Consider the following 45,033-nt stretch of genomic DNA (forward strand, 5'->3'; position numbering starts at 1 on the left):
CTTCACAACAACTTTGCAATACCTGTGATTATTCGTAGCTTTCTAAATTAGAGAAGGCACTGACAAGGTTTTGTCCAAAAGCTTGTTGGTCGGTGTGCTGTTATTGGTTGCTCCATGCGCTATTAATAGAACTGCAAGCGAATAATGAGTGGGTAATCGCTCAAAAGTCGGGTGGAACAGCGATAAAACGGCAAAAATTATTGGAACTAAGTCAAAGCCCTTTTTTGATGGAAAGGCTTATTGATCTGAACACACCAATTTTCCATATAAGTACACCCACAAATACAAACCTCAAACTGGCGATAAAGAGCTTTAATATTAATAAATATATAAACAGCTTGGGCGCTGAAGAAATTTCAGTATACTGCGCTTAGGTTACACTGTATAAAAAATCGCCGTATTCCCAGCGGGGTCCTTTGATGAGAAATAGAAATCGCGTTTGAATATGCAACCAAATGATTTTGCCGCTTGCAGTTTATTCGGTATACAAATAATAAACCTTTGACTAGTCCGAAGGTCGGTCAAATGAGAGAAAGTCATGTTTTTTAATAAGTCGCTTCAACAAGAAAATCAACGATTAAAGCAGGAGTTGCAAATCCTGCAGCAAATCCAAACCAGTTTAGATGAAGAGATGATCCGCTTAACATTGGATAGTAAAGGCATCATTACTTCTGCAAATACTAAGCTACAGCAAGAACTTTTCTTAAATGATGATGAGATCTTAACGAAATCGATTACTGAATTGGTACCGTCAAATTCGCGCAATACAGATCACTTTCATCGAATGAAGAAAGCCGTCCAAGATAAAGTGTTCTGGAATGGGGCATTGCAAGTACAGAAAGGTAATGGTGAGGAAGCCTGGTTAAGAACGATTATCCAGCCTGTTTTAAATGAGCGCAGAGAAGTAGAAAGCTTTTTTGTTTTTGCTTCTGAACTTACGCGAACGATCAAATCATCTCGTGAGCAAGAGGACATGCTAAATGCATTAAGTCGTTCTATGGCGGTAATTGAGTTCACATTAGATGGCCATGTTTTAAAAGCCAACGATAATTTCCTAAACACAATGGGTTATACGCTTGATCAGATTCTAGGGAAGCATCATCGCATGTTTTGTGATCAGGAAGAGTCGAGCTCTCAAGCTTACCGTGAGTTTTGGCAACGTTTAGCAAAAGGGCAATTTTCATCAGAGCGATTCAAACGAGTTAACCGTTATGGTGAAGAGGTGTGGTTAGAGGCTTCATATAACCCTATCCATAACGACAGAGGAGAGCTCTACAAGGTCGTTAAGTTCGCGACAGATATTACCCAGCAGGTGATGCAGGAACAGAAAATGGCCCAGGCTGCGCAATTGGCGAACGAAATCTCCCAAGAAACTGGAACACAAACCCTGCAAGGGCAAGAGGTTATAGGCTCAACGTTAGAAAAGATGCAGATACTTTCCGAGCAAATGCAGCAAGCGAACACCGCGATTGACGAGCTTAAAGCGCACTCATCGCGTATTAGCGAGTTGGTAAATAGCATCAGTGGTATCGCTGACCAAACTAACTTATTGGCGTTAAATGCGGCGATAGAAGCGGCTCGTGCGGGTGAGCATGGTAGAGGTTTTGCCGTTGTTGCTGATGAAGTCAGACAGCTTGCTACAAGAACCAATGCAACCACCGATGAAATTGTCACAATGGTCAGTGAAAACCTACAGCGAACAGATAACGCAGTTAAGCTGATCGCTAAATGTCAAAAAGAAGCACTAGATACGCTAGAGCTCTCTGAAAAAGCAGGCAATGTGATGAATGAAATACAAGATGGCGCTAGCCGTGTTGTAGAGGCCGTGGAGCAATTTAACCGCTCGTTGTAGTTAATCAATAAGTTTTCATTGTAGGGGCGATGGGTAAAAAGCAATTCGCCTTATTCAACCTGTATTGAGGAGCACTGAAGTCGCAATACTACTCCTGCCGCAGTCAAGTTAAGCGTTTTGAAGGAGGGGTAGTTCGACACCCCGTACAGGTTTTAGCCAGTTTGCTTGCTGTATAGAATGCTAAAGTAATTTAGTATGCGAAAAGGCTTGCCTTAAGACTTTGCCTGCATTTAATGTATCTAGCAGCAGAACTTCAATCTGCGTGACAACAATACAGGAGAGGATCGGGCTTTCACTTTTTCGCTCGACACAAACCCCTTTCAAATTTACACAATAGCGCAGTAAAACTCTCTTGCTGCGCTATTGTGTGTTCCATATTTTGTGAGTACTTATGTTTAACTCAGAACGCAAAGCGACGGTTATTCTGGTTGCGACGACGATGATCGCGGCACTTGGCTGGATATTCTCTAAGGAAACAATACAGGGTTTACCACCTTTTGGCTTTATTGGGGCGCGATTTACTATCGCTTCGCTCTGCTTACTGCCTCTATGTTACCGACCTTTGCTGAAAGCAAACTTAAAAGATGTGCTTTCTGCTAGTGGTGTCGGACTCCTGTTAGGCAGTGCCGTTATGACATGGATTTACGCCATTTCTATCAGTGATACTCTCGGGGAAGGCGCATTTATCATGAGCCTTTCCATGCTGTTTGTGCCGATTGTTGCATGGGTTATGTTTCGTCAACGACCACAACGAATTTTCTGGCTTTCTTTGCCTATCGCTGTATTAGGTCTTGCTTGTCTTTCTTTAGTTGGTGGCTGGAAACAATCGGCCAGTCAATTGTGGTTTCTTGGTGCAGCACTGGTTTTGGCGCTTCATTTTAATGTGAACAGCAAATACTCTCAAAAACTACCTGTGCTGCTGCTTACTTGCGTGCAACTTTTTTCAGCAGGTTGCTTAGGTTTGTTGGTTTCATTTTTTATGGAATCTTTCCCGGCAGAGGTTGACTCCTCTATTTGGTGGTGGTTTGCGTTGAGTACCTTATTAGCGACGAGCTTGCGTTACGTAATGCAAACCATGGGGCAAAAATTTGTTCAGGCAGGTAACGCTGCTCTAATTATGATATTAGAACCAGTTTGGACGGTTATTCTGAGCGTGCTGTGGTATGGCGAAGTGCTAACGGCAAATAAACTAGTAGGTTGTGTGCTTATCTTATTTTCTCTAATTATTTATCGTACTGGCGGGCGGTTTCGCTTCCCTACTCGAAAGTAGAGCAAGTTAACTTGGGTTGGGAGAATTTGAGGTGCCGGATGGCCTTCTACGAAAGTGATAATACGCGGTTACGCAATGCTAATGACACTTTTGATGTAGGCTGCCGACCCAGCTCTTCGCTGATCATCCAGCCAGCTTTAGCCAGTAGCTCTAAGTCGATCCCCGTTTCTATTCCTAACCCTTGGCATAAATATAGTACATCCTCCGTTGCGACATTTCCTGATGCGCCATGAGCGTATGGGCATCCACCCAGCCCAGCTACACTGCTGTCGATGGTATTGATGCCCATACTCAATGCTTGATGAATATTGGCGAGTGCTTGTCCCCATGTATCGTGGAAATGGACAGCAAGCTGGGGAAGAGGTGCAACCAACATGACGGCTTCTAGCATAGCAGCGATACGGTTTGGCGTGCCTGTACCGATTGTGTCGCCTAGAGACACCTCATAACACCCTAAATCGATGAGTGATTTGACCACGCTCGCCACTTGTTTTGGGGCTGTCGGGCCATCGTAAGGGCAGTCGGCAACGCAGGATAGATAGCCACGAACAGGGATACCGTATTTGGTGGCTAATCGCATTACAGGTTCGAAGCGAGTTAGGCTTTCTGCAATCGAGCAATTGATATTGTGTTGGCAGAATCCTTCTGAGGATGAAGTGAAAATTGCGACCTGATTGGCGTCAGCCTCCAACGCTTGTTCTAAGCCTTTTAGGTTTGGTGTCAGGGCAGAGTAGGTAACATGATTTCGCCGTGTTATTGCTTTCATGACCTCTATTGAGTCCGCCATTTGTGGCACCCATTTGGGTGAGACAAAAGAGCCCGCCTCAATATGCGTTAACCCAGTATCAGAGAGTAAGTTGATCAGCCGGATTTTAGTCTGGGTCGCAACAGGAGATTCATTTTGCAACCCATCTCTAGGACCTACTTCGACAATCTTTACTTTGGAAGGTAGCATTACTTGTCCTGTGACTTGGTGACCCAACTTGGGCTACGTTTTTCAAGAAACGCTTGCAGCCCATCTTGACCTTGGGGTGATACTCTAATGTCCGCAATGAGCTTGCTAGTATAGTGAATCAGTTGTTGATCGATGGGGTTTTGATGACATTGATGGCAGAGCGTTTTCGCTTTACGCATCGCATCTGGGCTATTAAGTAGCAACGTCTTGATTACGCTATCGACCGCATTTTCAAGCTGTTTGGCTTCTTTCACTTCGTGCACAATACCAAACCGTTCGGCATCTTCGGCTGAAATGACTTCACCACTTAAGATATAGCGTCTAGCTTGTCTATTCCCCATCGCGCGCATGACGTAAGGCGCAATGGTCGCTGGAACTAAACCAAGCTTAACTTCACTTAAGCAAAAGTTGGCACTTTGGCTTGCGATGGCGATATCACTACAACAAATCAACCCTAAAGCACCACCATAAGCGGAACCTTGAACAACTGCGATGGTGGGTTGAGGGAACGAATCTAGTGTTTCCATGAGTCTTGCCAAGTTTTGGGCATCAACGAAGTTATCTTGCCTCGTGCTGTCGGCCATCGACTGCATCCAATTCAAATCGGCCCCGGATGAAAAATGCTTACCGTTACTTCTTAATACCAAGCACCGCACATCCGTTCGTAAAGCGAGATAATCTAGGCGGTGGATCAGCAAGTCGATCGTACAAGCGTCAAAAGCATTGTGTTTGGCTGCTCTGTTTAGGGTAATGGTCGCTACGCCATTATTATCGACATGCCAAAGAACATCATCTTGCCTTTGGGCGTTGGGAATAATGCTTGGTTGCATTTCCTGCATACTTACTTCCTTAATTCATCTTTGGATGTTTACATTCTGAAGACGCCAAACTCGCTATCAGGAATGGGGGCGTTTAATGCTGCCATTAACGCTTGACTCAACACCTGACGCGTTTTTTTAGGGTCAATAATTCCGTCATCCCATAGCCGAGCACTCGCAAAATAGGGATGTCCTTGTGTTTCATACAAGTCTATGATCGATTCTCTAAAAATGTGCTCTTCTTGCTCTGACCACGCTTCTCCCTGGCGTTCCTTCGCGTCTTTTCGAACTTGTGTTAAAACGCCTGCTGCTTGTTCTCCGCCCATCACAGAAATACGCGCGTTCGGCCACATCCACATCATGGTTGGATCATACGCTCGGCCGCACATGCCGTAATTACCAGCTCCGTACGATCCACCGATGATCACGGTAAACTTCGGCACGTCAGCACAAGCGACGGCCATCACTAGCTTGGCGCCATGTTTTGCGATGCCTTCTTCTTCAACCTTTTTTCCGACCATAAAGCCGGTAATATTTTGGAGAAAAAGAAGCGGTGTTTTCCGTTTGGCGCACAGCTCAATAAAGTGCGCGCCTTTTTGTGCCGATTCAGAAAACAAGATACCGTTGTTTGCCACAATGCCAATCAAGTGTCCTTGAATACGAGCGAAACCACACACTAGCGTTCTGCCGTACAAGGCTTTGAATTCGTCGAAATCAGAATCATCGACGATGCGGGCAATAATTTCTCGAACGTCGAATGACAGTCGTAAGTTGGCATTCACGATTCCGTAGATTTCTTCTGCGTCGTAGCGGGGAGGAAGCACGGTGTTTTCTGGCTTAACAGGTCTTGTTCTATTGGCATTGGCAATGGCTTCTCTCGCAAGCATTAGGGCATGTTCATCATTTTCAGCGTAATAATCTGCGACACCAGATTTTCGACAATGCACGTCTGCACCGCCGAGCTCTTCACCCGTCACGACTTCGCCAGTGGCCGCTTTCACCAAAGGTGGCCCCGCCAAAAAAATGGTGCCTTGCTCTTTAACCATAATGGACACATCCGCCATGGCAGGAACGTACGCGCCCCCAGCAGTGCAAAGCCCCATCACAACAGCAACTTGTGGGATGCCTTTCGCCGACATTCTCGCTTGGTTAAAGAAAATGCGACCAAAGTGTTCTCTGTCGGGGAAGACGTCGGACTGATGAGGGAGATTTGCGCCACCGGAGTCCACCAAATACACGCAGGGGAGTTGGCAACGTTGGGCAATCTCTTGCGCTCTAAGGTGTTTTTTTACCGTGAGTGGGTAGTAGGTTCCGCCTTTTACCGAAGCATCGTTGGCGATGACCATGCATTGAATCCCCTCTATGATACCAATGCCGGCGATAACACCAGCGCAGGGGATCGCTTCGTCATACACTTGCCAGGCGGCAAACTGGCTGATTTCAAGAAAGTCAGTGTTGTCATCAAGCAAGCGCGCGATGCGTTCTCGTGCGGGGAGTTTTCCTTTTTGCCTCTGGTGCTGAATGGCTTTTTCACCGCCGCCCTGTTTGATGGTCTCGATGTGTTGATTAAGTTGAGTGACCAACGTTTCCATCGCAGCTTTATTGGAAAGAAATAACTCGTCAGTTGGCTTAGTTTTACTTTTGATAATGGCCATAATGACTTCCTTGTCGTATGTTCCGTTAGCGAGATTCTTCGAACAGCTCTCGGCCTATTAACATGCGGCGAATCTCAGAGGTACCCGCGCCGATTTCATAAAGCTTTGCATCACGTAGCAAACGACCAGCAGGGTATTCATTGATGTAGCCATTCCCACCGAGCAGTTGTATTGCATCGAGTGCCATTTGTGTGGCGAGTTCTGCACTGTACAAAATCGCGCCAGCGGCGTCTTTGCGTGTTGCGTTACCTCGTTCACAAGCCGCTGCGACGGTATATACATACGCTTTTGCTGCACTCATTCGAGAGTACATATCGGCGATCTTGCCCTGAACTAACTGAAACTCGCCAATGGGTTTTCCAAACTGCTCTCGTTCATGTACGTACGGGACCACAATGTCCATGCAAGCTTGCATTATCCCGAGTGGTCCGGCAGCGAGGACGACGCGCTCGTAATCCAGCCCACTCATTAACACCTCGACGCCTTGATTCAACTCGCCAAGAATATTCTCTTTTGGCACTACGCAATGGTTAAATACAAGTTCGCAAGTATTCGAGCCTCTCATGCCTAGCTTGTCCAGCTTTTGAGCATGAGTGAAACCTGCGAAGTTACGTTCAATAATGAATGCGGTAATGCCACGTGAACCTGCGCTGACATCCGTTTTAGCGTAAAGCACCACTACGTCAGCATCGGGCCCGTTTGTTATCCACATTTTGTTGCCATTCAGGACAAAATGGTCGCCCTTGTTCTCCGCTTTCAGTTGCATGCTTATCACGTCTGAACCGGCATTGGGCTCACTCATTGCTAGGGCGCCAACGTGCTTACCATCAATGAGTTTTGGAAGGTATTTTTCGCGTTGAGAAGGCGTGCCGTTACGAAAGATTTGGTTGACGCACAGGTTAGAATGAGCGCCGTAGCTTAAAGCGACAGACGCAGAGGCACGGCTGATTTCTTCCATGGCAACAACATGAGCGAGGTATCCCATGCCTGCACCACCAAGCTCTTCATCGACGGTCACACCAAGCAACCCCATTTCTCCCAACAAAGGCCATAAATGATTCGGGAACTGGTTATCGCGGTCTATCTCAGCGGCGATGGGCGCAATATGTTCCGTAGCAAAGGCATTAACGTGTTCTCGGAGCATATCGATGGTATCACCAAGTCCGAAATTGAGTGGGGTATAGGTGCTTTTCATAACGTCTCCCGGTATCAGAGGTAAGGTGGAAAAGCCGATAGCGGTGTTGCTAATTGAGTATAGCGTTTATGTCTGCTTGCTTTTGAGTGTTTGAATACAACGCTCCTTAGCGGCATTCAACTCAGCCATAACGACGCTGATGTCGTTGAGTTGTTGTTGTAGGACAGCTTGTTTCTCTTCAATGATATTGAGCATTTTCAATAACTGTCCCTCGGTTTGTTGCATGTCGTAGAGCTCGAAAAGTTCACGAATTTCTGCCAACGAAAAACCGAGCCGTTTCCCTCTTAAAATCAGTTTGAGGCGAATTCTATCCCTGCGTTGATAAACGCGCATATTGCCTTTTCGCTCTGGTTCAATCAGACCCACGTCTTCATAAAACCGGATACTGCGAGTAGTAATATCAAACTCCTTGGCGAGGTCACTGATCTTGTATTTTTCCATAACATACTTACCTCGAATAAAAATCCAGTTTCTGGAAATCGAACCTTAAATGGGAAGGCCGAACATCAACTTTGAAATATAAACGTCTGCTTGGTGTGTTTTTTCATCTCATTGTAAAGGCTAGTGCTATGCTTACGTAAACGTCAAGAAATCGCGGAATGAAAGTTTGTTAGTGAAAAAGGCGATAAAGGCTGGTGTGGCGCTTGGTGAGTAATTCTATGTAGGGTGTCATCAGTCTGCCAAGTGTTCACATATACCTTAAGGGAATGCGAATCATGGGAAAAGACATCTGGATTGTCAGCGCGAAAAGAACGCCAATTGGGCGCTTTCAAGGCAAGTTGCAAACATACTCTGCTCCTCAATTAGGCGCACTGGCGATCAAGGCGGCAATGCACGAAGTGAATGTGACTTCGGTGGATGAAGTGTTCATGGGATGTGTGCTTCCAGCAGGGTGTGGACAAGCTCCTGCGAGGCAAGCATCTATGGGAGCAGATCTTCCTTTGGGTGTAGGGTGCACCACCATTAACAAAGTGTGTGGCTCTGGCATGAAGAGCGTCATGTTAGCGCACGATCTCATTAAAGCTGGAACGATTCGCTCTGCCATTGCTGGTGGTATGGAAAGTATGACCAATGCGCCGTATTTGCTGAGGGAGGCGAGAAAGGGAATGCGCATGGGGCACCAGTCTACGTATGACCACATGTTTCTCGATGGGCTACAAGATGCTTACGAAGGGCACTTAATGGGTGTTTATGCTCAGCAAGTCGCTGACAGGCTTAAGTTCACCAGAGAGCAAATGGATGAATGGGCCGTGATGTCGGCAAAACGTGCGTTGGAAGCTCAAGAACGAGGCTTGTTTGCCGATGAACTTTCGCCGGTTTCACTCAATACCAAGTCAGAACAAGCGGAGCTGGACTACGATGAGCCCCCACGCTCGATTGACCTTGGTAAAATTCCTCAACTCAAACCTGCATTCGATGAAAAAGGTACGGTGACCGCTGCTAATTCGAGTGCCATTTCAGATGGCGCGGCGGCTCTTGTGCTTATGGATGAAGACACTGCGCGTCATCAGGGGCTTAAACCACTTGCGATCATCAAGGCGCACTCTACACATGCCAGAAAACCTGCAGAATTTACTTTGGCACCCGTCTACGCAATTGAGCAACTGCTGTTCCAGCTAGATTGGTCAATTTATGAAGTGGACCTGTGGGAAATCAATGAAGCCTTTGCCGTCGTGACACAAATAGCGGTGGCGGAACTTGGGCTTGATACGAGCAAAGTAAATATTAAAGGTGGAGCCTGTGCACTTGGGCATCCGATTGGGGCTAGTGGCGCACGAATTCTGGTGACATTGATTCACAGTTTGCGTCAGCTACAAGCGTTAGGCACCAATGGTGATCTCGAAGCCAAAAAAGTGATGCGGGGTGTTGCGTCACTTTGTATCGGCGGTGGAGAAGCCACGGCGATAGGCATTGAAATACCGCTTTAATTGAAATCAGAAAGGAGTAAATGATGACTCGTTTGGTTCCCTTGTTTATTGGTGGCGAGTTTCGTGAATCTCAAACATCGGATTGGGTTGAGGTAACCAATCCCGCCACTAATGATGTCATTGCGTACGTTCCATGTTCCACAGAGCATGAGATGGAAGCCGCCATTGATAATGCGAAAGAGACATTCCAATCCTGGAAGGAAGTGGCAGTATCCGAGCGTGCCAGAGTCATGCTGCGTTATCAGCACTTGCTCAAAGAGCATCATGATGAGCTTGCCACACTGCTTTCTCATGAAACGGGTAAGATTTTAGCGGATGCTAAAGGCGATGTGTGGCGAGGCATAGAGGTTGTTGAGCAGGCGGCAAACATTGCCAGCAACATGATGGGCGAAACCGTCGAAAACGTTGCCACGGATATTGACAGTTACTCAATGATTCAGCCCCTAGGTGTGTGTTGCGGCATTACGCCATTTAACTTTCCTGCCATGATTCCGTTGTGGATGTTCCCAATCGCTATCGCTGCGGGCAATACATTTGTGCTTAAACCCTCCGAACAAGTGCCGTTGACCTCTATTCGTTTAGCTGAACTATTTGAGCAAGCTGGCGCGCCGAAAGGAGTGTTGCAGATCGTTCATGGCCGCAAAGAGCAAGTCGACTTTCTTCTGGCTCATCCTGATATTCGAGCGGTGTCATTTGTTGGCTCGGTTCCCGTTGCCCGTTATATCTACACCACAGGGACTAAACATTTTAAACGGGTTCAAGCTTTTGCTGGTGCAAAGAATCACATGGTGATCATGCCTGATGCAAACAAAGATCAAGTGGTGAATAACCTAATCGGAGCCTCCGTTGGGGCTGCGGGGCAACGCTGTATGGCGATTTCTGTTGCGGTATTTGTCGGCGATTCAAAACAATGGATTGCAGACCTGAAACTGGCGATGGCGAAAGTACACCCAGGGCCTTGGGATGATGAACAGGCTGCTTATGGCCCACTGATCAGTGAGCAAGCCAAGCAACGCGTATTGGACCTAATCGAAGATGGCAAACAACAAGGCGCAGTGTGTGAACTCGATGGCAGTCAGTGTGAAGTGGACGGCTTTCCCGATGGAAACTGGATTGGCCCAACCTTGTTTAGCGGTGTAACAGCGAACATGTCGATTTACACGCAAGAGATATTTGGCCCTGTTTTAGTTTGTATGGAAGTCGAAACGTTGCAAGAGGCCATTGAGTTGGTGAATCGCAACCCTTACGGCAACGGAACTTCTATATTTACCGCTAATGGCGCTGCTGCGAGAAAATATCAGCATGACATTCAAGTCGGTCAAGTGGGGATTAATGTGCCAATTCCAGTCCCTTTACCATTTTTCTCCTTTACTGGTTGGAGAGGCAGTTTCTATGGTGATTTACATGCGTATGGTAAACAAGCAGTGCGTTTTTATACCGAGACCAAAACGGTGACGGCGCGTTGGTTTGATGACGATATTCCAACGGGGCTCAATCTGACCATCCAACTGCGCTGAGTGAATAAAAGGAGCTTTTATGGACTTTGAACTTAATGAAGATCAACGTGCATTTGCCGATACCGCTCAACAATTTGCCGATGAGCGTTTAGCACCGATGGCGGCGGAGTGGGATGAAAAGCAGATTTTCCCCAAAGACGTATTGATAGAGGCGGGGGAACTGGGGTTTCTCAGTCTCTACACACCAGAAGAACATGGCGGCTTAGGGTTAAGCCGTTTGGATGCTTCAATTATCTTTGAACAACTGGCCATGGGATGTACGTCCACTACGGCGTTTATGACGATTCACAACATGGTGAGTTGGATGATAGCCAGTTTTGCTACCGATGAAGCCAAAACGCAGTTCTGTCCGAAACTAGTTACGGGGGAGTGGTTAGGCTCCTATTGCTTAACCGAACCCAACGCAGGATCAGACGCCGCTGCACTGACCACGTCCGCTACAAAAAAGGGAGATAAGTATGTCATCAACGGCGGCAAAACCTTTATCTCTGGCGCAGGAGAGACAGATGTTTTGGTCGTGATGGCGCGAACCGGAGATGAGGGTGCCAAAGGCGTGTCCGCATTTGTTGTTCCTGCTCAAGCAGATGGCATCAGCTATGGGCGTAAAGAACCCAAAATGGGCTGGAACAGCCAACCAACACGAGCGGTTACTTTTGAAAATGTCGTTATTCCAGCTAGCCATTTACTGGGCGAAGAAGGGCAAGGTTTTGTCTTTGCGATGAAAGGGCTTGATGGAGGGCGTATAAATATTGCGACCTGTTCCGTCGGTACGGCTCAACAGGCCCTTGAACAGGCGACACAGTATATTCAGGAGCGTAAGCAGTTCGGCAAACCGCTTGCGCAGTTTCAAGCCTTACAATTCAAATTAGCAGACATGGCGACAGAGCTAGTGGCTGCTCGGCAGTTAGTGCGCTATGCCGCCAGCAAGCTCGACCGAAATGACCCAGATGTCACGGCTTATTGCGCGATGGCAAAACGGTTCGCAACCGATGTGGGCTTTCAGGTTTGCGACCAAGCGCTGCAGCTTTATGGCGGCTATGGTTACATCAAAGAGTATCCAATGGAGCGTCATTTCAGAGATGTGCGTGTGCATCAAATTCTGGAGGGAACGAACGAAATCATGCGCTTGATCATCGCGCGCCGTTTGCTCTCTGAGGAATCGGCCTTGCTGTAGCGAAGTATTGGATTTGCTCATTGAGAAAGGATTCAGATATGCCATTAACCCAAGAAGCCATTCAACATACGATCACTAATCACGTTGCGGTGGTGACGATGAACAACCTGCCAGCCAATACGTGGACAGCAGAGAGCCTCAAGGTACTGAAGTCGCTGATACTCACACTTAACAATGATAAGCAGGTCTACGCACTGGTTTTAACCGGCAGTGGAGAAAAGTTTTTCTCTGCTGGTGCAGATCTCAAGCTATTTTCTGACGGTGACAAAGCGGTTGCGTTAGACATGGCGCGATGCTTTGGTGAAGCCTTTGAAACGCTCTCGGAATTTCGTGGTGTTTCCATTGCCGCCATTAATGGTTACGCCATGGGCGGAGGTTTAGAAGTGGCATTAGCTTGTGATATTCGAGTAGTTGAAGAGCAAGCGGTACTTGCTTTACCAGAAGCCAAAGTCGGACTTTTGCCCTGCGCTGGCGGTACCCAAAACCTCACAGCGTTAGTAGGGGAAGGCTGGGCAAAGCGTATCATTTTATGTGGAGAGCAAGTCAGCGCTGACAAAGCAAAAGAACTAGGCCTAGTTGAGGAGTTGGTTCCCAAAGGTGAAGCTTTAAGTAAAGCGCTGGAACTTGCTGAATCTGTTGCGAACCAGTCGCCATCTTCTGTCGCCGCATGTAAGGCGCTCATTCAAAATATGCGCTCTGCGCCACTGAAGCACGGCTTAATGAAAGAGCGAGAGTTGTTTCTGAATCTTTTTGATACGGAAGATCAAGTTGAGGGTGTTCGCGCCTTTTTAGAAAAACGCCCACCGCAATGGAAAAACCGATAGGAGGCCACATGGCAGGGATGGTAACCATTAGTGAAATAGAGTGCTTAGATGGCGTGCACCGCATTGGTATCGCAACGTTAGACAACACCGCTTCATTGAATGCATTGACGTATGACATGTTAGTCCAACTTAACGATCAGCTTATCAAGTGGCAAGACGATCCGCATATGGCTTGTGTGGTACTGACTGGCGCTGGAGAAAAAGCATTCTGTGCTGGTGGTGATGTTCGAGCTATGTATCACGTCATGCATAACGAGAGTAAAGAAAAAATCGTAGAGTTCTGTACGAACTATTTCTCGTTGGAGTATGAGTGTGACTATCTCATCCACACTTACAACAAACCCATTATCGGTTGGGGAGAAGGTATTGTCATGGGCGGTGGGATGGGGCTTTTTATGGGAACCAGCCATAAAGTTGTGACAACAACATCACGCCTTGCTATGCCAGAAATCAATATCGGACTGTATCCTGATGTGGGAGGTACGTGGTTTTTAAGCCAGATAGATCCGCAAGTGGGCTTATTCCTCGGATTGACAGGTTCAATGGTAAATTCAAGTGACGCTGTCACTATTGGTTTGGCCGATTGGTTACTGTTGGAAGAGCAGTATCCCACCTTACTGGATGAGCTAAAGCGGCTCCAGTGGGGCAAAGAAGACGCGAAAGAGTTGGTAACTGCACTACTACAGTTAATGGAAGAACAAGTTATTGATAGCAAACCAACCACGCAAATTTGTCCATACTTAGATCAGATAGAGGAAGCGTGCAAAGGCTTTGATCTTAATGCGATAGCACAGCGAATCATGACTATCGAAGGGAATAGCCAGTGGATAGAAAACGCGAAACAAACGTTCGCATCGGGCAGTCCGATCACCGCGCATATTTGCTTTAGACAAGTGAAAGAGTACCACAGCTTACCGCTTGCAGATTGCTTCCGTTTAGAGTTGAGTTTGTCGGTTCGCAGTGCCTTATTAGGTGAGTTTAAAGAGGGCGTCCGTTCTCGGCTCATTGACCGGGATGGCGAGCCGAGCTGGATATTTAACAGTGTCAGTGAAGTCGATGAAGATGTTATCGATACTTTGTTTACCTCGCTTTGGTCAGATAACGAGCATCCGCTTGCTAATTTGGGTGAACAAACACTAGGTCAATAAGGAGAATGATCATGAGTACCATCGCATTTATCGGTTTAGGAAGAATGGGGCATCCGATGGCGCAAAACTTACTCGCGTCTGGATTTAACGTGCAAGTATTCGATGTCGATAGCGAAGCCGCAAAGCAACTAGTACCTTTTGGTGCGGTGGTGGCGAGCTCTATTGAGGAAGTCGTGGATGGTGCTAGCACAGTCATCACGATGCTACCAGCAGGGTCTCACGTTCGTTCCGTGTATCTTGGTGACTTACATGGTGGCGTAGGTGTCCTCAATCTTGTCTCGCCAAGTACCTTGATGATTGATTGTTCAACCATTGATCCGGACTCTGCGCGATTAGTCGCCAATGAAGCGGCAAATAAACGCGTGTTGTTTGTCGACGCGCCCGTTTCGGGGGGCGTTGCTGGCGCTAAAGCGGCGACATTAACCTTTATTGTTGGTGGTTCGGATCAAGCGTTTTCTAAAGCCAATGCGATTTTGCAGTATATGGGAAAAAATGTTTTCCATGCTGGCAAAGCAGGCGATGGTCAAATGGCGAAAATCTGTAACAACCTTATGCTCGGTATTTTAATGTCTGGTACGTGCGAGGCATTAAACCTAGGTATCGATCATGGACTCGATCCAAAAGTGCTATCAAACATCATGCTGCAAAGCTCTGGCCGAAATTGGGCATTGGAGCTTTACAATCCTTGCCCAGGCGTGATGGATAGTGTACCAGCCAGTCACGATTACCAGCCGGGCTTTATGAGCAAACTTATGCTAAAAGATCTCGGCTTGGGGTTAGATGCGGCGTTACAAACACATTCTTCGGTTCCGATGGGGTCGTTAGCGCGCAACTTATATTCTTTCCACAACGCGAGCGGCCACGGCGAGCTCGATTTCTCAAGCTTATTTGAGTTATACAAGAGTAAGAAAGGCTAGACTGAGTTTTGTGACAAACCAGCCCGAGATGGTGACCTAAAACGCGCATCATTTCGGCCAACTTAGACTGGTTGAGATAGAGAACATTACGAGCTATGGAGTGCACCAATATGGACATAAAAAGTAGTGTTATTGCCATTACAGGAGCAGGGCAGGGGCTTGGGCAAATGATGGCCATTACCCTTGCTCAAGCTGGCGCTGATTTAGCGTTGTTGGATGTAAACGCCAGTGGCTTAATGGAAACACAAGAGCAGTGTCGAATGCTGAGTGCGAAAGCGTTGACATATCAAGTGGATGTCACCAACGAAATCGACGTTGAAACCACGTTTGAAGCGATTATCCAAGATTTTGGTCAACTCAATGGGTTAGTCAATAACGCTGGCGTGTTAAGAGATGGGTTACTTGTAAAAGCAAAAGATGGCGTGATCAGTAAGATGTCTTTGGATCAATTCAACTTGGTCATGAACGTTAACGTGACAGGAACATTTTTGTGTGGGCGTGAAGCTGCCGTCAAGATGATTGAGAGTGGCTCCCAAGGCGTTATCATCAATATTTCTAGTGTTGCGAGAGCTGGGAATATCGGACAAACCAATTATTCTGCGTCAAAAGCGGCGGTCGCGACCATGGCGACAACATGGGCTCGTGAGCTCGCAAGATACGGTATTCGCGCGGCGGCGGTTGCACCAGGTGTAGTTCATACCGCGATGGCAGAGCAAATGAAACCAGAAGCCATAGAGCGATTAGAAAAGATGATCCCAGTTGGCAGGATGGGCGAAACAAGCGAAATCGCGCATGCAGTAAAATACATTATTGAGAGTGATTACTTTACTGGCAGGGTTTTAGAAGTGGATGGCGGCATTCGTATGTAAGTGACCACTGAAATAAGGCTCTGATAGACCTGAATAATAAGTCTCTTTCCATTTCAACATTTTCTATGTTGTGGAGTGCTAATTCTGCACAACCCAAATGTATTTACAACTTATGTTTGGATTTACCTTGAGAATGATTTCTCACAATCCAATAAAGAGATGTAAATACCACTCTAATATTAAGTGAAATCATTAATTTGATGTTGATCACACTTTTGTTTTTTTAGTTTCCGCTTCTCATTAAGGCTATCTGCGTAAATGAAGTTGATAGTCAGTCTCATCAATTTTAAGTTTCAACTATTTGTTTTTAAATAATTAATTGTTGAAGCACGAGAAATTCGTGTTGAGGTTAATATTCGATTTAAAGTGTGTAACTTCCATTAATGGAAGGTTAGTTTCCAGTTGTGGCTAATGAGCTTTAACTTTTTACTCCTCATAATGCGCCAAATGTAACATAGTGTTTCAAAGTGTAACAATAAACTCACACTAAGAGTGTGGTTTTGATCTCCACTCAATTCCGTTTTGTTTCGCTCTGAGCCCGACGTTACTCATGCTCAACACATAAACATTCTAATGACTATAACAACTGGTTCTTGGCTTGATACCAATCGTATCGTAGTAAATAACGGTTCATTCTAGCTGGTTAAATGCTTGATGACGAAGTTGAAAAATTGTAAGTAGAATAACTACTTATCGAAGTTTTTTCTTGTTCTCATACATTACCTCTGCGCTATTTGTGAGCTCTTATTTACTTTGATTGGCATCTGCTTTGAAACCAGACAACCATCGAGAAAGTTAATGGAAGCCTCAAGATATAAACGCATCTTGTCGAGGGGAAGTTTGGCGTCCGTCATACTTATGCTCTCAGGATGTAATTCAGCTTTACTTGACCCCAAAGGTGCCATTGGTGTGCAAGAAAAAGAGTTAATTATTACTGCTCTTTTGCTGATGTTGATCGTTGTAATCCCTGTGATTTTAATGACGATTTACTTCGCTTACCGATACCGCGCCTCTAACACTGAAGAAGAGTACGCACCCGAGTGGTCACACTCGACCAAAATCGAAGTGGTGGTATGGACAATTCCAATCATCATCATTGCGATTCTTGCGACGATCACATGGCGTTCGACTCATGAACTAGAGCCATCCAAACCTTTGGAAAGTGATGTTAAACCAATGACCATCGAAGTGGTGTCACTCGATTGGAAATGGTTGTTCATCTATCCAGAAGAAAACATTGCGACGGTGAACTATGTGGCGTTCCCGAAAGACGTGCCAGTGCAGTTCAAACTGACTTCGGACAACATCATGAACGCGTTTTTCATCCCTCGCTTAGGTACACAGATCTACGCGATGCCAGGCATGGTAACCAAGCTCAACCTCATAGCGAACCACGAAGGTGACTACAAGGGTTTTGCATCGAACTACAGCGGCGAAGGCTTTTCGCAAATGAAGTTCACAGCTTCAGCAATGTCTGATCGTGCTGCGTTCCTAAATTGGGTGCAGAAAGTGAAGGCGAGCCCTGATCGTATTGAAGATTGGGAGCAATACAGCTCACTGGCAGCGCCAAGTATCGCAGAGCCAGTCACTTTGTTCTCTAGCGTTCCTCCGTTCTTGTTCACCGACGTTGTGACTCAGCATCCTGGTTCAATGAACTGTTTGCCTGAAAACCAAGGATAATCGTAATGTTTGGAAGATTAACTCTTGATTCAGTTCCATTCCACGAACCTATTATTGTCATCACCCTAGCGGTTGTGGCGCTGGTTGGTTTAGCCGTAGTTTACGCGGTGACCAAAGCCGGAAAGTGGCAATATTTGTGGAATGAATGGTTTACTTCAGTAGACCATAAAAAACTTGGCTTCATGTACATCGCAGTAGCGATGGTGATGCTTGTTCGTGGTTTTGCTGACGCAGTCATGATGCGTAGTCAGCAACTCCTTTCTTCTGCGGGTGAAGCAGGTTACTTACCACCGCATCACTACGATCAAATTTTTACTGCCCATGGCGTGATCATGATCTTCTTCGTAGCGATGCCATTGGTCATTGGTCTGATGAACATCATCGTGCCATTGCAGATTGGTGCGCGTGACGTAGCTTTCCCGTATCTGAATAACTTGAGCTTCTGGCTGTTTGTTGTAGGTGTCATCCTAACAAACATGTCTCTCGGCTTAGGTGAATTTGGTCGTACAGGTTGGCTAGCGTATCCGCCGCTTTCAGGTATTGAGGCAAGCCCAGGAGTCGGGGTCGACTATTGGATTTGGGCGCTGCAGATATCAGGTGTTGGTACGACGTTAACAGGCGTGAACTTCTTCGCGACCATTTTGCGTATGCGTACACCGTCTATGCCAATGATGAAGATGCCAGTCTTCACTTGGGCGTCTCTGTGTGCAAACATTTTGATCATCATTTCATTCCCAATCCTAACGGTGACTATCGCTCTGCTTACGCTGGATAGATACCTAGGCATGCACTTCTTTACCAATGATCTTGGCGGCAACGTAATGATGTACGTCAACCTGATTTGGGCTTGGGGCCACCCAGAAGTGTACATTTTGATCTTGCCAATTTTTGGTGTGTTCTCAGAAGTCACCGCAACCTTCTCACGTAAAAAGTTGTTCGGTTACACATCGCTAGTTTGGGCTACCGTAGTTATCACGATTCTTGCCTTTGTCGTTTGGCTACACCACTTCTTTACGATGGGGTCTGGCGCGAACGTAAATGCTTTCTTCGGTATTGCCACGATGATCATTTCTATCCCAACAGGGGTGAAGATCTTCAACTGGCTATTCACGATGTACAAAGGCCGCATCCGCTTTACGACGCCAATGATGTGGACGGTGGGTTTCCTGATCACCTTTACTGTTGGTGGTATGACGGGCGTACTAATGGCTGTTCCGGGCGCAGATTTCGTTCTGCATAACTCAGTATTCCTAATTGCTCACTTCCACAACGTTATCATCGGTGGTGTGGTGTTTGGATGTTTCGCTGCGATCACTTACTGGTTCCCGAAAGCGACCGGTTTCACCATGAATGAAACTTGGGGCAAACGCGCGTTCTATCTTTGGATTATTGGTTTCTTAATGGCGTTCTTACCGCTTTACGCGCTGGGCTTCATGGGGATGACTCGTCGTTTAAGCCAAGACATCAACCCAGAATACTTCCCACTGTTGTCGATTGCCGCAGCAGGTACGGTTGTGATTGCGCTGGGCGTATTGTCTCAGTTCATCCAAATTTACGTGAGTATCCGTGACCGCGAGCAAAATCGTGACCTAACTGGTGATCCGTGGGGTGGTCGTACTCTTGAGTGGGCAACATCGTCTCCACCGCCGTTCTACAACTTTGCGCACCTACCAAAAGGTGATGTGCTGGATGCCTTCTGGTACCAGAAACAAAGTGGCGAGTTCGATCCAACTAAAGAAGTGGAATACGAACGTATTCATATGCCAAAAAACACGGCAACAGGCATCTATGTGTCGGCTTGGTCGCTCCTATTTGGCTTCGGCATGATTTGGTACATCTGGTGGCTAGCGGCGGCAAGTTTGGTCGGTATTATCGTGACGTGTATTCAGCATAGCTATAACGATGATGTGGATTACTACGTGGAAGTTGAAGAGATCAAAGCAATTGAGGCCAAACGTCGAGCTCAGCTTGAAGAAGCGAAGAAAAACTCAGTGAAAGACAGCGAAAGTAAAGATGATCTGGAGGTGACGTATGCAAACTAATATCGCAGCACATCACGACCATGATCACCACCATGACACGAATGGCAACAAGCTATTTGGCTTCTGGGTTTACCTGATGAGTGACTGTGTATTGTTTGCGACCTTGTTCGCGACTTACGCTGTGCTGTCGAGCAATTCAATTGCGGGCCCAACAGGTAAAGACATTTTCGAACTCCCATTCGTGTTTGTCGAAACCATGCTGCTGCTGTTTAGCAGTATCACATTTGGTTTTGGCATTATCGCGATGAAGCGCAACAATGTTGCTGGTCTCAAACGTTGGATGTTAGTCACGTTCGCGCTTGGTCTTGGCTTTATCTGTATGGAGGTCTATGAGTTCCATCACCTGATTGAAGAAGGCTATGGGCCCCAAACAAGTGCATTCCTGTCGGCATTCTTTACGTTGGTTGGTACGCACGGCCTGCACGTAACCTTTGGTCTGATTTGGTTAGCGGTAGCGTATCATCAACTGTCGACGAAAGGTCTGAACGACAATATGGCAATGCGCTTTAACTGCTTAAGCCTATTCTGGCACTTTCTAGATATCGTTTGGATTTGTGTCTTTACCATCGTTTACTTACTGGGGGTAATGTAATGGATCAACATGTAGAAACCAGTGCGTCAGATTACGTGAAAGGCTTTATTGCCTCACTGATTCTGACTGTAATTCCGTTCTACTTTGTTTGGACGAAATCATTACCAGATACAACGACCTATGCGATTCTATTTGGATGTGCATTAGTGCAGATATTTGTTCACTTTAAATACTTCTTGCACATGGAAACAAAAACATCCGACGGACGTTGGAACCTTGTATCACTGATGTTTACCGCCATTGTTGTACTTATCCTTATCGCTGGCTCGGTATGGATCATCTACAACATGAACGTCAACATGAAGTTGTAGGTCAAGGTATGCTGAAAAGTTATTTGTCTATCACTAAACCGGGCATTATTTTCGGCAACCTGATTTCTGTTGCGGCGGGGTTCTTCCTCGCCGCAAAAACAGAACCAGCCAGTCTAATGTTGTTCGTTACGACGTTAGTTGGTGTTGGGTTAGTCATCGCTTCAGGTTGTGTGGTGAATAATATTTTCGATCGTGATATCGACCAAAAGATGGCACGTACACGAAATCGTGAAACAGTGAAAGGCAACATCAATATCGATATTGCGTTTGTTTATGCACTTGCTTTATTGCTGGTAGGAACCGCACTGTTATTTATCCAAGTGAACCCACTATCCGCTGTCGTCGTGTTGCTTGGCTACGTGTATTACGTGTTCTTTTACACGATGTGGTACAAACGTAACTCGGTGTATGGGACCTTAGTGGGAAGTATCTCAGGCGCAGTTCCGCCATTGGTGGGTTACTTAGCGGTAACAAACTTCATTAGCTTGGAAGCGATTTTACTCTTTACCATGTTCTGTCTCTGGCAAATGCCGCACTCGTATGCCATTGCCATGTTCCGCATGCAAGACTACCGAGAAGCCGGGATTCCCGTATTGCCAGTTAAAGAAGGCATTCATAAAGCGCATCGACACATGAAAGCGTATGTCGTGGCTTTTGGAGCAGCATCATTGGGGTTATTTTTACTAGGTGAAGCCGGGTATGAATACTTAGCGGTTGCAGCGGTTGTTTGCTTTATGTGGACGAAAGTGACCTTTCGCAGCATTGATGACAACAACTACATCGCTTGGTCAAAGTCGGTGTTTAAAGTCTCACTGCTAGTGGTGATGGGGATTAGTGGTGTGCTTGGTGTCGAGTTGATTCCTCTAGCTCTGTAACAACCAAACCTAAGCGTTTGCTAAGCGCCAATATCTTTTGCTGCTGAATGCATGAATGACCTTACCTAGAAGTAAGGTCATTTAACTTTCTATTGTCCTTTGTTTTCCCTGTTTTTCCTGTTCCTCCTCTAGCTTCACTATCACGTATTCATATCTAAAAGCAAAAACAACCAGTGTGTAAAACATAGTAGATCGCGCGTTTCCGCTGACGCGTAATAATGCCAAGAGATAGCGACGATTAAGCTAAAAGTATAAACAGCGCAATAACTCTACTTACCATATGAGAATTCAATATCGATAGTTTGTAATGTAAACATTTGGGGTAGTGCTAGTTCCCATAGCAGCATACAAACTAACAATGCGAATGTTTAAGTTGAATCACCAGCTAGCGAAATACACAAGTTTTACGACTGAAAGTGGGTGAGGAAGCATCTTAACTCCAGTGAAATGAACACGATTAAGAATCATCCTTTTACATAGTCTAAAAACTCACTAAACATTAACCCAGATTAAAGTTTTGTCGTCTCCGAGGCATTAAGGTGCGCCTGTAGTTTGCAGGTCTCAAGGATTCAGAGAAGGAACAGCCATACATCGTGTATCGCTGTTCCTTTTTCGTTCTTGTTTACTTGCGAACAGATAAAACATAAAGACAACTTTAAGAGGACTGGTTTTGAGCATTTTGTTTTCCGAAGCCCGCATTGGCAACATGACCCTAAAGAACCGTTTTGTGAGAAGCGCAACGTGGGAGAACATGGCGACCGAAGATGGTCATATGACGGCAAAGCTTTACGATATTTACGAAACGCTTGCGAAAGGGGAAGTTGGGCTTATTGTTACGGGTTATGCCAATATCGTTGAAGAAGAGAAACCCAACGCAGGTATGATGGGGATCTACAACGACTCTTTTATTGAAGAATACAAAAAGCTAACAGAGCTAGTACATCAACAAGATTCTAAAATCGTGATGCAAATTGCTTACGGTGGCACCAAAACCACCCATAACGTCGGTGAGCGTGTCATCTTCGCTCCGAGTGACGTGCCTGAGCGTGGTACAAATACGCAAGGCAAAGCGATGACAAAGGACGAAATCGACTACATCGTAAAGGCATTCGCATTGGCGAGCAAACGTGCTCAAGACGCTGGTTTTGACGGCGTAGAGATTCATGCGGCGCACACTTATTTAATTAACCAGTTTTTAAGCCCGTACTATAATCGTCGCGAAGACGAATATGGTGGTGGCTTAGAAAATCGCATGCGCTTTCTTTTAGAAATTTATTCTGAAACCAGAAAGCTGGTTGGAAGCGAATTTCCCATCCTCGTTAAACTGACGGCAACTGAGTTCTTTGACGGCGGTTTAACGTTCGATGAAACTCGCGTCGTCTGTAAGAAACTTGAAGAAGTAGGCGTTGATGCGATCATCGTATCTGGCAATGTTCACGGCAAAGCAAACGAACTTGTTGGTCAAACGTTCGATGGTTACACACTACAAGAAGAAGGTTACTTTCACGAATATGGTCACGTGATCAGTCAGGATGTTAGCATACCGGTGATTACTGTCGGCGGGCTGAGCGACATTGATGCGATTGAGAAAATTGCAGAAAACACAGATATCCAATTTTTTGCTGTGTCACGCCCTTTATTGGCTGAGCCGCAGTTGATCAAACGTTGGAAAGAAGGCAATCGCGCACCAGTAGATTGCGAACGTTGCTCAAAGTGTCGTACCAAGCGTGGTAACTTTTGCGTGGTGTATAAGAACCGAAATCGTCGCAAAAAATAAAACGAAGCGACTACACAAATACAAATTAGCCTCCACTCTGAATATGGAGGCTTTCAATTATCCGCATGTTAATCGAACCATTATTTATCTTCTTTTTGATAGTTTAAATAATGCACACAAAGATCGTGAAATGCTTTAGCTTGAGGCGAGATCGTGCGATCGGTTAACGTAAATATACCAATTTGCCTTTCAAGTGGTGGATCGATAAGCGGAATCCAAACCAAGCGTGTTTCATTGGTTGGGAAAGCAAGCTTCGGTAGGGTCGTGACACCAATCCCAAGTTCTAAGACAGAAAACAGCGAAGTAATATTTTCGACCGAATAGAGCGCTTGCTGACTCAGAGCTCTTGCTGGGGTTGGATCGAGAAGTGTACAAGTGCCGTTACGGATAAAGGGTTGTTCCAACAAAGTTTGCCACTCGATTCCTTCTGGATGACTCGCAATAGGGTTGTCCTTTAAACACACCACGCCTATTGGATCGGCTAACAGCGGTGTAAAGTCAATGCCGCCCTCATCGAGGTGAGAGGGGTTACCGAGCGCTAAGTCGACTTCACCGGAGAGTAGGCGAGCCTCGACGCCAGCGGCATTATCGTCTATCAAGCTTACTTCTACATTTGGATACTGTTCGCAAAAGGCGCCCAACACGCTAGGAATGAGCTTCGCTGCAACAGAAGGAACGCTCGCAATTCGCACTCTCCCTTGCTGTCCGGCAGCGGCTGCTTTGAGATCGTTGTCTAGTGCACTGTAGATATTGAGAAACTGAACCACTTTGGGAAGACAAATTTCACCAAACGGGGTCAATTTGGTTTTGTTTCCGGGTTCAAACAGCGTTTGCCCTAGAATTTTTTCAAGCTCTTTTATCGATGTTGACAGTGCCGCCTGAGAACGATTTGCACGATGTGAAGCGGCTCGAAAGCCTCCTTCCTCGACTACCATCACAAAATGCATTAATTGTTGAAGCTTAATACTCATCCCTAATGCCTCTTAATCCCTTTATTTACGTTATTTTAAACAGAGTGATAAGTTTAATTTATCAAATGTCAAAAATTTACCGTTAGATTTATCGCCTGTCAATGTGCATCATTTAACCATATTGAAACAAAGCTGTTACAAAGGTTGAAAGGCACGTGAATACTCCTACTAAAAAACACCCAGTTAAAACCAGTCTATTTGCTTCTAAAGCGCCGCTTGAATGGGCGATAGTCAACAACGGAACCCTGTATACGGCTCAAATTCCTATTGATGACACAGGCGCGGTTGTGGAAGGCGGTATCGAAGCACAAACACGTCAAACCTTTAACAATCTCATTCACACCCTGGAGTGTGCAGGGGAGTCTTTGGACTCGGTGTTGCAGGTCCTGATTTATGTGACTGACAGAGAATACTTAAAGACCGTTAACCAAGTGTACGCGGAATATTTTGAAGCGCCGTACCCAAATCGCGCCGCCATGGTGGTTGCAGGGTTAGCGCGAGAAGAGATGTTGGTGGAGTTTGTTGTCTACGCGTCGGCAAGCCAACCAGAATAAATCCAATAAGAATAATTAGAGATCAGTGAGTGAGTGGCTTGCCATCACAAATCGGAAGAACAAGGAAAGAACCATGACTTTTATTAACAATGTTCAAGCAGAAAAATCCCTCTATATAGCAGGTGAATGGCAATCGGGCATGGACACCATCGCCAATATTAACCCTTCTGATATCAGCGAAAACATTGGCGATTTCGCACAAGCGAATGTGTCGCAAGTAGAGCAAGCGATTCAAGCGGCTAAATCAGCGCAGCCAGAGTGGGAAAAAACACCAATCGAGCGCAAGCAAGCAGTGCTACAAGCGATTGGTGATGAGCTCATTGCACGATGTGACGAATTGGGCACCTTGCTTTCGCGTGAAGAAGGTAAGCCATTTGCTGAAGGTCGAGGTGAGATATACCGTGCTGGCCAATTCTTCCAATACTTTGCTGCTGAGGTTCTGCGTCAAATTGGCGATAGCGCTGCTTCCGTCCGTCCAGGTGTCTCCGTTGAAGTTACTCGTGAAGCCGTCGGCGTTATCGCCATTATCTCTCCTTGGAACTTTCCAACAGCAACAGCGGCTTGGAAAATCGCGCCAGCACTTGCGTTTGGCAACAGCGTCGTCTGGAAGCCTGCCAACCTAACCCCAGCAAGTGCCGTTGCGCTGACAGAGATTATCCATCGCCAAGGTTTACCTGCCGGCACGTTTAACCTCGTTTTGGGTAGCGGTTCGCAAGTCGGTAATACCCTTATTAATTCGAAGGAAGTGAACGGCGTGAGCTTCACTGGTTCTGTGGGCACTGGCCGTAAAGTTGCAGCGGCAACGGCACCAAATTTTGTGCGTTGTCAGCTAGAGATGGGTAGCAAAAATGCGCTCGTAGTGGCAGATGATGCAGACATTCAGATTGCTGTCGAAGCGACAATCGCAGGCTCATTCTCGGGTGCAGGTCAAAAGTGCACCGCGTCTTCTCGTCTTGTGGTTATGGACGGAATTCACGACGCGTATGTTGAGGCGCTAATCAAACGCATGAGTGAACTTAAAGTGGGTCACGCTCTAGAAGAGGGCGTATTCATGGGCCCTGTTGTTGATGGTAACCAGCTGAATGCGAACTTTGAGTGGATCGAAAACGCACGCCAAGCAGGCGCGGAGCTGGCTTTCGGTGGTGAGCGTCTGAGCCTAGAGCATGACGGTTACTACATGTCACCAACTCTGTTTTTAAATACACAGAATGGCTGGGAAGTGAACCAAGAAGAAGTCTTTGCGCCAATGGCGAGCGTGATTCGCGTTTCTGATCTGGATGAGGCAATTGCAGTCGCGAACGATACGCGCTTTGGCCTGACAGGCGGCATTATCACGCAAAGCCTGCGCAATAGCGCGATCTTCAAACAGCAAGTCCAAACGGGCTGCGTCATGGTTAACTTGCCAACTGCGGGTACAGATTATCACGTGCCATTTGGTGGCCGTAAAGAATCTAGCTTTGGCCCTCGTGAGCAAGGTCAGTACGCCAAAGAGTTCTACACCGTGGTGAAAACCGCTTATCAGCGCCCTTACTAAGAACAGCAGGGTAGCTGATGGTGTCAGCTGCCAGCACGAAAAGGCTAAGAAATTGTTTAAGGAGTGGTTATGTACCAACAACGGATTGTGATTGACGGATTGCAGTACTGCAATTGGGATCGAGAGTATTTCCAAACGCTTAAGGCGAGTGGCATTACCGCCGTTCATGCCACCATCGTCTACCACGAAACTGCGCGCGAAACCTTAACGCGTTTTGCTGAGTGGAACTTGCGCTTCGAGCAAAATGCGGACCTCATCATGCCTATTTATTCAATGGCAGATGTAGAAAAAGCCAAAGCAGAAGGCAAAGTCGGCATCTTCTTCGGCGCGCAAAATTGCTCACCTATCGATGATGAAATTGGTCTGATTGAAGTGATGCGCCGCCAAGGTCTGCTGATCATGCAACTGACCTACAACAACCAAAGCTTACTGGCGACAGGTTGTTACGAACCAAACGATTCCGGCGTAACTCGCTTTGGTAAGCAAGCGATTGAAGAGATGAACCGAGTCGGGATGATCATTGATATGTCCCACAGCGCGGAGCGTTCGACGTTGGAAGCTATCGAGCTCTCTTCGCGTCCAATTTGTATCAGCCATGCTAACCCGACGTTTGCGCATGACGCACTGCGCAACAAGTCCAACACCGTGATCAAAGCACTGACGGAGCGCGGTGGTTTGATTGGATTCAGTTTATATCCGTTCCATTTACCAAATGGCAGCCAGTGCACGCTGGATGATTTCTGCCAGATGGTAGCGAAAACCGCAGACATGTTTGGCGTCGACCATTTAGGCATCGGTAGTGATCTGTGCTTAAACCAACCGCAACAAGTATTGGAGTGGATGCGCAACGGGCGTTGGTCAAAAGCGATGGATTACGGCGAAGGTTCAGCAAGTAACTCGGGATGGCCAGATGCGCTGCCATGGTTCTGCGGCAGTGCAGGGATGGAGAACATCTATAACGGATTAATGGGTCACGGATTCAGTGAATCTGAGGCTGGAAAAATATTGGGTGAAAACTGGTTCAACTTCCTTAAAGAAGGATTAGAGCCTATTTCATAGCATTCCCCAAAGTAGGAACCGCCTGCCCACATAATAACAATACGGCAGGCGTAAAACTCACATTTGTAGCCAGTCTTTGGCTGCTGCAAAGAACCTCTGGAGCCAGAGTATGTCTGATTTAACCAATAGCATGAAAGCTTCCACGATGAGCGTGTCATCGGGCAAGTCAAAAGCAAAACACAACACATCAACAACAGAAAACACGACGGACAAATTAGGACTGAATAACCCGGCCTTTTGGTATAGCGGTGGTTTCATCGCGTTGTTCGTTGCTATTGCACTTTATGACGGCGAGCTGTTATCTACGATCGTTAACGCCGGTTTTAGCTGGGCAGTTCAGGTGTTTGGTCCATACTGGCAGTTACTGCTGCTTCTCACTTTTCTTATTGGTCTTGGCTTGGCTGCAGGGCGAACAGGCAAGGTGATGTTGGGCGGGATTGCAAAACCAGAAATGGATTCTTTCCGCTGGATGGCGATTATTTTCTGTACCTTATTGGCTGGTGGTGGTGTTTTCTGGGCCGCGGCTGAGCCTATCGCGCATTACGTTAGCCCACCCCCTTTGTACGGCGCGCAAGATAACCCGCAGCAAGGTGCGGTGAATGCGTTGTCACAATCCTTTATGCACTGGGGCTTTCTAGCTTGGGCGATTGTAGGTAGCTTAACTTCCATCGTGGTGATGCACCTACATTACGACAAAGGTTTACCACTAAAACCCCGTATTTTGCTTTACCCAGTCTTGGGTGAACGAGCACTTAAAGGCCAACTCGGTGCATTGATTGACGCGTGCTGCATTATCGCGGTAGCCGCGGGCACCATCGGGCCCATTGGGTTTCTAGGCTTGCAGGTTAGCTACGCGTTAAATGCGCTGTTTGATATTCCTGATGGCTTTACCACTCAGCTTATCATCATCTTGTTTGCGATTGCGCTTTACACCTTGTCAGCACTCAGTGGATTAAGCCGAGGCATGCAACTGCTTAGTCGTTACAACGTGATTCTGGCAATTGCATTGATGGTTTACATCCTATTTTTTGGTCCGACGAATTTTATCTTTAACGGATATATTCAAGGTGTAGGGAGCATGCTGGATAACTTTATCCCAATGGCGACCTATCGCGGTGACGAAGGTTGGCTAAGTTGGTGGACAGTATTTTTCTGGGGCTGGTTCCTGGGTTATGGTCCGATGATGGCAATCTTTATTGCGCGTATTTCCCGTGGTCGCACTATTCGCCAAGTTATTTCCACCATCAGTATTGTGGCTCCGTTAACCACTTGTTTTTGGTTCACGATTGTGGGCGGCTCAGGCCTTGCGTTTGAAATTGCTGAACCGGGTAGCGTGAGTGCGGCGTTTGAGGGCTTTAACTTGCCAGGTGCTTTGCTTGCAGTGACTCAGCAACTACCAATGCCAATGCTGACTTCAATTCTATTTCTGATTTTAACCACGATCTTCATCGTCACGACGGGCGACTCAATGACCTACACAATCAGTGTCGTGATCAGTGGTGAAACGGAGCCGAATGCGATCATCCGTACCTTCTGGGGAGTAATGATGGGTGTGACGGCACTAATCCTGATTTCTCTTGGCTCTGGTGGCATCTCTGCACTGCAATCTTTCATTGTGATTACCGCGGTTCCGGTTTCGTTGATTCTGTTACCGTCACTTTGGAATGCGCCGCAAATCGCAATCAAAATGGCGAAAGAGCAAGGGCTATAACAATTATCTAATTCAAACAACGTGGAGCTTGTGCGGGTGTTTTCCTCCTGCATCCGCACAAACCCTAGTATTCTTACAATAACAAATAGGTGGTGAGCAAAATGGATGCACATCGTTCTACTTATACGGAAGCAACTATGCGCGATGCAGCGATTGTCATGGCAGCCGAAAGGCTTGGCGCAATGCACCAAAACCGAATCAGCTTTGTTCGCAGTCTGATTCGTAATATGGCAAGCCAAAACTGGCAAGTAACCAAGCATGAGTGGCAGCTTTGTCCTCGTGGTTATGGTCATGTGATTTACAAATTGACCACGCCAGAGCACGTTTATCATTTGGTGGTATTCTGTGATGAAATTGCCGACGACGAGCGTAATGATCGCGTAATTGCTGAAAAGTGGGACGTCACATTTGCACTGGTTCAAGGCGATGTTGATGTTACCTTGTTGGAAAGATTGCGAGAAAATGTACCGCTGCAAGAAGCGGGACGTAATCCAAACAACGTACTTGTTCTTGCTCGCGCAAACAAAAGTGTGCGCGTGTTTGAGCACATTGTTAGCGCGCTTTCTCAAGGCGAGCAGCCTGAGCCGAAAGAGTTAGCGGAAGTGGGTTATATCCTGCGTACCACAGCTGTTTATGGTAACGGAAAGTTTGGTATCGCCGACTTCAAACTGTTAGAGAATAACTCAGATTTCAGCCAGTCTTTTAGTGCGCAAATGTGTGCCGTATATATGTTGCGTGAATTCAGCCTAGATTGGGTGCACTATCTGGCACTTCAACAAGGTGGCGACAACGCGGTGGCTTTGCATCGTGGCTTGCAGCGCTACCTTGGTGTCGGCAATGCTACTGGCTTAGGCATGGCTCCATACTTGATTAATCACCCGTGTATTGTTGACCAATGGATGGCCTCTCGCGAGCGTGCGGTAGCGCGAGTCTTTGCGATGCCGTGTGAAGCGTCGTTCCATGCTCTTTTGCAAGGATTGCTGCAAAAAGCACAGCGTCATTTAGAGCAAGTCATCACCATCAATGAACATCAAGATAGGCTCAATCACCAAGCGATAGCAGACATCAAACAACTGCTATCAGAGCTAACAACGTTAATGGCATCACATCCGAACTGGGCGAGTTTGGTCGAGCAAAAGAAAACAATGAGTGTGGAAGCCCAAGAAATCCTCACCTCTTGCTTGATCGAACTCTACCCATCTTTGGTGGACGAATTTGCTAGCCAAATGAATACGGATGAAACGTTATCGATTCCGGGCGGGAAAAAGATCCAAGACTTACTGGAAGTGTTGCAAAACAAATACCGCTGGGCGATTGATGCGGATTACTCACTGGCCGAGAACAATTATTGGTTCTGGTATCGTTCACAAGACAAAGAAGAGCCAAGGCTTGGTGTTCGTGGCGAGGAAGCAGGAGAAGAAAAAGAGCTGCCGCTTGATATCGGCAGACAAGTGAATCGCTTGTACCACGCTTTGCTTGGTTGTGATGAAGAAATGTCCGTAGCAGAGTTTCTGTTGCAAAATCCGACTTACCGTTCGATCACACGTCGCGTATGGACGTTAGGCAACCGAGCAATGGGTGATATTCAAATGAACGTGCTACGCCAAGATGCACTGCCAATGCACTTATTGCGCTGTAAGTTGGCTATCTTTGGTGCGACTAAATTTGATCCACGCTCGGATCGTTGGGTTCGAGTAACTTTCTTCCAAGGTGCGCCGTTGTTAGATGAAATTCACGACCCTAAACTGGCAGACACATGGATTTTCCCTAGCATGCCGCCGCATGACGAAATTGCGCAAAGTGACAATCAAAAAATCAACGGAGGATTTGCATTATGATCGTCTCTCACAACGAATTGGTGGCCGCGGTTAATAAGGCATTTCTTGGCATGCGCCGTCACTGTGGTGAGGCGGATGTCATTGCGAACATGGTGGCGGACTTGCAAATGGTTGGCTTACATGGAGTTCGTCATTTTAATAACGCCAGTCTATTTCTTGGGTTAGATTCAGACTGCGCCGTATCGGTGACCAACATTACGCCGTCAAGCATAGAGGTAGAACTGCACAACGGGAGTGTAGCGTGTCATTTACCCGCTGTGTTGGATTTCGCACTTGAGAAAATGATTAACCGTAAGTCGATTACCATTACGTTGAAGCAGTGTCATAACCGTTGGTTGGGTTTCAGTGAGTTGTTGAAGCTCTCTGCGAAAGGCATCGCGTGTCGCGCACAATGGGTCAATGGCTCTAGTCCCAAGCGAACGCTTTATGTGTTAAACCGCGGACGAATCGCACCAGAAGTCTTTTTCTCGGATCAGTTTGATGGGCATGATACGGATTTGCATAGTATGGTTATCGAGCTCTCCGTGAACGATTTCGATATCGAGAAAAGTGCACAAGGGTATACCACCCACATTGAAGGTGATGAGTTAAGCCGCACGCAACAAGCTTCTTGGCAAAATGGTATCTTTGTCGAAGACCAAGAATGGGAAACACTGAAACAAACCGCAACCGCGTTGCTGGTGGAGAACAGTGAGCGTTCTATGCTCGGTGCTGGTGGTGTGGTTTAAGCGATGAAAGGCGATGATTCCAAGTTGAAGTGATGAAGGCTGCTGTTTAGCGGCCTTTTTTGTGCGCGATGTTTGGTCACTTCTGAAGTTCAAAGACTATGATTACCGTTATCCGCAAGATGGAGCAACACAGGTAAGAAAAATGGATCTGCAAGAGAATAAAAGAAATGCCATTGCGTTTTACGAAACCGCCTATAGAGGTAACCCAAGAAAGGCAGTTGAAGACTACGTAGGTGATGAGTACATCCAGCACAATCCATTAGTTGGAAATGGCCCCGAGGCTTTTATCGAGTATTTTGAGCGGATGCAAAATAAGTATCCCGATAAAGATATTACGTTTGTGCGAGCCATTGCTGAAGGGAACTTGGTGGCACTACACACTCACCAAACATGGCCTAATGATATTGAATACGTGACGATGGATTTCTTTCGTTTTGATCATAATGGGAAGATTGTTGAACATTGGGACGCTCTGCAAGAGATCCCTAAAGATACATTGAATGGTCACACCATGTATTAACGAGTCGTTGATTAGTCTCCCATGCCGTTTATTCAAACGGTATGGGAGGTTAAATGATTTGTGGCACTCGAAATATTAATCATCAAAGCGCTTTTTCGATTCTCACCGCGACGTCTTCAGATACCCAGCCTTTCCACAAGTCAGGGTAGGTATTAAAGAAGTAAAACATCGCTTCTTCACCGTCCGCGTAGTTATCTTCCATCCAGGCCAGCATTTCACTCATTTGCTCGTTGGTAAATCCGCGTTTCTGCAAGTACGCGAATGCTTGGGGTTCTTTGCTCGCAAACGCCTCAGTTGTTACTGTGCGAACTGGAGAAGGTGGGTACATTGTTACTTTTGGTGAAGCGCAATCAGGCTGAGTGGTACAGTTGCGATACTCTTCCAAATCTGTTCCGCTACCAAAATCCACTTTGACCATATCATACTTGCCCAATACGGGTGTTGGTGACCAGTAGTAACCAAACCAAGGCATTTTGCGATCATAGGCTTTGGCGATGGTACCAGCTAGTGCAGCGCCAGAGCCTGGGTCAACCATCTCAAAGCCGTGCTCACTTAACCCTAATGCATTAAACAAGTGACCGGAGGTGATTTGGCATGTCCAACCAGCAGGGCAGCTATAAAAGGCGAACTTGTCATCATCCTCTGGGTGTTCAAATAGTTTGGCGTGCTTGATGACGCCTTCTATCGTCGCGAGCTCTGGATACTGTTTTACCAGATAGGCGGGAACCCAAAACCCTTCTTCACCGCCATTGACAAGCGATTCACCAGCGATACGCAAGCGTTTATCCGCAATCCCTTTATCAAGTGCTTCTTTAATGCCGTTTGTCCATAACTCTGGCGCAACGTCAGGTTGTCCCTTTTCAATCATAGAGGTGCCTGTAGGAACGCTATCACCAGGGATCAATTCCGCATCGCACTGGTAGCCTTCATTTAAGACAAATTGGTCGATGTGCGCCATTAAGTTGGCCGAATTCCAATTCATGTCTGCGATGGTTATTTTTCCGCATTCGTCCGCATTTGCATGAGTAGATAATGCTGATAGCAGCAGAACAGAGAGCATTGAAGGTGTCGTCTTCATGTGACTGAATTTCCTTGTCGTTGTCATTTACTTCAGTATATACATCGGTTTATAAAGATTCAGTGAACAAGTTTTTTTCAGTGACGTTAAGCATAAAAACGGCGATTTATGAAGTGTTTGGTGAGAAGGGTTTAAAGGGCGTTAATACAGCAAGAACACTCCTTCGTAGCCGCCAATCTCAATATGAGAAACATAGTCGCCGATGTTACCGTCTTGATCTACAGGTCGCATAGGCTCTGGAAGCACGATTGACATCTTCGGTGAGGTGAAATAATCGATATTCTTACCAAAGAAATCAGTTCGATACAGAACTCGGCCTTTGGTGAATTCGCGGGCTAACACCATCTCTGTAGGGCCATGCACCACCACCGTATCGTCTGAGTGATACGCAAAGTACGTATGGGTTGGTAACAAATCGATAGCGCCATTAGGCAAGTCAGGATGAGCCACTTTGCTCATAGAAGCATCTCCAATCACCGTGTAATCGGCAGGATAGGGCGTGCTGGTGGACATCATTAGCGGAGTCGCCTGATACCCCTCTGGTATTTGATTGGCAGGCTCTCCCAAATCAACGGCAAGCAAGGCGCTAGGTTGATAAGCAATATTCTTTGGTACGCCTGCCTTCCAGAAGTTGTCACTTGTTGTGTTATTACTTCCATATAAGTAGCCATTGTTCCACTGATTAAAGTAAATGCGCTCAGGGTGATAGTTTAAGTAGAACACCGCTAGTGCAGAGTATTGGTCCTGTTTCCAATTGTTTTCTGTGTTACCAAAGTATTGAACGCGACCATAACGCGTGGTCGCTTGATAAATCACTTTCTGGCCAGCTTTGGCGAGTGCAGAGTTATCCCAAAATTTAGTCAAGCCAGCATAGCCACTAAAGCCGGTAGCAGGGAAAAGGTAGTGCTCGCGCAAGTACAAGGAGCCAGCGTTAACCAAGTGGTTTTGCCCATTACGACCGAATAAGTTTGCCGTACCTATGTTGAGGCCAATTAACGCATCTTCATCCAGCGTTGCCAGTTTATTCAAGAACGCCGAGAATTGCGCTTTGTAAGCATCGTCAGCAGCTTGGCTACCCGCCACCAAACCAAGTTCATCCACTGTGCCTCCGGAATATATGTAGAACTGATTTGCACCGAGTAACTTATTCGTGTCGTCGTTGTACGCACCATTTAAACCTTGTTTCGCCCATTCAGCTTGGTAATAGTGGCGCATTGTATTGGTAAAAACGGGATTACCGAGATTGGTCAATGCCCATGAAGAGGTTTGATTCCACATACGACCAAATGGAATAACCCGTGACTCCCAACGAAATCGTGCCGTTGCATTCTTATTCGAACGGTTTTTGTATTCATTCCAAGAAAGATAATTGTCTTGGTTTCGATCTGCAGATTTGTCGAAGCCACGAATTTTACGCCAGCGTTGAATGGTTTGACCTTCAGGTGTCTCCGTTGGTGCTCCTGAGATATTGACGGCAGGGAAGCTATCTTTGAGTTGAATGTTTTCGAGACGTGGGCGGTTTTCTATGTTGTCGTCATGCCAAGTAATTTTCGCAACGTAAAGGCGGCCGCCGTCGCGTAAAAAGGTGGAGCCAAAGTACTGACCGCCACCATAAGTTTTTCCGCTACCATCATGCGTTGTAGCGCGAACCCAATCCAAAGGAACAGACCAGCTTACTGTTTGGTTTTTAGTCATGTTCTCAGTTTTGTCTTTTTTAATCGCGAAGCTTTTCCATTCAGTTACCTGACCAAACGAGTCGATAGCAGGAGGGTATTCAATCGTAAAGCTGCCACCCTGAGCAAACTGAGAAAACGTAAAAGTTAAGCGGTCGAACTTCTCTGAGTGATAAACATAGAGGGCACCACCATTATTCGCCTGACCGAATACATCAGCATCCCATGGCGGTGGTTGATATAGCCAAAAACCGGCGTGGTCAGCACTAGCCGTATAACCAACAATCATCGGTTTTCGATTGAGTAATGTATTTTCACCATGGCTTGAGTCGACTTCAGCTAGGATAGTGTCTTCAGAAAAGTGGAGAAAGAAATCTTCGTAGTCAATTCCATTCAGTTCTGCTTGGTTACGTATATCGTTTTCAAGCCAGCTTGAGTTCATGTCGAGTTTTTGGTTGTACATGTAACCAAGTGCTTGTACACGCTCATTATGACTTTTACTTTCGTAAGCGCCGAATACGATATCAGCATAATCCAGTTCCCACTCACGTGTAGCCACAGCAGAGATAGGCTTATCTTGAAGATCAATACCCTGTTCATGCAATCCAGGTAACACGATTGATGTTCTACTCCAAACGCTGGGTATAGAAAGTAAGCTCAAAGAAATGAGTGTAACGAGAGAAAAACAATGCGACTTCAACATGGAGTTATCCCATTAATACTTAGATGACTCAAATTAAGAGTCAGATACAAAGAGAAATTATAGTCCATTCGCGAAGTCGTAATCAGGACCCTGCCATAGAGGACTTTACAGGAAAACTAACAGGGGATGCTGTGCAAAAATGAGCGGGTGTACTTGGAATAGATCATCCTCATAGACTCAAAACTTCCTCTACACGTCAGCACAAAAATAACCACCATTTTAACCTTGTTTCGGTCGTCACCATGTTGTTGGATTTTTCTTCAACAAATTCAGTTAAAACTAACTCTTCAAACCAGTCAGATACTCTGTCTTGGTGGTAGCTGATCATACAAAAAATTAACAAATTAAATTTTTATACATTTTTATTGCATAAAAAGTCCAGTTGGGTAATATAAATACCAAGTGACAATTAATGCGGTATGTCAGCATGACTATTCAGGTAAGCGGAATCAATAAATCCTACGGTGAGACACAAGTGCTTCACGATGTCAGCTTTAAGTGTGAAAGCGGCGAAACACTGGTGTTACTCGGTCCGAGTGGTGCAGGGAAGAGCTCTCTACTACGTGTTCTTAACCTTCTTGAAGGAGCGGATAACGGCCAGTTAAACATCGCTAATGACGCATTCGACTTTTCAACTGAAATCAAAGAGAAGCAAGGTTTAGCGCTTCGTCGTAAAGTGGGCATGGTGTTCCAACAGTACAACCTATGGCCGCATATGACAGTGATGGAGAACCTGATTGAGGCTCCGGTAAAAGTCGCTGGCATGGATAAAGAAGAAGCGAAGAAGCTGGCAATGCAAATTCTTGCGACGCTGCATTTGGCAGACAAAGCGGAAGCATGGCCGATGCAACTTTCTGGTGGTCAGCAACAACGTGTGGCGATTGCTCGTGCATTGATGATGAAACCGGAAGTCTTGCTTTTTGATGAACCGACCGCTGCGCTTGATCCGGAAATTACTAACCAAGTCGTTAAGATTATTAAAAATTTAAGCGAAACCGGAATTACACAAGTAGTTGTGACGCACGAAGTGGATTTCGCCAAGAAAATCGCTAGTCACGTACTGTATTTAGAAAAAGGACACATCGTTGAGCACGGCACAAATGATTCGTTTTCTAACCCGCAAACCGCCCAGTTTGCTGACTACCTAAATCACTAAATCACGTATTTAAAGTTCAGTCTATTTAACAGATAAGCTCGGCTGTCATTGCGAGTGTCAGCCCACTAAGTACACACGGAGTATTGCAATGAAAAAGATTCTACTAGCTTCACTAATCGGACTTGTCTCAGCGAACGCAGCAGCACAAGAAGAGATCAAATTTGCGATGGAAGCGACGTACGCCCCATTCGAATACATGGATGAAAACAACCAAATCCAAGGTTTTGATGTGGATCTGGCGAATGCACTATGTAAAGAAATCGAAGCAAAATGCACCTTCCACAACCAATCTTTTGACAGCCTGATCCCAGCATTAAAATTCAAGCGCTACGATGCGGCAATCTCTGCAATGGACATTACTGAGGCGCGTTTGGAGCAAGTGAATTTCACGAATGCATACTATGACAACTCAGCAGCGTTTGTTTCTATCAAAGAAAAAGTGGCTGATCAAAAAGCACTAGAAGGTAAGCGTGTTGGTGTTCAAAACGGTTCAACACACCAAAGCTACCTGATTGAGCAAATGCCGGGCGTAACCGCGGTTCCTTACTCAAGCTACCAAGACGCGTTCATCGATATGAAAAATGGCCGTATTGATTCTGTATTCGGTGACACAGCAGTCGTAGCAGAATGGTTCAAGAAAGAAGACAACCTAGCTTACGTGGGTGAGCACGTCACTAACCCTAAATACTTCGGTAACGGTTTCGGTATCGCAGTAAATAAAGGTAACGACGAGCTAGTGAACAAGCTGAACACAGCACTGAAAACAGTGAAAGCAAACGGCGAATACGACGTAATCTACAACAAATACTTCGGTAAGTAATATGGCACTAACGGGTTACTCTTTATCGCTTGTTCAAGCTAGTTGGATGACTGTCCAGCTAGCCTTCACAAGCCTTTTAGTCGGTTTGATTCTGGCAGTGGTATTCGCCAGTGGTGAAATGTCTCGCCGCGTTTTCGTTAAATGGCCAATGACGGCGTTTGTGACGATTGTACGCGGTTTGCCAGAAATCCTTGTCGTGTTGTTTATCTATTTTGGTTCGACGCAGGTTCTGTTTTTAATCACCGGCGACTTTATTGAAGTTAGCCCGTTCTTGTCTGGCGTGGTGGCGTTGTCATTGATCTTCGCTTCCTACGCTTCTCAAACTCTACGTGGCGCATTGAAAGCCGTTGGAAGAGGGCAGAGAGAAGCAGCAAGTGCACTCGGCATCAGTCAAGCACACGCTTTTGTTCGCATTGTTTTGCCACAAGCAGTAAGACACGCACTACCAGGTTTAACTAACCAATGGTTGGTTTTGCTGAAAGATACCGCACTTGTATCACTGATTGGCGTAACGGATTTGTTGAAGCAAGCGCAGCTAACATCTGCAGCGACGCATGAAGCGTTTACATGGTACGCGACCGCTGCGGCGATTTACTTAGGCATTACTTTGATTACACAACGTGCCGTCAAACTGATTGATAAGAAGTTCTCAATTCAAGGTATGAGCATGGGACAGGAGGCAACCGCATGAACGAACAACACGTTTGGCAAATGCTGGATGGCTTAGGCACTAGCCTCCAATTGACCGCCGCTTCCTTGGTTGTGGGCTGCCTCTTAGCTTTGATGATGACGCTGACTCTGATCCTACGTACTCCGGGTTTGCATTGGGTAAGTCGTGGCATCATCACCTTGTTCACAGGTACGCCTTTGTTGGTACAGATCTTCTTGGTGTACTACGGTCCGGGTCAGTTTGATGCTGTAAGAGAAAGTGTATTTTGGACATGGTTAAGCCAACCTTGGTTCTGTGCGATGTTAGCGCTAGCGTTGAATACCGCGGCGTACAGTACTCAGTTGTTCAAAGGGGCGTTTAACGCGATTCCTTCCGGTCAATGGCAAGCGTGTCGTGCATTAGGTATGAACAAAACCGCAACACTGAAAGTGCTGTTGCCATACGCTATTCGTCGTGCAGTTCCGGCATACTCGAATGAAGTGATTTTGGTCTTCAAAGGTACGTCACTAGCAAGCACGATTACGATCATGGATTTGATGGGTTACGCGCAGCGCATTAACGCACAAACCTACGATACGTTGACGGTATTTGGTATTGCAGGTGCATTTTATTTAACGGTAAATGGTGTGCTAACTCTCATTTTCCGTCAGGTAGAGAAGAAAGCATTGGCGTTCGAAGCCGCATAAACCTTCAATCAACACTCAATTTAGTTCCACAGTGCCTCTGCAAATGACTCTCTTGCAGGGGCATTTTTTATATTCGTCATGGCAAATCCCTCAAGTTCCACCAAACTTAATTCAACGCAATTGCATTGGTGGCATCATGGAAAGAAGACACTTTTTAGCGCTGTGGACATTGTTGCTCGCACCCTCTTTAAAAGCGAAAACACCAATGCGGCCAACGCCAGCACAAACAGAAGGGCCATTTTATCCAGTGGTGGACATTCCTCTTCGTCAAAACTTGATTCTGCAATCGGAGGGCTTGCTTGGTGAACCTATTGTGCTGCAAGGCAAAGTCGTAGATACATCTGGAAACCCAGTTTCAGGCATCAAAGTAGAAATCTGGCAATGCGATGGGCAGGGGATTTACGATCATCCTAAGCAACCAAATAACGATAAGTTTGATGCGCACTTTGCTGGCTTTGGTGCAGTTTTAACTGACGAAGATGGGAATTACCTTTTTCAAACGTTATTTCCGGTTCCATACAGCTCTCGACCTCCCCACATCCACGTCAAACTATGGCGTGGAGGGAAAGAGTTATTAACGACTCAGCTTTATTTGAAAGGGCGAACTGGTAACGAGTGGTGGGGCGGAAAAGCCCGTGATTATTTGCAGTTTGAGCCTGTCAACATTGATGGTCGAGTCGTCGGTAAGTTCAATTTTGTGCTCGCTTAGTGTGATTAAGCATTATTTTGAAAATTCACATCGTAGATTACAAAAGTAATTAGCAAACAGAAGCTTCTAACAGATTAGTCTTGTCCGCCTCTGACTCTTAGTTTGTAGAAATCGCTGTACCCAGATTTGCGGAGTTGAACACCGCTTACACCTTTCGCTCTGGTGATTTTTTCTTGCCCCCAGAACAATGGTAAGATTGTGGTATCAGCTCTGAGCTCTGAGAGTATTCCCTCCAAACGTTTTTCAGGCTTGGTATCTGAGACTGCATCGTGTACGTGGTTAATGTGCTGTTCAAATTCATCAGAGTGAAGAGAAAATCGAATACCTGTACCTGTTAATAGCCACTCATAAATTCCATAGGTTAAAGGTGGCTCAATAACATCTTCGACAAAGAGCAAGTCGGCTTGTTCTTTTACAAGTTGAGGATTACTAGCGTCAGTTAGCTCCACAAATTCTATATGCAACCCAGTTTGACGGATTAAATCTACGATCCATTGGTTCGCTTTACTTAAATAATCAATCGTCCACTTTGGATGGGTTATGACCAACGTTCCCTCAAGCTGAGGAACATTCTCGTTATGAGAGTTATCATCGAGAATGTGCATTGTTTCCAAGCCATTCGCTTTGGCAAATTCAAATCTACGATTCTCGATAAAAGAAAATAGGCGCTGCCAAGTTTGCTCGCTTAGTGAGCACTCGGCGCGACGATTACGTGCTAGAAAAGAAAATGCCTGAATCATATAACATTCGGTATCGTCAGTTTCCTGGTTATAACTGATGTATTGATCCAGCTCAGTCCCTTGATGAGAGAGCGTTATTTGCTCCAATAATGCCTTTTTTGCGAAATAGTTATGATGTTTCTTCAGTACTATTTTGTCGGTATCCCAATGTCTAAGTACAAACGGGCCAGTACCTATTGTGATACTGCGACCTTTAAAGCTCTTCTGACGTCGAGTAGTGATAGACGCATTTGCGGTTGCTAAGCAGTAAATAAATAAGTTATTAGGCTGCTTTAAGTCAATACGGATAGCTTGTTTGGCATTATCGAAGCTGATACGAGTGACTTGCTGAAGTAATTTTTGGACGGGGCCATCGGTTGTAATGAGCTTATTTAAAGAGTGTACGACATCTTCTGCTTGTAATGTTAGACCATCGTGACAGTAGATATCAGGGCGGAGCCAAATATATATACAACTGCCTTCATTTTTGTACTCACAAGCGAGGTGATTTTTTAATTGACCGTAGTGATCAACGGTAAAAAGAGTGTCATACAAGCTGCGTATTACCTGCAGTTCCGAAAAGCGATAGGTCAGTGAAGGGTTTAGCTCATCTACCCAAGGATACTGGCTGACGATGAGTGTGTTTGAATCTTTGTTTTCTTCTGAAACTTCTGCGAGTGCCTGGCTAAGTGCGTTTACGGCGGTGCTACGATAATGTTCAAGTAATCGTGAGATAACATCAAAGCTACCATTGTTGATTTCATGACGGATCGTAAAGTAGAGCGCTTGATGTATCGTTGCCGTAACTTTTAGTGTACTGGCTTTCCCACGGCCACGACCTGGTTCCCAATGAATCCAATTGTAGCTATCCAGTATTCTCAGTATGTTAGATATATTTCGTCTAGAGGTTGAAAAAACCAGTTCTAAATCGTCGAGATTTACCTGATACGTTTGAGAGTGTTTGTAATGTTTTAATAGCTGGCTCAATCTACGAAGACATGTTTCTGTCATGTTTTATTATGTTTCCTCAATAGATGATTGATGTATTAAAGTTATATAATAAATTGGTTTCATATTATGATGAAGGAAAGGTGATAGCTTAAACCCTTCAGTGCTATTGATTGGCTGTTCTTCTTCCCATTTAAAAGTATTGGTGGTTTTTATTTTGACTCTAATATATTACTACTAATAGAGAGTAAAGGCTCACTTTTAATTTTTACTATAATATTAGAGGGTTATGATTAATGTTAGTGTTTGTTTTATTAGTTGTATCTAATTAGCTAGGCGTAATGACATGAAAAGTAACCCCCGCTCATCTATGTAAATAAGCAGGGGGAAAGTTTATTTTACTTCTGGGAAAGTAGTGAATATCGTCCACTCATCTTTAACCATTCCTTGATGACCGACAACAGTGGCAGTAACGCGGCGGTTTAATGCGTGGCTGACACGATCCATGCCCGGCTCTGCTAACTGTGTGTCGCCAAAAGCAATAATTGCAAGGCGGTTACCTTGGATTCCCTTTTTTATCAATAGATTGCGTACATTCTCTGCACGATGGCGAGATAGGTTTAAATTATAGTCTGCGCGTCCGACCTTACTTGCGTATCCTTGTATCTCTATAGAAGTGGTTGGATACTTTTTAAGAAATGCAGCTAACTCATCTATTTTATTTTTAAAAATTTGGTTAATGAGAGCAGAGTCATTATCAAATAAAATCTTAAGTTGGTATTGCTCTTCTTTATGCAAATAGGTTTCACAACCATCATTGTCCACTTCTGCCCCTATTGGAGTGCCTGCGCAAAGATCGCGAGCGTTTATCACACCATCTTGGTCCAAGTCATTTAGGTCAGCAATCTGATTCGCCTTTGGTATAGGAATGTACGTTAGCTCATCTTGTGCGTATGCATTATGATGACTCATTATGATTAAAGCCAGAGTGATTAGAAGATTCTTTTTCATTGTATTTAGTACTCCACCGATTGAGTCCACTCTTCCGGTATGTCGACGCGCAATGCGTCTAAAAGTTGCCCGGTTGAAGTCAGGGTCCGATATTGTGCGTATTGCTGTGCAAATTGTGTTTCTAAGTAGTTTTTGCGTGATTCAAACAACTCGTTTTCAGTGTTCAGCAGATCAAGTAGGGTGCGCTTTCCAATACGATATTGTTTTTGGTATGCAATAACGGTGTTTGACATGGAATCAACGTGTTGTATTAAAAAAGACTTTTGTTGTTTAGTCAGCTCAAGAGCGCTCCAAGAAAGGCGAAGCTCTTGCTCTACACTTCGGTATGCTCGCTCTCTGAGGTCTTTCGCTTTGTTTAGTTGGTAGGCCATGCTGTCGCTATTCGCTGAGTCCTGGCCACCGTTGTAAAGATTATATCGCATACGAAGCATTGCTTGCGTTTCAGTGTTGAGACCGCTTACTCCACCAACGTCGTCATTCCAGCTTTGTTTCGCTTCAAATGAGATGACTGGAAAATAGTTTGCATTCGCTTGTTTGTATTGAAACCTGGCAGAATCTACGTCTGCGAGTGCAGTTTTTATAACAGGATGATTGTCAAAAGCCTGCGATTTGGCCTCGGCGAGAGAGCTTGGGATGAAGTTTTGGTCTGCGTGCGGAAAAATAAGGTTAGTTGGAACTTCGCCAACTAAGCGAAAGAATGCTGTCTTTGCATCTTTATGATTATTTTGCGCGGCTAAGACGTTACTTTGGGCTTTTGCAAGGCGAGCTTTAACTTGATTAAGATCTGCAACTGAGCCAATTCCTGACTCTGTACGTTTTTTAATATCGGTATATATCCGCTTATGTGTGTTGAGATTGCTAGTTGAAAGCGCAGTTAACTTTTGTGTTTTTACAACATCCAAGTAAGTTTTGATGACTTCTAGCGCAACGTTTTGAGCATCTGCAAGTAACTGATAACGTACAGATTCTGCATCTGCAGAAGTACGATCGATATCATATAAAGTTTTTGAACCATCCCATATCAGTTGAGTGAGACTAATTGCCATATCTTTACGAGTCATTTCCGTATCACTCTTACCTGTTGAGTTGGAAGGGTGAATGCTCTCGTAACCGATACCTGCGTCAATATCGAGGCTAGGTTTATATGCTCCACGCGATTTGTCTATAAGATAACGGCTACTCATGTATTCGTTAAACGCACTTTTGATATCAGGGTTAGTTGCAAATGTTGTAGCTATTGCTTGTTCTAAAGTTTGTGCGCTAGAAACCAGTGGTATTAGCAAACCAAAACACGCGACACTAATATTACTTAGCTTCACTTAAATCTCCCCAAATAATTTTGACGCCAGTTATTTTTAAGAATAAACATTAAAGATTACTAATATTCCAGGGCAAACGTTTTCTCCTGACTTTCGCTTGTGGAATATAAGCTGCTATGTGCTATTTCAATAAAAATTTAATGACAAGTTTAAAAAATATTAAAAATAGGTCGCATAACATATGTTTTTACGGTGCAAAATAAAACAAATTTAAAACATGAAAATTATTGATAGGATAATTGCGTGTTTTAGATGGGTTAATTGATGCTAGCTTACGCCCAATTGTGTATATCGCTTCTTGAAAATAAGTCTTATTACTTTCTTGGTTTTATGGACTTTGAGATTTTTGTATTTACTAAATGAGGTATAAGCTCTTGGTTGGACCATCAAAATTAACCGCACAAACTTATGTTGTAATCGGCCTAGATGGTCAAACTAAAGCTTTTGCGTCTAAAGAAAACTTGCTACCGGGAGAAGTGGTCGTTGAATTAGTAGAAGGGAAGATCCAACCTCAGCATGTATATATTGCTGGCACAGGAGGTGAAGCTCAAACGGATTCTACCGACAAGCTTGCGAAAATATTAGAGGCCATCGAAAAAGGGCAAGACCCGAGTGAATTAGGTGATGAATATGCTACTGAAGCCGGTGAACTTACGGGTTCAAGTTTGACGGCCTCTGGTACTGTTGAACGAACGGGGGCAGAAGTACTAGCAAGTACTTTTTTTGAAACCGCCAGCGTGACGACAGAGCAAAGTACAACGCTATTTAATATTTCTCGATTCACAGCCTCAGAAGTTGGTGAAACTGAAGCGTTGATTGATGGTGAAGATAGAGGTGTCGTTCAAGAAGACGTGACGTTTGAAGCTTCTGGCAACCTCAGTGTTACTGATCGAAACGCAGGTGAAGCGTTATTCCAATCACAGAGTGAGGTTCAAGATAGTCATTGGGGCGTTTTCTCAATTGATGCTTTCGGTAACTGGAATTATCAGCTGAATAATGAGCACGAAGAAGTGCAGGCTTTGGATCATGACAGTGACCCAATCATCAGAAGTATTACCGTTTTATCTGTAGATGGCACTGAGCATGAAGTAGTGATCTCTATTACAGGCACCGAAGACACGCCTATGGTTGACGTTACGTTCACCGGCAAGGTGACCGAAGGCAATCTCGGTGATGTTGCGACCGCAACAGGCACCATCACCATCTCTGATGTTGACAATGGCGATG

38 protein-coding genes and 2 pseudogenes are annotated in these 45,033 nt (G+C 45.6%); 29 read left to right on the forward strand and 11 right to left on the reverse strand.

Annotated elements, in window-relative coordinates; translation table 11 throughout:
* Positions 1–631: 631 nt before the first annotated feature.
* The 3 genes and pseudogenes from R7M92_RS25110 to R7M92_RS22385 form a co-directional block, all read left to right on the forward strand.
* Positions 632–1,318 (forward strand): annotated as a pseudogene (locus R7M92_RS25110) (PAS domain-containing protein); the annotation flags it as partial.
* A 180-nt stretch (positions 1,319–1,498) separates the two neighbouring features.
* Positions 1,499–1,852: pseudogene (locus R7M92_RS25115) on the forward strand (methyl-accepting chemotaxis protein); the annotation flags it as partial.
* A gap of 391 nt (positions 1,853–2,243) precedes the next feature.
* Positions 2,244–3,122 carry a DMT family transporter gene (locus R7M92_RS22385; RefSeq protein ID WP_047100918.1) on the forward strand — a complete coding sequence of 293 codons (879 nt, stop codon included), beginning with the start codon at positions 2,244–2,246 and terminating at the stop codon, positions 3,120–3,122.
* Positions 3,123–3,168: 46 nt separating this feature from the next.
* On the opposite strand, the gene R7M92_RS22390 is transcribed toward R7M92_RS22385, so the two are convergent.
* The 5 genes from R7M92_RS22390 to R7M92_RS22410 all read right to left on the reverse strand — a co-directional run bounded on the left by R7M92_RS22390 (position 3,169) and on the right by R7M92_RS22410 (position 8,186).
* Complete coding sequence (locus tag R7M92_RS22390; RefSeq protein WP_047100920.1) at positions 3,169–4,077, reverse strand: hydroxymethylglutaryl-CoA lyase; 909 nt, start codon at positions 4,075–4,077, stop codon at positions 3,169–3,171.
* Positions 4,077–4,916: an enoyl-CoA hydratase-related protein gene (locus R7M92_RS22395; protein ID WP_318134329.1), complete on the reverse strand. Its 840-nt coding sequence runs from the start codon at positions 4,914–4,916 to the stop codon at positions 4,077–4,079. Before R7M92_RS22395 ends, R7M92_RS22390 begins: the two co-directional genes overlap by 1 nt.
* 29 nt (positions 4,917–4,945) lie before the next feature.
* Positions 4,946–6,550, reverse strand: coding sequence for a carboxyl transferase domain-containing protein (locus R7M92_RS22400; protein ID WP_213901633.1), 1,605 nt, complete (start codon positions 6,548–6,550; stop codon positions 4,946–4,948).
* Positions 6,551–6,575: 25 nt separating this feature from the next.
* Entirely contained in the window at positions 6,576–7,745 is a 1,170-nt protein-coding gene (locus tag R7M92_RS22405; RefSeq protein WP_318134333.1) for an isovaleryl-CoA dehydrogenase, read from the reverse strand.
* A gap of 66 nt (positions 7,746–7,811) precedes the next feature.
* Positions 7,812–8,186: a MerR family transcriptional regulator gene (locus tag R7M92_RS22410; protein ID WP_017821195.1), complete on the reverse strand. Its 375-nt coding sequence runs from the start codon at positions 8,184–8,186 to the stop codon at positions 7,812–7,814.
* A 275-nt stretch (positions 8,187–8,461) separates the two neighbouring features.
* Here R7M92_RS22410 and R7M92_RS22415 point away from each other — a divergent pair, with 275 nt between their 5' ends.
* The 13 genes from R7M92_RS22415 to R7M92_RS22475 all read left to right on the forward strand — a co-directional run bounded on the left by R7M92_RS22415 (position 8,462) and on the right by R7M92_RS22475 (position 23,399).
* Positions 8,462–9,673 carry an acetyl-CoA C-acyltransferase gene (locus tag R7M92_RS22415; protein WP_053307787.1) on the forward strand — a complete coding sequence of 404 codons (1,212 nt, stop codon included), beginning with the start codon at positions 8,462–8,464 and terminating at the stop codon, positions 9,671–9,673.
* 23 nt (positions 9,674–9,696) lie between these two features.
* Positions 9,697–11,190: a CoA-acylating methylmalonate-semialdehyde dehydrogenase gene (locus R7M92_RS22420; protein ID WP_031781134.1), complete on the forward strand. Its 1,494-nt coding sequence runs from the start codon at positions 9,697–9,699 to the stop codon at positions 11,188–11,190.
* 19 nt (positions 11,191–11,209) lie between these two features.
* Positions 11,210–12,364 carry an acyl-CoA dehydrogenase family protein gene (locus R7M92_RS22425; RefSeq protein WP_318134336.1) on the forward strand — a complete coding sequence of 385 codons (1,155 nt, stop codon included), beginning with the start codon at positions 11,210–11,212 and terminating at the stop codon, positions 12,362–12,364.
* Between the two features lie 38 nt (positions 12,365–12,402).
* Positions 12,403–13,188 (forward strand): enoyl-CoA hydratase, encoded by a 786-nt coding sequence (locus tag R7M92_RS22430; protein ID WP_318134339.1) that lies wholly within the window; start codon positions 12,403–12,405, stop codon positions 13,186–13,188.
* Positions 13,189–13,196: 8 nt separating this feature from the next.
* Positions 13,197–14,336, forward strand: a complete 1,140-nt coding sequence (locus R7M92_RS22435) for an enoyl-CoA hydratase/isomerase family protein (RefSeq protein WP_213876110.1) — start codon at positions 13,197–13,199, stop codon at positions 14,334–14,336.
* Between the two features lie 11 nt (positions 14,337–14,347).
* Positions 14,348–15,253, forward strand: coding sequence for a 3-hydroxyisobutyrate dehydrogenase (mmsB, locus tag R7M92_RS22440; protein WP_213876112.1), 906 nt, complete (start codon positions 14,348–14,350; stop codon positions 15,251–15,253).
* Positions 15,254–15,363: 110 nt separating this feature from the next.
* Entirely contained in the window at positions 15,364–16,122 is a 759-nt protein-coding gene (locus R7M92_RS22445; RefSeq protein WP_005375778.1) for an SDR family oxidoreductase, read from the forward strand.
* A 798-nt stretch (positions 16,123–16,920) separates the two neighbouring features.
* Positions 16,921–17,802, forward strand: a complete 882-nt coding sequence (gene cyoA, locus R7M92_RS22450; protein ID WP_005388604.1) for a ubiquinol oxidase subunit II — start codon at positions 16,921–16,923, stop codon at positions 17,800–17,802.
* Between the two features lie 5 nt (positions 17,803–17,807).
* Positions 17,808–19,844: a cytochrome o ubiquinol oxidase subunit I gene (gene cyoB, locus R7M92_RS22455; RefSeq protein WP_258624125.1), complete on the forward strand. Its 2,037-nt coding sequence runs from the start codon at positions 17,808–17,810 to the stop codon at positions 19,842–19,844.
* Positions 19,834–20,436 (forward strand): cytochrome o ubiquinol oxidase subunit III, encoded by a 603-nt coding sequence (gene cyoC, locus R7M92_RS22460; RefSeq protein WP_005375782.1) that lies wholly within the window; start codon positions 19,834–19,836, stop codon positions 20,434–20,436. Before cyoB ends, cyoC begins: the two co-directional genes overlap by 11 nt.
* The gene (gene cyoD / locus R7M92_RS22465) at positions 20,436–20,747 is read left to right on the forward strand and encodes a cytochrome o ubiquinol oxidase subunit IV (protein ID WP_012842490.1); all 312 of its coding nucleotides are present in this window, start codon (positions 20,436–20,438) and stop codon (positions 20,745–20,747) included. Before cyoC ends, cyoD begins: the two co-directional genes overlap by 1 nt.
* Complete coding sequence (gene cyoE, locus R7M92_RS22470) at positions 20,708–21,622, forward strand: heme o synthase (protein WP_213911997.1); 915 nt, start codon at positions 20,708–20,710, stop codon at positions 21,620–21,622. Before cyoD ends, cyoE begins: the two co-directional genes overlap by 40 nt.
* 670 nt (positions 21,623–22,292) lie before the next feature.
* Positions 22,293–23,399 carry an NADH:flavin oxidoreductase gene (locus R7M92_RS22475; RefSeq protein WP_086047323.1) on the forward strand — a complete coding sequence of 369 codons (1,107 nt, stop codon included), beginning with the start codon at positions 22,293–22,295 and terminating at the stop codon, positions 23,397–23,399.
* Positions 23,400–23,479: 80 nt separating this feature from the next.
* Here the strand turns inward: R7M92_RS22475 and R7M92_RS22480 are convergent, their stop codons facing one another.
* Positions 23,480–24,370, reverse strand: a complete 891-nt coding sequence (locus R7M92_RS22480; RefSeq protein ID WP_005375788.1) for a LysR family transcriptional regulator — start codon at positions 24,368–24,370, stop codon at positions 23,480–23,482.
* A 155-nt stretch (positions 24,371–24,525) separates the two neighbouring features.
* Between R7M92_RS22480 and R7M92_RS22485 the strand changes: the two genes are divergently transcribed.
* The 7 genes from R7M92_RS22485 to R7M92_RS22515 all read left to right on the forward strand — a co-directional run bounded on the left by R7M92_RS22485 (position 24,526) and on the right by R7M92_RS22515 (position 32,314).
* On the forward strand, positions 24,526–24,924 hold the full coding sequence (locus tag R7M92_RS22485) for a RidA family protein (RefSeq protein ID WP_005375789.1): 399 nt from the start codon (positions 24,526–24,528) through the stop codon (positions 24,922–24,924).
* 73 nt (positions 24,925–24,997) lie between these two features.
* Complete coding sequence (locus R7M92_RS22490; RefSeq protein ID WP_318134341.1) at positions 24,998–26,458, forward strand: aldehyde dehydrogenase family protein; 1,461 nt, start codon at positions 24,998–25,000, stop codon at positions 26,456–26,458.
* A 69-nt stretch (positions 26,459–26,527) separates the two neighbouring features.
* Entirely contained in the window at positions 26,528–27,517 is a 990-nt protein-coding gene (locus R7M92_RS22495) for a membrane dipeptidase (RefSeq protein ID WP_130545570.1), read from the forward strand.
* A gap of 109 nt (positions 27,518–27,626) precedes the next feature.
* Entirely contained in the window at positions 27,627–29,228 is a 1,602-nt protein-coding gene (locus R7M92_RS22500) for a BCCT family transporter (RefSeq protein WP_318134342.1), read from the forward strand.
* Between the two features lie 101 nt (positions 29,229–29,329).
* Positions 29,330–31,066 carry a hypothetical protein gene (locus tag R7M92_RS22505; RefSeq protein WP_318134344.1) on the forward strand — a complete coding sequence of 579 codons (1,737 nt, stop codon included), beginning with the start codon at positions 29,330–29,332 and terminating at the stop codon, positions 31,064–31,066.
* Positions 31,063–31,794, forward strand: coding sequence for a DUF3726 domain-containing protein (locus R7M92_RS22510; protein WP_171342552.1), 732 nt, complete (start codon positions 31,063–31,065; stop codon positions 31,792–31,794). The genes R7M92_RS22505 and R7M92_RS22510 overlap by 4 nt, the downstream gene beginning before the upstream one ends.
* A gap of 142 nt (positions 31,795–31,936) precedes the next feature.
* Entirely contained in the window at positions 31,937–32,314 is a 378-nt protein-coding gene (locus R7M92_RS22515; protein ID WP_318134361.1) for a nuclear transport factor 2 family protein, read from the forward strand.
* Positions 32,315–32,396: 82 nt separating this feature from the next.
* Here R7M92_RS22515 and R7M92_RS22520 read toward each other — a convergent pair whose 3' ends face one another.
* Together R7M92_RS22520 and R7M92_RS22525 are read right to left on the reverse strand one after the other, a co-directional pair.
* Entirely contained in the window at positions 32,397–33,392 is a 996-nt protein-coding gene (locus R7M92_RS22520; protein ID WP_262591046.1) for an ABC transporter substrate-binding protein, read from the reverse strand.
* A gap of 141 nt (positions 33,393–33,533) precedes the next feature.
* Positions 33,534–35,768 carry a hypothetical protein gene (locus tag R7M92_RS22525; RefSeq protein WP_318134347.1) on the reverse strand — a complete coding sequence of 745 codons (2,235 nt, stop codon included), beginning with the start codon at positions 35,766–35,768 and terminating at the stop codon, positions 33,534–33,536.
* 427 nt (positions 35,769–36,195) lie between these two features.
* Between R7M92_RS22525 and artP the strand changes: the two genes are divergently transcribed.
* From artP to R7M92_RS22550, 5 genes are all read left to right on the forward strand, one after another.
* Positions 36,196–36,924: an arginine ABC transporter ATP-binding protein ArtP gene (gene artP / locus R7M92_RS22530; protein WP_318134349.1), complete on the forward strand. Its 729-nt coding sequence runs from the start codon at positions 36,196–36,198 to the stop codon at positions 36,922–36,924.
* Between the two features lie 88 nt (positions 36,925–37,012).
* On the forward strand, positions 37,013–37,744 hold the full coding sequence (locus tag R7M92_RS22535) for an arginine ABC transporter substrate-binding protein (protein WP_085568965.1): 732 nt from the start codon (positions 37,013–37,015) through the stop codon (positions 37,742–37,744).
* A 1-nt stretch (position 37,745) separates the two neighbouring features.
* Positions 37,746–38,435, forward strand: a complete 690-nt coding sequence (gene artQ, locus R7M92_RS22540; RefSeq protein WP_005388570.1) for an arginine ABC transporter permease ArtQ — start codon at positions 37,746–37,748, stop codon at positions 38,433–38,435.
* Positions 38,432–39,100, forward strand: coding sequence for an arginine ABC transporter permease ArtM (gene artM, locus R7M92_RS22545; RefSeq protein WP_005388569.1), 669 nt, complete (start codon positions 38,432–38,434; stop codon positions 39,098–39,100). Before artQ ends, artM begins: the two co-directional genes overlap by 4 nt.
* Positions 39,101–39,236: 136 nt before the next feature.
* Positions 39,237–39,809: a protocatechuate 3,4-dioxygenase gene (locus R7M92_RS22550; RefSeq protein ID WP_318134351.1), complete on the forward strand. Its 573-nt coding sequence runs from the start codon at positions 39,237–39,239 to the stop codon at positions 39,807–39,809.
* Between the two features lie 74 nt (positions 39,810–39,883).
* Here the strand turns inward: R7M92_RS22550 and R7M92_RS22555 are convergent, their stop codons facing one another.
* From R7M92_RS22555 to R7M92_RS22565, 3 genes are all read right to left on the reverse strand, one after another.
* The gene (locus tag R7M92_RS22555) at positions 39,884–41,539 is read right to left on the reverse strand and encodes an ABC transporter substrate-binding protein (RefSeq protein WP_318134352.1); all 1,656 of its coding nucleotides are present in this window, start codon (positions 41,537–41,539) and stop codon (positions 39,884–39,886) included.
* Positions 41,540–41,869: 330 nt separating this feature from the next.
* Positions 41,870–42,487 (reverse strand): OmpA family protein, encoded by a 618-nt coding sequence (locus R7M92_RS22560; protein WP_213869714.1) that lies wholly within the window; start codon positions 42,485–42,487, stop codon positions 41,870–41,872.
* Between the two features lie 5 nt (positions 42,488–42,492).
* Positions 42,493–43,806: a TolC family outer membrane protein gene (locus R7M92_RS22565; RefSeq protein ID WP_318134354.1), complete on the reverse strand. Its 1,314-nt coding sequence runs from the start codon at positions 43,804–43,806 to the stop codon at positions 42,493–42,495.
* Between the two features lie 374 nt (positions 43,807–44,180).
* On the opposite strand from R7M92_RS22565, the gene R7M92_RS22570 reads away from it, so the two are divergent.
* Positions 44,181–45,033: VCBS domain-containing protein (locus R7M92_RS22570; RefSeq protein ID WP_318134358.1), on the forward strand; the 853-nt coding region annotated here is incomplete at its 3' end.

The organism is Vibrio sp. Vb2880 (genome assembly GCF_033337975.1).
GTDB classification, from domain to species: domain Bacteria; phylum Pseudomonadota; class Gammaproteobacteria; order Enterobacterales; family Vibrionaceae; genus Vibrio; species Vibrio alginolyticus.

Bases quoted from the DNA above. Each gene is read 5' to 3' on its own strand.
- R7M92_RS22385 (WP_047100918.1), top strand. From the start codon at position 2,244: ATGTTTAACTCAGAACGCAAAGCGACGGTTATTCTGGTTGCGACGACG.
- R7M92_RS22390 (WP_047100920.1), bottom strand. From the start codon at position 4,077: ATGCTACCTTCCAAAGTAAAGATTGTCGAAGTAGGTCCTAGAGATGGG.
- R7M92_RS22395 (WP_318134329.1), bottom strand. From the start codon at position 4,916: ATGCAGGAAATGCAACCAAGCATTATTCCCAACGCCCAAAGGCAAGAT.
- R7M92_RS22400 (WP_213901633.1), bottom strand. From the start codon at position 6,550: ATGGCCATTATCAAAAGTAAAACTAAGCCAACTGACGAGTTATTTCTT.
- R7M92_RS22405 (WP_318134333.1), bottom strand. From the start codon at position 7,745: ATGAAAAGCACCTATACCCCACTCAATTTCGGACTTGGTGATACCATC.
- R7M92_RS22410 (WP_017821195.1), bottom strand. From the start codon at position 8,186: ATGGAAAAATACAAGATCAGTGACCTCGCCAAGGAGTTTGATATTACT.
- R7M92_RS22415 (WP_053307787.1), top strand. From the start codon at position 8,462: ATGGGAAAAGACATCTGGATTGTCAGCGCGAAAAGAACGCCAATTGGG.
- R7M92_RS22420 (WP_031781134.1), top strand. From the start codon at position 9,697: ATGACTCGTTTGGTTCCCTTGTTTATTGGTGGCGAGTTTCGTGAATCT.
- R7M92_RS22425 (WP_318134336.1), top strand. From the start codon at position 11,210: ATGGACTTTGAACTTAATGAAGATCAACGTGCATTTGCCGATACCGCT.
- R7M92_RS22430 (WP_318134339.1), top strand. From the start codon at position 12,403: ATGCCATTAACCCAAGAAGCCATTCAACATACGATCACTAATCACGTT.
- R7M92_RS22435 (WP_213876110.1), top strand. From the start codon at position 13,197: ATGGCAGGGATGGTAACCATTAGTGAAATAGAGTGCTTAGATGGCGTG.
- mmsB (WP_213876112.1), top strand. From the start codon at position 14,348: ATGAGTACCATCGCATTTATCGGTTTAGGAAGAATGGGGCATCCGATG.
- R7M92_RS22445 (WP_005375778.1), top strand. From the start codon at position 15,364: ATGGACATAAAAAGTAGTGTTATTGCCATTACAGGAGCAGGGCAGGGG.
- cyoA (WP_005388604.1), top strand. From the start codon at position 16,921: ATGGAAGCCTCAAGATATAAACGCATCTTGTCGAGGGGAAGTTTGGCG.
- cyoB (WP_258624125.1), top strand. From the start codon at position 17,808: ATGTTTGGAAGATTAACTCTTGATTCAGTTCCATTCCACGAACCTATT.
- cyoC (WP_005375782.1), top strand. From the start codon at position 19,834: ATGCAAACTAATATCGCAGCACATCACGACCATGATCACCACCATGAC.
- cyoD (WP_012842490.1), top strand. From the start codon at position 20,436: ATGGATCAACATGTAGAAACCAGTGCGTCAGATTACGTGAAAGGCTTT.
- cyoE (WP_213911997.1), top strand. From the start codon at position 20,708: ATGGATCATCTACAACATGAACGTCAACATGAAGTTGTAGGTCAAGGT.
- R7M92_RS22480 (WP_005375788.1), bottom strand. From the start codon at position 24,370: ATGAGTATTAAGCTTCAACAATTAATGCATTTTGTGATGGTAGTCGAG.
- R7M92_RS22490 (WP_318134341.1), top strand. From the start codon at position 24,998: ATGACTTTTATTAACAATGTTCAAGCAGAAAAATCCCTCTATATAGCA.
- R7M92_RS22495 (WP_130545570.1), top strand. From the start codon at position 26,528: ATGTACCAACAACGGATTGTGATTGACGGATTGCAGTACTGCAATTGG.
- R7M92_RS22500 (WP_318134342.1), top strand. From the start codon at position 27,627: ATGTCTGATTTAACCAATAGCATGAAAGCTTCCACGATGAGCGTGTCA.
- R7M92_RS22505 (WP_318134344.1), top strand. From the start codon at position 29,330: ATGGATGCACATCGTTCTACTTATACGGAAGCAACTATGCGCGATGCA.
- R7M92_RS22510 (WP_171342552.1), top strand. From the start codon at position 31,063: ATGATCGTCTCTCACAACGAATTGGTGGCCGCGGTTAATAAGGCATTT.
- R7M92_RS22515 (WP_318134361.1), top strand. From the start codon at position 31,937: ATGGATCTGCAAGAGAATAAAAGAAATGCCATTGCGTTTTACGAAACC.
- R7M92_RS22520 (WP_262591046.1), bottom strand. From the start codon at position 33,392: ATGAAGACGACACCTTCAATGCTCTCTGTTCTGCTGCTATCAGCATTA.
- R7M92_RS22525 (WP_318134347.1), bottom strand. From the start codon at position 35,768: ATGTTGAAGTCGCATTGTTTTTCTCTCGTTACACTCATTTCTTTGAGC.
- artP (WP_318134349.1), top strand. From the start codon at position 36,196: ATGACTATTCAGGTAAGCGGAATCAATAAATCCTACGGTGAGACACAA.
- R7M92_RS22535 (WP_085568965.1), top strand. From the start codon at position 37,013: ATGAAAAAGATTCTACTAGCTTCACTAATCGGACTTGTCTCAGCGAAC.
- artQ (WP_005388570.1), top strand. From the start codon at position 37,746: ATGGCACTAACGGGTTACTCTTTATCGCTTGTTCAAGCTAGTTGGATG.
- artM (WP_005388569.1), top strand. From the start codon at position 38,432: ATGAACGAACAACACGTTTGGCAAATGCTGGATGGCTTAGGCACTAGC.
- R7M92_RS22550 (WP_318134351.1), top strand. From the start codon at position 39,237: ATGGAAAGAAGACACTTTTTAGCGCTGTGGACATTGTTGCTCGCACCC.
- R7M92_RS22555 (WP_318134352.1), bottom strand. From the start codon at position 41,539: ATGACAGAAACATGTCTTCGTAGATTGAGCCAGCTATTAAAACATTAC.
- R7M92_RS22560 (WP_213869714.1), bottom strand. From the start codon at position 42,487: ATGAAAAAGAATCTTCTAATCACTCTGGCTTTAATCATAATGAGTCAT.